Annotated in this window: 52 protein-coding genes (2 of these 52 cut by a window edge); 25 read left to right on the top strand and 27 right to left on the bottom strand. The window is 59.1% G+C overall.

All coding sequences use genetic code 11. From position 1 onward, the window contains the following. On the bottom strand, window positions 1-1662 hold the 5' portion of the coding sequence (locus AAAX77_RS04695) for a DNA gyrase subunit A (RefSeq protein WP_349105015.1). 579 nt of this gene lie to the left of the window's left edge; the window shows 1662 of its 2241 coding nt (coding positions 1-1662); the start codon lies at window positions 1660-1662; its stop codon lies off the left edge, out of view. Between the two features lie 45 nt (window positions 1663-1707). Then, window positions 1708-3705 carry a toprim domain-containing protein gene (locus AAAX77_RS04690; RefSeq protein WP_349105014.1) on the bottom strand — a complete coding sequence of 666 codons (1998 nt, stop codon included), beginning with the start codon at window positions 3703-3705 and terminating at the stop codon, window positions 1708-1710. A gap of 319 nt (window positions 3706-4024) precedes the next feature. Between AAAX77_RS04690 and AAAX77_RS04685 the strand changes: the two genes are divergently transcribed. From AAAX77_RS04685 to AAAX77_RS04675, 3 genes are all read left to right on the top strand, one after another. Then, on the top strand, window positions 4025-4255 hold the full coding sequence (locus AAAX77_RS04685) for a helix-turn-helix transcriptional regulator (protein WP_349105013.1): 231 nt from the start codon (window positions 4025-4027) through the stop codon (window positions 4253-4255). Window positions 4256-4264: 9 nt separating this feature from the next. Next, a complete protein-coding gene (locus AAAX77_RS04680) occupies window positions 4265-4603 on the top strand; it encodes a hypothetical protein (RefSeq protein ID WP_349105011.1) in 339 nt (112 codons plus the stop codon). A gap of 105 nt (window positions 4604-4708) precedes the next feature. Then, window positions 4709-4849 carry a hypothetical protein gene (locus AAAX77_RS04675; protein WP_349105009.1) on the top strand — a complete coding sequence of 47 codons (141 nt, stop codon included), beginning with the start codon at window positions 4709-4711 and terminating at the stop codon, window positions 4847-4849. An 89-nt stretch (window positions 4850-4938) separates the two neighbouring features. Here the strand turns inward: AAAX77_RS04675 and AAAX77_RS04670 are convergent, their stop codons facing one another. The 4 genes from AAAX77_RS04670 to AAAX77_RS04655 all read right to left on the bottom strand — a co-directional run bounded on the left by AAAX77_RS04670 (window position 4939) and on the right by AAAX77_RS04655 (window position 12357). Beyond that, complete coding sequence (locus AAAX77_RS04670; RefSeq protein ID WP_349105007.1) at window positions 4939-9306, bottom strand: hypothetical protein; 4368 nt, start codon at window positions 9304-9306, stop codon at window positions 4939-4941. A 156-nt stretch (window positions 9307-9462) separates the two neighbouring features. Then, on the bottom strand, window positions 9463-10467 hold the full coding sequence (locus AAAX77_RS04665) for a LuxR C-terminal-related transcriptional regulator (protein ID WP_349105006.1): 1005 nt from the start codon (window positions 10465-10467) through the stop codon (window positions 9463-9465). Window positions 10468-10534: 67 nt separating this feature from the next. Continuing rightward, window positions 10535-11686: an ATP-binding protein gene (locus AAAX77_RS04660; protein ID WP_349105005.1), complete on the bottom strand. Its 1152-nt coding sequence runs from the start codon at window positions 11684-11686 to the stop codon at window positions 10535-10537. Next, window positions 11683-12357, bottom strand: coding sequence for a response regulator transcription factor (locus tag AAAX77_RS04655; protein ID WP_349105004.1), 675 nt, complete (start codon window positions 12355-12357; stop codon window positions 11683-11685). The genes AAAX77_RS04660 and AAAX77_RS04655 overlap by 4 nt, the downstream gene beginning before the upstream one ends. A 90-nt stretch (window positions 12358-12447) precedes the next feature. Here AAAX77_RS04655 and AAAX77_RS04650 point away from each other — a divergent pair, with 90 nt between their 5' ends. The 5 genes from AAAX77_RS04650 to AAAX77_RS04630 all read left to right on the top strand — a co-directional run bounded on the left by AAAX77_RS04650 (window position 12448) and on the right by AAAX77_RS04630 (window position 17999). Continuing rightward, window positions 12448-12594 (top strand): CD1871A family CXXC motif-containing protein, encoded by a 147-nt coding sequence (locus tag AAAX77_RS04650; protein ID WP_040219972.1) that lies wholly within the window; start codon window positions 12448-12450, stop codon window positions 12592-12594. Continuing rightward, window positions 12587-13489, top strand: coding sequence for a 4Fe-4S binding protein (locus tag AAAX77_RS04645; RefSeq protein WP_349105002.1), 903 nt, complete (start codon window positions 12587-12589; stop codon window positions 13487-13489). The genes AAAX77_RS04650 and AAAX77_RS04645 overlap by 8 nt, the downstream gene beginning before the upstream one ends. 29 nt (window positions 13490-13518) lie before the next feature. Beyond that, window positions 13519-14136: a hypothetical protein gene (locus AAAX77_RS04640; protein ID WP_349105001.1), complete on the top strand. Its 618-nt coding sequence runs from the start codon at window positions 13519-13521 to the stop codon at window positions 14134-14136. A gap of 9 nt (window positions 14137-14145) precedes the next feature. After that, on the top strand, window positions 14146-14490 hold the full coding sequence (locus tag AAAX77_RS04635; RefSeq protein ID WP_349105000.1) for a hypothetical protein: 345 nt from the start codon (window positions 14146-14148) through the stop codon (window positions 14488-14490). Between the two features lie 254 nt (window positions 14491-14744). Beyond that, on the top strand, window positions 14745-17999 hold the full coding sequence (locus tag AAAX77_RS04630; protein WP_349104998.1) for an ABC transporter ATP-binding protein/permease: 3255 nt from the start codon (window positions 14745-14747) through the stop codon (window positions 17997-17999). Between the two features lie 272 nt (window positions 18000-18271). Here the strand turns inward: AAAX77_RS04630 and AAAX77_RS04625 are convergent, their stop codons facing one another. Beyond that, complete coding sequence (locus tag AAAX77_RS04625) at window positions 18272-19405, bottom strand: hypothetical protein (protein ID WP_349104997.1); 1134 nt, start codon at window positions 19403-19405, stop codon at window positions 18272-18274. A 495-nt stretch (window positions 19406-19900) separates the two neighbouring features. Here AAAX77_RS04625 and AAAX77_RS04620 point away from each other — a divergent pair, with 495 nt between their 5' ends. Continuing rightward, a complete protein-coding gene (locus AAAX77_RS04620; protein ID WP_349104995.1) occupies window positions 19901-20854 on the top strand; it encodes a tRNA-dihydrouridine synthase family protein in 954 nt (317 codons plus the stop codon). 65 nt (window positions 20855-20919) lie between these two features. On the opposite strand, the gene AAAX77_RS04615 is transcribed toward AAAX77_RS04620, so the two are convergent. After that, complete coding sequence (locus AAAX77_RS04615; RefSeq protein WP_349104994.1) at window positions 20920-21165, bottom strand: glutaredoxin; 246 nt, start codon at window positions 21163-21165, stop codon at window positions 20920-20922. A gap of 51 nt (window positions 21166-21216) precedes the next feature. Next, a complete protein-coding gene (locus AAAX77_RS04610; RefSeq protein WP_349104992.1) occupies window positions 21217-22044 on the bottom strand; it encodes a TipAS antibiotic-recognition domain-containing protein in 828 nt (275 codons plus the stop codon). A 141-nt stretch (window positions 22045-22185) separates the two neighbouring features. Here AAAX77_RS04610 and tsaA point away from each other — a divergent pair, with 141 nt between their 5' ends. Both tsaA and AAAX77_RS04600 read left to right on the top strand, forming a co-directional pair. Next, on the top strand, window positions 22186-22923 hold the full coding sequence (gene tsaA, locus AAAX77_RS04605) for a tRNA (N6-threonylcarbamoyladenosine(37)-N6)-methyltransferase TrmO (RefSeq protein WP_349104991.1): 738 nt from the start codon (window positions 22186-22188) through the stop codon (window positions 22921-22923). 112 nt (window positions 22924-23035) lie between these two features. Then, on the top strand, window positions 23036-24250 hold the full coding sequence (locus tag AAAX77_RS04600; RefSeq protein WP_349104990.1) for an aminotransferase class I/II-fold pyridoxal phosphate-dependent enzyme: 1215 nt from the start codon (window positions 23036-23038) through the stop codon (window positions 24248-24250). Window positions 24251-24345: 95 nt separating this feature from the next. Here AAAX77_RS04600 and AAAX77_RS04595 read toward each other — a convergent pair whose 3' ends face one another. The 3 genes from AAAX77_RS04595 to AAAX77_RS04585 are packed head-to-tail and all read right to left on the bottom strand — an operon-like array spanning window position 24346 to window position 27669. Further along, window positions 24346-24825 carry a pyridoxamine 5'-phosphate oxidase family protein gene (locus tag AAAX77_RS04595; RefSeq protein ID WP_349104988.1) on the bottom strand — a complete coding sequence of 160 codons (480 nt, stop codon included), beginning with the start codon at window positions 24823-24825 and terminating at the stop codon, window positions 24346-24348. Between the two features lie 40 nt (window positions 24826-24865). Continuing rightward, on the bottom strand, window positions 24866-27061 hold the full coding sequence (locus AAAX77_RS04590) for an ATP-binding protein (protein WP_349104987.1): 2196 nt from the start codon (window positions 27059-27061) through the stop codon (window positions 24866-24868). Beyond that, window positions 27058-27669 (bottom strand): transporter substrate-binding domain-containing protein, encoded by a 612-nt coding sequence (locus AAAX77_RS04585; RefSeq protein ID WP_349104986.1) that lies wholly within the window; start codon window positions 27667-27669, stop codon window positions 27058-27060. The genes AAAX77_RS04590 and AAAX77_RS04585 overlap by 4 nt, the downstream gene beginning before the upstream one ends. A 259-nt stretch (window positions 27670-27928) precedes the next feature. Here AAAX77_RS04585 and AAAX77_RS04580 point away from each other — a divergent pair, with 259 nt between their 5' ends. The 4 genes from AAAX77_RS04580 to AAAX77_RS04565 all read left to right on the top strand — a co-directional run bounded on the left by AAAX77_RS04580 (window position 27929) and on the right by AAAX77_RS04565 (window position 31182). Further along, the gene (locus AAAX77_RS04580) at window positions 27929-28354 is read left to right on the top strand and encodes a potassium channel family protein (protein ID WP_349104985.1); all 426 of its coding nucleotides are present in this window, start codon (window positions 27929-27931) and stop codon (window positions 28352-28354) included. A 37-nt stretch (window positions 28355-28391) separates the two neighbouring features. Beyond that, window positions 28392-28925: a TIGR00730 family Rossman fold protein gene (locus tag AAAX77_RS04575; protein ID WP_349104984.1), complete on the top strand. Its 534-nt coding sequence runs from the start codon at window positions 28392-28394 to the stop codon at window positions 28923-28925. A 125-nt stretch (window positions 28926-29050) separates the two neighbouring features. Continuing rightward, a complete protein-coding gene (locus AAAX77_RS04570; protein WP_349104982.1) occupies window positions 29051-30355 on the top strand; it encodes a chloride channel protein in 1305 nt (434 codons plus the stop codon). 35 nt (window positions 30356-30390) lie between these two features. Then, the gene (locus tag AAAX77_RS04565; protein WP_349104980.1) at window positions 30391-31182 is read left to right on the top strand and encodes an EFR1 family ferrodoxin; all 792 of its coding nucleotides are present in this window, start codon (window positions 30391-30393) and stop codon (window positions 31180-31182) included. A 15-nt stretch (window positions 31183-31197) separates the two neighbouring features. On the opposite strand, the gene AAAX77_RS04560 is transcribed toward AAAX77_RS04565, so the two are convergent. The 4 genes from AAAX77_RS04560 to AAAX77_RS04545 all read right to left on the bottom strand — a co-directional run bounded on the left by AAAX77_RS04560 (window position 31198) and on the right by AAAX77_RS04545 (window position 34131). Further along, complete coding sequence (locus tag AAAX77_RS04560; RefSeq protein ID WP_349104979.1) at window positions 31198-32073, bottom strand: EamA family transporter; 876 nt, start codon at window positions 32071-32073, stop codon at window positions 31198-31200. A gap of 68 nt (window positions 32074-32141) precedes the next feature. Continuing rightward, window positions 32142-32849 (bottom strand): ABC-2 transporter permease, encoded by a 708-nt coding sequence (locus tag AAAX77_RS04555; RefSeq protein ID WP_349104977.1) that lies wholly within the window; start codon window positions 32847-32849, stop codon window positions 32142-32144. Then, a complete protein-coding gene (locus AAAX77_RS04550) occupies window positions 32846-33727 on the bottom strand; it encodes an ABC transporter ATP-binding protein (RefSeq protein ID WP_349104975.1) in 882 nt (293 codons plus the stop codon). Before AAAX77_RS04550 ends, AAAX77_RS04555 begins: the two co-directional genes overlap by 4 nt. A 23-nt stretch (window positions 33728-33750) precedes the next feature. Then, the gene (locus AAAX77_RS04545; protein ID WP_349104974.1) at window positions 33751-34131 is read right to left on the bottom strand and encodes a GntR family transcriptional regulator; all 381 of its coding nucleotides are present in this window, start codon (window positions 34129-34131) and stop codon (window positions 33751-33753) included. Between the two features lie 215 nt (window positions 34132-34346). Between AAAX77_RS04545 and AAAX77_RS04540 the strand changes: the two genes are divergently transcribed. The 3 genes from AAAX77_RS04540 to AAAX77_RS04530 all read left to right on the top strand — a co-directional run bounded on the left by AAAX77_RS04540 (window position 34347) and on the right by AAAX77_RS04530 (window position 37529). Then, on the top strand, window positions 34347-35960 hold the full coding sequence (locus tag AAAX77_RS04540; RefSeq protein ID WP_117820856.1) for a peptide chain release factor 3: 1614 nt from the start codon (window positions 34347-34349) through the stop codon (window positions 35958-35960). Window positions 35961-36116: 156 nt separating this feature from the next. Further along, complete coding sequence (locus AAAX77_RS04535; protein ID WP_022093974.1) at window positions 36117-36839, top strand: VUT family protein; 723 nt, start codon at window positions 36117-36119, stop codon at window positions 36837-36839. 9 nt (window positions 36840-36848) lie between these two features. Further along, complete coding sequence (locus tag AAAX77_RS04530) at window positions 36849-37529, top strand: SDR family oxidoreductase (RefSeq protein ID WP_349104972.1); 681 nt, start codon at window positions 36849-36851, stop codon at window positions 37527-37529. A 53-nt stretch (window positions 37530-37582) separates the two neighbouring features. Here the strand turns inward: AAAX77_RS04530 and AAAX77_RS04525 are convergent, their stop codons facing one another. Continuing rightward, window positions 37583-38308: a uracil-DNA glycosylase gene (locus tag AAAX77_RS04525; protein WP_349104970.1), complete on the bottom strand. Its 726-nt coding sequence runs from the start codon at window positions 38306-38308 to the stop codon at window positions 37583-37585. Between the two features lie 88 nt (window positions 38309-38396). Then, complete coding sequence (locus AAAX77_RS04520; RefSeq protein ID WP_349104969.1) at window positions 38397-39299, bottom strand: DMT family transporter; 903 nt, start codon at window positions 39297-39299, stop codon at window positions 38397-38399. Between the two features lie 158 nt (window positions 39300-39457). Between AAAX77_RS04520 and AAAX77_RS04515 the strand changes: the two genes are divergently transcribed. Further along, on the top strand, window positions 39458-40324 hold the full coding sequence (locus AAAX77_RS04515) for a LysR family transcriptional regulator (protein ID WP_349104968.1): 867 nt from the start codon (window positions 39458-39460) through the stop codon (window positions 40322-40324). A gap of 27 nt (window positions 40325-40351) precedes the next feature. On the opposite strand, the gene AAAX77_RS04510 is transcribed toward AAAX77_RS04515, so the two are convergent. Beyond that, entirely contained in the window at window positions 40352-41734 is a 1383-nt protein-coding gene (locus AAAX77_RS04510) for an MATE family efflux transporter (RefSeq protein WP_215673313.1), read from the bottom strand. A 178-nt stretch (window positions 41735-41912) separates the two neighbouring features. Between AAAX77_RS04510 and AAAX77_RS04505 the strand changes: the two genes are divergently transcribed. Continuing rightward, entirely contained in the window at window positions 41913-42731 is an 819-nt protein-coding gene (locus AAAX77_RS04505) for a putative RNA methyltransferase (protein ID WP_349104967.1), read from the top strand. A 125-nt stretch (window positions 42732-42856) separates the two neighbouring features. Here AAAX77_RS04505 and AAAX77_RS04500 read toward each other — a convergent pair whose 3' ends face one another. Further along, a complete protein-coding gene (locus AAAX77_RS04500) occupies window positions 42857-43258 on the bottom strand; it encodes a hypothetical protein (protein WP_055286664.1) in 402 nt (133 codons plus the stop codon). A gap of 434 nt (window positions 43259-43692) precedes the next feature. On the opposite strand from AAAX77_RS04500, the gene AAAX77_RS04495 reads away from it, so the two are divergent. Next, a complete protein-coding gene (locus AAAX77_RS04495) occupies window positions 43693-44397 on the top strand; it encodes a class I SAM-dependent methyltransferase (protein WP_349104966.1) in 705 nt (234 codons plus the stop codon). Between the two features lie 48 nt (window positions 44398-44445). Here the strand turns inward: AAAX77_RS04495 and AAAX77_RS04490 are convergent, their stop codons facing one another. After that, window positions 44446-44742, bottom strand: a complete 297-nt coding sequence (locus AAAX77_RS04490) for a hypothetical protein (RefSeq protein ID WP_349104965.1) — start codon at window positions 44740-44742, stop codon at window positions 44446-44448. 77 nt (window positions 44743-44819) lie between these two features. On the opposite strand from AAAX77_RS04490, the gene AAAX77_RS04485 reads away from it, so the two are divergent. From AAAX77_RS04485 to AAAX77_RS04470, 4 genes are all read left to right on the top strand, one after another. Continuing rightward, the gene (locus AAAX77_RS04485) at window positions 44820-45308 is read left to right on the top strand and encodes an N-acetyltransferase (protein ID WP_349104963.1); all 489 of its coding nucleotides are present in this window, start codon (window positions 44820-44822) and stop codon (window positions 45306-45308) included. A gap of 261 nt (window positions 45309-45569) precedes the next feature. Next, a complete protein-coding gene (locus AAAX77_RS04480; RefSeq protein ID WP_349104962.1) occupies window positions 45570-47573 on the top strand; it encodes a translation factor GTPase family protein in 2004 nt (667 codons plus the stop codon). Window positions 47574-47666: 93 nt separating this feature from the next. Next, window positions 47667-48785 carry an ATP-binding protein gene (locus AAAX77_RS04475; protein WP_349104960.1) on the top strand — a complete coding sequence of 373 codons (1119 nt, stop codon included), beginning with the start codon at window positions 47667-47669 and terminating at the stop codon, window positions 48783-48785. 10 nt (window positions 48786-48795) lie between these two features. Beyond that, window positions 48796-51291 (top strand): excinuclease ABC subunit UvrA, encoded by a 2496-nt coding sequence (locus AAAX77_RS04470; protein WP_349104959.1) that lies wholly within the window; start codon window positions 48796-48798, stop codon window positions 51289-51291. 40 nt (window positions 51292-51331) lie between these two features. Here the strand turns inward: AAAX77_RS04470 and AAAX77_RS04465 are convergent, their stop codons facing one another. From AAAX77_RS04465 to AAAX77_RS04440, 6 genes are all read right to left on the bottom strand, one after another. After that, window positions 51332-52192, bottom strand: coding sequence for an ATP-binding protein (locus AAAX77_RS04465; RefSeq protein WP_349104958.1), 861 nt, complete (start codon window positions 52190-52192; stop codon window positions 51332-51334). Window positions 52193-52576: 384 nt separating this feature from the next. Continuing rightward, window positions 52577-53176 (bottom strand): tRNA (cytidine(34)-2'-O)-methyltransferase, encoded by a 600-nt coding sequence (locus AAAX77_RS04460; protein WP_349104956.1) that lies wholly within the window; start codon window positions 53174-53176, stop codon window positions 52577-52579. A gap of 95 nt (window positions 53177-53271) precedes the next feature. Beyond that, window positions 53272-54402: a GTP-binding protein gene (locus AAAX77_RS04455; RefSeq protein WP_035137003.1), complete on the bottom strand. Its 1131-nt coding sequence runs from the start codon at window positions 54400-54402 to the stop codon at window positions 53272-53274. An 86-nt stretch (window positions 54403-54488) separates the two neighbouring features. After that, on the bottom strand, window positions 54489-54830 hold the full coding sequence (locus tag AAAX77_RS04450; protein ID WP_349104955.1) for an ArsC/Spx/MgsR family protein: 342 nt from the start codon (window positions 54828-54830) through the stop codon (window positions 54489-54491). 17 nt (window positions 54831-54847) lie between these two features. Beyond that, on the bottom strand, window positions 54848-55471 hold the full coding sequence (locus tag AAAX77_RS04445; RefSeq protein ID WP_349104954.1) for a flavodoxin family protein: 624 nt from the start codon (window positions 55469-55471) through the stop codon (window positions 54848-54850). Window positions 55472-55545: 74 nt separating this feature from the next. Next, window positions 55546-56816, bottom strand: the 3' portion of a protein-coding gene (locus tag AAAX77_RS04440; RefSeq protein ID WP_349104952.1) for a diguanylate cyclase. It continues 259 nt past the right edge of the window; 1271 of the gene's 1530 nt are visible here — the last part of the coding sequence; the start codon falls outside the window, past its right edge — the gene reads right to left on this strand; it ends in the stop codon at window positions 55546-55548.

Here is a 56816-nt window from a genome sequence, read left to right as displayed (position 1 = left end):
GATAAAGGGCTTATCGCCGTCCTTGTACTTGAGCGTGGTGGCCTTCTTGAGTACGCGGTCCGTCATCTTCTTAAGGTAGCCATCGCGCGAGAGCATGATGGTGACCGGGTACTCCTCGACCTCGGGCTCCAGGCTTACCTCGATGACCTCATGGGGCTCAATCCTGCCCGTGCGGCGCGGCATCACATATTTCTTGTTGACTGCTGCCAGCTCATCGCTGATGACCTTCTTGATGTTGTCTTCGCTCGAGAGAATCTCCTCAAGCTCGGCAATCTCACCCTCGAGCTTGGCGATGTCCTTGGTGCGGTTGAGGATGTACTCCTCGTTGATGTTGCGGAGCTTAAGTTCGGCAACAAACTCGGCCTGGGTCTCGTCGATGTCGAAACCCTTCATAAGGTTGGGCACGACTTCGGCTTCGAGCTTGGTGCCGCGGATGATGGCGATGGCCTTGTCGATGTCGAGCAAGATCGCCTCGAGGCCGTGCAGCAGGTGCAGGCGCTCGGACTTCTTGCCCAGGTCATAGTTAATGCGGCGACGTGTGGACTCAATACGCCACTTGACCCACTCGTGCAGGATCTGGCGCACGCCCATTACACGGGGATAGCCATCGACGAGCACGTTGAAGTTGCACGAGAACGAATCCTGTAGCGTGGTCGAGCGATAGAGCTTGGCCATGAGCTTGTCGGGGTCGACGCCGCGCTTAAGGTCGATGGCGATGCGCAGACCCGAAAGGTCGGTTTCGTCGCGGATGTCGGCGATCTCCTTGACCTTGCCTTCCTTGGAGAGCTTGACGATGCGTTCGATGATGACATCGGTCTTGGTGGTGTAGGGGATCTCGTAGACCTCGATAATGCGCTCTTCGGGAATCCAACGCCAGCGGGAGCGGATCTGGAAGCTGCCCAGGCCGGTCTCAATAATCTTCTCCATCTCCTCGCGGCGGTAGATGATCTCGCCGCCGGTCGAGAAGTCGGGCATGGGCATGTACTCGAGCAGGTCGCAGTCGGGATCCTGCAGGTAGTGCATCGTGGCGGTGCAGACCTCGTTGAGGTTGAAGCCGCAGATGTCGGACGCCATGGCGACGCCGATGCCCTTGTTGGCCGAGACAAGGATGTTGGGGAACGTGGTGGGCAGCAAACGCGGCTCCTTCATGGCGCCGTCGTAGCTGTCGACAAAGTCGACCGGGTCCTTGTCAATGTCCTTGAAGATCTCGGCGCTGATGGGGGAGAGCTTGGCCTCGGTGTAACGCGAGGCGGCGTAGCTCAGGTCGCCCGAATAGTATTTGCCAAAGTTGCCCTTCGACTCCACGAAGGGGGCAAGCAGCGCCTCGTTGCCGGTGGCCAGACGCACCATCGTCTCGTAGATCGCGGCGTCGCCGTGCGGGTTGAGCTTCATGGTCTGGCCCACGATGTTGGCGCTTTTTTGGCGCTCGCCCTTGAGCAGACCCATCTTGTACATGGTGTAGAGCAGCTTGCGATGCGAGGGCTTAAAGCCGTCAATCTCGGGGAACGCACGCGAGACGTTGACGCTCATGGCGTAGGGCATGTAGTTGACTTCGAGCGTCTGCGTGATCGGCTGATCGGTGACCTCGGAGTGCAGGCCGATGACGTTCTCGGCGTTGACCTGCTTTTTCTTGGGCTGGTTCTTCGTCTTCTTCTTTGCCACGATTTCCTCTTGAACTTCTTATGGGCCGTCGTTATCGATTTGCTGCTACTGCAGGTCCAGCTGGTCCAGATATTCCTTGCCGTGCTCGGAGATATGGCGCTTGCGGCCTGCCTCGTCGTTGCCCAGCAAAAGGTTGAACATGGTTTCCATCTTGGTGACGTCCTCGGGCTCCACCTTGATCAGGCGACGCGTCTCGGGGTTCATGGTGGTGAGCCACATCATGTCCGGATCGTTTTCACCAAGACCCTTGGAGCGGTTGATCGAGCACTTCTGGTCGCCGATCTCTTTGAGGATGCCGTTCTTCTCGAGCTCGGTGTAGGCAAAGTAGGTCTTCTCTTTGCAGTTGATCTCGTAGAGCGGCGACTCGGCGATATACACGTAACCCTCGTCGATAAGCGTGGGCACCAGGCGATAGAGCATGGTGAGCACGAGCGTGCGGATGTGATAACCGTCGACGTCGGCATCCGTACAGATGATGACTTTGTTCCAGTTGAGGTTGTCCAGGTCAAAGGCGCCGAGGTTCTTGATGCGCTTGTCTTTGATCTCCACGCCGCAGCCCAGCACGCGCATGAGGTCCATGATGATGTCGGACTTAAAGATGCGCGGGTAGTCCTCCTTCAGGCAGTTGAGGATCTTGCCACGGACGGGCATAACGCCCTGGAACTCGGCATCGCGCGACGTGCGGATGGCGCCTGCTGCCGAGTCACCCTCTACGATGTAGATCTCGCGGCGGCTCTTGTCCTTGGAGCGGCAGTCGATGAACTTCTGCACGCGGTTGGCCATGTCGGTCTTCTGCTGCAGGTTGGTTTTGATGCTCTGGCGCGTCTTCTCGGCGTTCTCGCGCGAACGCTTGTTGATGAGCACCTGCTCCATGATCTTGTTGGCAGCGTCTTTGTTCTCGATCAGATAGGTCGAGAGGCGCTCCTTAAAGAATGCCGTCATGGCCTGCTGGATAAAGCGGTTATTGATGGCCTTCTTGGTCTGGTTCTCGTAGGACGTTTGGGTGGAGAAGCAGTTGGTCACCAGCACCAGACAGTCCTGGACGTCCTGCCACTTAATGCCGCTCTCGTTTTTGTTGTACTTGCCCTGTTGCTTGATGTAGGCATCGATGGCGCTGGTGAGGGCGCTGCGGGCAGCCTTCTCGGGCGAGCCGCCGTTCTCGAGCCAGGAGGAGTTGTGGTAGTACTCCTGCATCGTGAAGGTGCGCGAGAAGCACATGCACGCGGTGATCTTTACGTTGTAATCGGGCAGGTCCTCGCGATCGCGACCGCGACGGTCGGCCTCGATAAAGAAGGGCTCGGTGAGGTAGTCGGTACCGACCTTCTCGAGCACATAGTCCTCGATGCCCTTGGGATAGCAGAAGTCCTCTTCGGAGAACTCGCCGTCGTCGCCCTCGATACGCAGGCGGAAGGTCACGTTGGCGTTGACCACGGCCTGGCGGCGCATGGTCTCGCGATACCACTCGTGGGGGATGCTGATCGAGGTAAAGACCTCAAGATCGGGGCGCCACTTGATGGTGGTGCCGGTACGGTCCTCATTGCTGGGCTCAATCTCGAGTGCCTTCTTCTTGGCGCCGACAACCTTGCCCTTCTTAAAGTGCAGGGAGTATTTGTTGCCGTCGCGCCAAACCGTGACATCCATGTACTCGGAGGCATACTGGGTCGCGCACGAACCCAAGCCGTTGGTACCGAGCGAGAAGTCGTAGTCGCCGCCCTGGTTGTTATTGTATTTGCCGCCGGCGTAGAGCTCGCAAAAGACGAGCTCCCAGTTAAAGCGCTTCTCGGAAGGGTTCCAGTCGAGCGGGCAGCCGCGGCCGTTGTCCTCTACCTGAATGGAGCCATCGCGAAAGGCGGTAAGGGTGATGAGCTTGCCGTAGCCCTGGCGCGCCTCGTCAACGGCGTTGGACAGGATCTCGAAGGCAGCGTGTGCACAGCCATCGAGTCCGTCCGAGCCAAAGATGACGGCGGGGCGCAGACGTACGCGTTCCTCGTCCTTGAGCTGGCGGATACTGTCGTTACCATAGTTTGCGGTGTTTTTTGCCATACTCGCTTTCTCGGTGCTCCTTTGCTGCGTTTTAGTCATATAGATAGTCAAGGTAGCATAGCCCAGCCCACAGACGATTCCAACCAACACGAAATCCATCGAACAATCGTTCGGAGTTCGATGGAGATTCGTTTACTCGGACAAAACCGAGTCGGTTCTGTCCGAGTAAGTTTGAATAGTGAACCGAAGTTGTAATGTCCGCATGGTGATGACAGACATGGTTTCCATAATGACAGATATAGTTGACATTGTCTGATATATGCAATATATTTCTGTCATGTTGCAACGGATATCTGTCCATTACTACGAAAGGAACTCCATGCCGGGCAAAAGGAACCTACGCATGAAGGCGGCGCGCGCGGCGGTTGGCCTTTCGCAAGCTGGCTTGGCCGAGGCCGTGGGCGTTACGCGCCAGACCATCGGCCTTATCGAGGCGGGCGGCTACAACCCCACGCTCAACTTGTGTGTGGCAATCTGTAAAGCGCTGCGCGTTACGTTGAACGACTTGTTTTGGGAAGACAAAATCGATGCCGGCCCTAACGCTCTTTAGGAGTCCACTATGAAATTTGAAGATTTAAAACTCGTGCAAAAGTGGCGTGAATATGCCGGCCCAAAGGATGAGCGCCTGGAAGCTGAGAGCGCAAAAATCTACAAGATTGGTTTCGTGCTGCTTTCGTTTGGCATGTTGATGATCTTTTTCTACCAGTTTATAGCTCGACAGGTTGCGTGGGTTCACAGCGACGCCAGTGAAATGCCGCATGGCTTTGCAACGCCGTTCGAGGCAGCCATGTATTTGTGGCTCGTTCTCGTGATGTTGATTTGCGCAGGACTGCAAACGCGGAAGGGCTATGTCGATACCAATCGTTTTGGGCAAACCGAGCATCTTCCTGTTGGATAATTCCTGCTTGTCAGCTGCCTTAGCGGCACCGCGTTCGCGCTTGTTATTGCTGCAATGCGCTGTATCGCTGAGGCACAGATCGTACCGCTCGAAAGCGTCTTTTGGTTGGCGAACCTGGCCACGGGCGTGTTCTGCGGTGCGACGATTTTCGCGGCCACGTTTGCCGTCCTGTGCGCAACGTTTTTCACGGCGAAAAAGCGTCGCGCCAAGCTCGAGGCAGAACTCGACTCCTCTGACGATATCTAATGCGTAATGGGCTGGCTCTGGGTATCCAGAACCAGCCCATTTGATGTTCGATGAGCCGAGTCGACGTCTCTCACAAAAGTAACTAGGAGCTAGCGAGGCCTATCCGAATTGACCTCATTGGCGGTGTCGGTTTCGAGCACAGTGCGGCGGGCGCTGTAGGCGATGAGGCCGGCGCCTGCCGCGGCGAGTGCTGCAGCGGCTGCCGTAAGGGGAGCGTTGACATCGCCCGTGCCCGCAAGCGCGCCCGCTTTTCCGGAGCGCTTGTTATTGCCGTGGTCCTTGCCACTGCCGGAGCTGCTTCCGCCGGAGCCGCCGCTCTCGTCAGTACCGCCGCCACTCGAGCCGCCATCGCCGTCTGCTGTCATCGGGGCGTCGTGAAGTCCTGTCGTATCCGCGCTGCCGCATACGCCGACCTGAACTTCTGAGCGCTCGCATGCCGCGTCAGGCACATGAAGCTCATGCAGTACGGCACCCAGCGCCGAGTTTGCGCCCGGTCGAATTTCCTCGAGCGTTACGGGATCGAGCGCTACCAGGTCACGCGCCTTCGCATACAGCGTGACGCGTTTGCCCACTTCGTCGCCCCAACTCTTGGGGATGGCGAAGCTCATGCGGAACTGTGCCGTGCAACCCGGTGCCAGCACGGCGTTGCCGTTGTCGGCTACCAGCGGGTGCGTTGCAAAACGCGCGCCCAGCGTCTCGAGCGCGTATTTCACGCGTGCCATATCGTTGTCCGAAGCGTCCTCGGCAAGCTCTGGATCAAAGATCGAAGCCATGCGTGCGTTCGCGCCGAACCCGATGGATGCGCTGGAAAACGGCTGGCTGGAGCCCTCTCGGTACAGATCGATCGTGCCGGCGGTCAGCAAGGTGTTGCCGTCGTTTCGCACCGTGACCATGAAGGATTCGCCTGCTGCTCCGGGCACCACTGCGCCCGAGGTAGCGACCGCGCCCGTCGGAGTGGCACACGCCACCAAGGGCACTTCGATGCCGTGCAGCTCTGCCTCGCTCTTCTCCGCGCTCACAATGTGCGTGGCGAGCGCGGAGAGCATGCCTCCCGACGTCAAAAATGTCGTTATCTGATCGACGGGATGGTCCAGCTCGCACATCACGAACGGCTCCGTGAACAGATCGCCTGCCAAGGTGCTGGCGAAGATGCGGAAGTGCTTGCCCATCACTGCTGCCGGGTTGCCTTCTTCGTCGTAGGTTTGCCCCACCTTGCCATCGGTGTTCTCTACATAGAGCACGCACCTGCCGTTGTTGCTTACGCTAAACGATGCCGGGCCACAGCCTGCGGCACCCACGGGCTGCGTTGCAAATGCCGATGCTCCTCGCGTCCAAGTAATATGCTGCAGTTGCTCGTTGACGGTTGCCAAAAAGCCCGAATGTTGTGGCCACGGCACCGCGTGGGGTACTGTGGCATCTGGTGGCATAACGCCCCAACCCGCGATGGACTGGCCGATCACGGCATACGATGCGCAGCCACAACCGTTTGCAGTTTCGTATGCAACGGGCACCACCATTTTGCCGTTGATATTCTCGGGTACGCCCAGCTCGATGCTCGATGGCGCTTGCGGAAAGCGGAGGACCTGACGGAACGTGAGGCTGTCGCCCAAATCATCCGACCACAGGGTGAAGCACTCCAGCGCGACCTCTGCCTCGGTGCCCAACGCCTTTTCTGCGGTGGTTCCGCGGCGGTGGAGGTAGGCGCCCGACAGACGTCCGTCGACCAGCGTCTTGCCCACCGTGATACGCGGGCACTGCAGGCAATGGTAGCCATCCTCTTGCAGACGGCCGCGCGAGATGCTGCGCCATGACGTGTGCGATATCACGCGAACTTCGTTATTGCTTATGCGCAGGCGCACAACGGACAGTATGCCGGCTGTGCTTGCCGTATCGAAAAGGGTGTTGTCGCCGGCGGGACGTTCGCCCGAGACCAGCAGCACGTAGGCGTCCTGGTTTCCTCTTCCGTCCGTATATTCCACCACGTCGAAGTCGTAATCGTATGTGCCGTCGCGCTCCACGTCGCCCTCGCCAAACCCAAGGGGAAAGTCCACAGGCGTGGGAGCGGACCACGTGCCGTTCGTCTTTGTATGTACCACCAGGCGCGAGCGGCCATTGTCGCCGTAGCGCACCGAGGCGATACGGAACAGGCATTCTACGCCGGCGATCATTGCCAGCTTCATGTGAGCTTCGCTGAGCACGCCGGAAAACAGCACGTTGTCGCTCGAGGGCTTGATGCCGCCACGCTCGTCCTCCGATACACCAGCAGAATTGGCGTTGGGGTCCGCAACAGCGTTCGTCGCCTGCCCGATATAGATGTACTCATACATCGGCGCGGCGTTTTCGTCGTTCCCTATCAGTGCGTGGACGAAATGCTCGATCTGTCCCGTGTCGTCGCTTTCAGCATCCGCCTCGAGCTCAATGCGCGTGACCGCTTGATCCCAATCGCGCACGACAGGCGCGACGTTTACGGCGGTGGCCTTAACCTCGGCGCGTGCGAGTAGCTCGGCGTTGGTGACGATGGTGGCCGATGCGATAAATTGCGGCACGCCGCCCGCCTCGATGTTGCCGGGCGTGCCGAAGCGGGCATCCAACGTGTAAGGCGTATCTCCACCCAATGCGAGCTCAGAGCGCTGGAGCACATACTGGTTGCCATTGTTCACCGACATATTCCACGAATCGAGGAGTGTGGGCCACGACCCCGACCAAGCCTTGGTGGTCCACTTGAACATTACGAACTGGAGTATCACATCGACATCGACGTCTGCACCTACGCGCAGTCGCGGAAGCTGGTGTCCATCTGCCTTCTCGTACCCAATGAACAGCGTGAGGGATGCGGCGCCGCGCGCGGCAGACGAAGCGACGCCTGCAACGCCGGCGCCAAAGGTGACGGCAAGCCCGATCTGGATGGTGAACGAGCCCGAGGTGTTTGAATAGTCGAGCGAAATGTTTTTAAAAAACGCCGCGCCGCTGCCGTGCGTGTGGGCACCCACGGCGAGCGCCAGCTTCGCCAGCACCCAGGGGTTGACGTTTAGGAAAAACGGCACCGGTCCTAGGGTAAACTGCTCGGTCCAATTGAGGTCGGTTCTTACTTGAAAGAGTGCCTTAATATTGCCGTATGCGGGGTCATTGTTGTTGCCCCAGGTTTTGCCCACCCAATCGTAGGCGAGCGAGCCGTACAGCTGTGTGGCGATATCCATCGTAAACAGCAGCGTGCAGTGGTGACGAAGCAGCTTGGTGTTTCTTGGATCGGTGCCCGAACCGGCACTCATACTTTTGTACTGATTCCACTTCCCCTCCATCTCGTCGAGGTAGCGGTTTGCCTGCTTGGCGCCCGACTCACGCGGCGATTTCTTCCAGTATTCCGGATCCGGATTGCCCGAATCGTTCATGTAGCCGACCGGTTTGTATCCTCCGCCAAACAGCACGTATCCGGCAAACGAGAAATCGAACAAAATGGGGAACGAGGGCATCCAGCACGTGAACTTATTGCCGCCGATGCCGGGAAACGCCGCCGGAAAATCAAACGGAGTGATCTCTTGGTCCATGGTGGTGGGAATGATGGTGGTCGAGCCCGATTCCGCCTTTGCGGCCGGCGCGGTGACAACGGCCATGGGGGAGGAGAGCGTGTAGGTTTTGTCCTGATAGTCGAGGACGAAGCGCAGCTTGCACCCTTCTTCCAGAAGGCCCGATGTTGTATCGAGGAACTTGTCTTCGAGCGTGAACGTCGCCAGATTATCCGCGCCCGATGCGCTGGCCTTGATCTGGCCGATCTGCGTGACGGTTTCGGATGAGCTGCCCGCGGCAGGCGTCACTTTGTTGATGCGCAGCGTTGCCTGTCCACCCTGTGGCAGATGTGCCTGCACGGTAAAGGCATGCGTATCGGGCTGCTCGTTTGCCGTGTCGTCCTTCGGCATTGCCATAAACGTGGCGTCGGCGTACTGGATGTCCCATTCGTCGAATGTGAGCTGGCGAAAGTACGGATCGCTGTCGGAAAGCGGACGCGTGGGCGCGGTTATGGCGGTGCCGCCCTGGATACGCGCAAGGGGAATCTCGACATCACGGTAGCCCGCCATGCTAATGGAAATGCCGCCGTTAAAGTCGTACGCGTCGAGAAGCGTTACCTCGTCCACGTAGCCTTCCGAAAGAGGGGCGATCTCAAAGATGGCCGTGCCTTCGTCATCGGTCGTGGCGGTGAGCTGCTTGCCTGCGGCATAGCGCGATGTGAGCGTGACCTGGGCACCCGTGATGGGCGTATTCTTGTTGGCGACGTCGACCACGACCGCACCGAACATGGTGCGCGAGAGAACGAGCACCCTGAAGGGGTCTTTTTCATCGGCATAGGCTTCGGTGGGCGCGAACGGCAATATGAAGGCGTTTGCGCTTCCTGGCACGCGCGGCAACATAATGCTCGCTAGCGAGGACGCTCCGGCAACAAGTAGCGAACGGCGATCAAGCATCTTTGGCTCCCATCCCGCAGGTATCGGTGGAAATAATCCAATTTTGCGAGAAGTCGCCCCGTGGCGGTAGTGCCGTTCAAGGGTCAAAATGTCCAAATTGATTGAGCGAAGCGCCGGGGTTCCGGAACGCGTTCGATGCGCCTGGCAGCCCGGTCGCTAACGCAACATATGCGCGACTAGCTCGGCGCGTGTGCCGATGCCAAGCTTTGCGTATACGCCGGATAGGCGGTTTTTGACGGTGCCCGAGGATACTCCCATATGGCGTGCGATTTCGGCGTTGGTCCATCCGCGGCAGGCGAGCATGGCCATGGTGAACTCCGTGGTCGTTAGATCGTCGGCCACGTCCTCGCCCGAATCGGGGTTGTGGATGCGCCGCCAGCCGTAGCTGAAGCGGTACGTGATCTCGATGATGCGCGCGAAGTCGTCAGGGTATTGCGTTTTTAGGCACGCCTCGATGAGTCCCTGTAAAAGGCCGTGGTGCTCGCCAATGAGCTCGATAAGGCCGTCGGGGCGCGCAATGTTCCAAGCAGCCCCGAAGTGCGTTTTTGCGGCGTCGATGTCCTTGAGGCTCATGCATGCCATGGAGGCTGCCAGGTGCAGGAACAGTTCCGAGATGGGATAACTTCCCTGTTTCATGATCAGGGCGTTTTCCGCCATGCCCAGGCTGCGGCCGTATTCGCCGCGCAGGTACAAGGCGTGCGCCATCACGTAGCTGGCGAACAGGCGCAGGCCTTCGGGCAGATGCGCCGCAAGTGGATAAAACTCTTCGGCGGAATACGGGGAAGGCAAGTGCAGTAGGACGCTCGCGGCCGAGGCGAACAGAATATGCGTGGCGTGGACGGCGGGCGATTCCTCGTCAGTTGGCGTATCGAGGATGCCAGCAAGGCACCGGCGGGCGTCGGCGATACGGTTGAGCGACAGACTGGCGTATCCGCAGATAAAGCATGCGGAATAGCGCAGCGCGGGATCGGTGGCGTCAAGATAGGGGCGCGCCGTCTTGGCAGCAAGGGTGGCCTGCCCGCGAAAGTACAACGCTTCTGCCGTGGCAATGGCGCGCGAATCGGGGTCGGAAATGCCTGCAACCGCAGCGTCAATCTGCCCCGGCACAAAGGCGGTGCACATCAACGGCATGGGAACGCATGGGTAGCCATCGCAGTCCATCTTCCATCTCCCAACAGCTGGCAACAATGCAGCAATTGTACTCCTGTTGCTCGGGACCCCTTTCGTTTTACTGTTCGGTTGACGCTGCGGATCGTTTTGGAAGGCTTACGAGCATGGTGGTCCCGTTCTCGGAACTTTCTTCGACCTCTACCGTGCCACCGTGAAGCGCTGCAATCTCCCAAACAAGCGCTAACCCGAGTCCTGCGCCGCCGTATGCCCTGCTGCGGGATTTATCCAGGCGAAAGAACGGCTGGAAGATGCTCTCTCGGTACTTCTTGGGTATTCCCGGGCCCTGGTCCTCGACTCGCAGGAACACGTTGCTGTCGTTGTCGCTGATGGAGACGTTGACAGTCGAGCCGGGGCGGCTGTAACGGATGGCATTTTCGACCAGGTTAAACACCAGCCGATAGAGGAGCGTGTCGCTGCCGATTACTAAAGCGTCTCCAGCGCAATCGAGGGTTATGTCCTTATCCTCGGCAAGTGGCGCAAGGTCGGTGAGGACCTCTTCGGACAAGGGACCGAGTTCAACAGCGTCCCCGCAAGGAATGCTGCGAAGCTCACTCATCTCGAGTAATGCCTTGGTCATCCGCGGCATTCGCTCGGTTTGTTCTTGTAGCAGGCCGAGCAGCTCGGCTGTTTCGGGTTGCAAACCGGAGTGTTCGGAGATGAATAGTTCAATCTGCGCTTGCATAAGGGCGAGCGGGGTGCGCAGCTCGTGTGCGGCGTTGCCGGTAAACTGACGCTGTGCAGAGAATCCTTCGCCAAGACGGGCGATCATGCCGTTGAAAGAGGCGCTGCATCGTTGAAGCTCGGTGGGCACATCTTCACTGAGTCTGATTTCGCTTAGGTTGTCAGGCTGCACACGCTCTACCTGGGCGGCAAAATCCCGTAGCGGCTTGAGCGCGTGGCCGCTCGCAAAGTATGCCAGCGCGCCGCCAAGGAGTGTGACTCCAGCCGTGATGTACCAGGCTGTCGTGCCAAAAGACTCTTGTGCGTCGTTTACGACGATCGTGACCTCGTCATCGAGGGTCGCTTTCGTTGGGTCGAACGCTTGGGGCGAATCTTCGCCGGCTGCGCTAAGGGCCGAGACGTCGCTGCCGATAGCATCCATGTAGCGCATGCCCGTATAGCCGACCAGGCAGTTCGTCAGCACGCACGCCGCACACGTGAGCAGTGCCGTCATAATCGTTATGCGCCATTGCAGCGAAAGCCTTTTCATTCGCTATCCTCCATAACGTAGCCCTCTCCAATCCGATTGCGAATCGGGTCGTATCCCAATGCGCTGCGTAGCTTTTTGCGGAGTGACGAGATATGAACGCGGGTTGCGTTGCTAAAGCTGTTCACGCTGCTATCCCAAACGTGCTCGATAAGCTCCTCTTGACTTACCGGACGCCCCTGATTGAGCATCAGGTATTCCAAGATTCCCGTTTCCTTGCGCGTAAGAGATAAAGCCTCGCTGTCCACGGAAGCGATGCGCGCCTTGGTGTCAAAGCGGAGCTTTCCACAGGTTAATACTATGTCGCTTTGTGCGAAGCGCCTGAGGGTAAGGCTGCGGATCCTTGCCGCAAGTTCGTCCAGATGAAACGGCTTGGTAAGGTAATCGTTGGCGCCGGCATCGAGTCCGGCGACTTTATCGGATACTTCGCCACGCGCGGACAGAATCAGTACCTTGGTCTCGCAGTCGGTTTTCCTAAGTTCCCTGAGCACGGCCATGCCATCGATACGGGGAAGGTTGAGGTCGAGTACCACGAGGTCAAAGACTTCGACGCCCAGCAGGTCGAGCGCCTCCTGTCCGTCGTGGCAGCAGTCGACGCTGTACGCCAAGTTTCGCAAGCTGCGCGCGATTGCATCGCACAGTGCTCGCTCGTCTTCGACGATCAAAATACGCATAACAGTTTCCTTGCACATTCCAAATCGCGCTTAACACGGATTTTATAGTCGATATGGTCCAATGGTCGCGTAACGAAAGGAGTGGTTGGGTTGTTCAAAGCGGTAAAACCCGTGGTACAGGTCGCTTTGTTGATCGTCGGAATTGCCATGGTGTGCTTTGGTGTTATGCGTGGCGAGGCGGATGCCGTGCTGGCCAAAGCGATTAGGCTGTGCTTGGAGTGTATCGGAATTGGATAAAAGAGAAAACACTGCGTCGCATGTTTTGGCCCGATTTCGCGGATTCATTCAGGCGGCGGCGACGCTGGTCACCAACATTCACCTGCCAAACTTTGCCAAAGGCGGCATCTATCAGGGCGCGGGAAAAACAGTCTGCGTACCTGGACTTAATTGCTATTCGTGCCCCGCGGCATCGGGTGCGTGCCCCATCGGGTCGTTCCAGTCGGTGGTAGGTTCATCCAAGTTCAACTTTTCTTACTATGTTACCGGTACGCTCATTTTGCTCGGCGTGCTGCTGGGACGCTTTGTATGCGGCTTTCTGTGCCCGTTTGGCTGGCTGCAGGAGCTGCTTCACAAGATTCCCGGCAAAAAGTTCTCCACGAAAAAGCTCAAGCCGCTCACGTACATCAAGTACGTCGTGCTGCTGTTTGCTGTGGTAGTGCTGCCTGTGCTGGTGGTCAACGATCTGGGGATGGGAGATCCGTTCTTTTGCAAATACATCTGTCCCCAGGGCGTGCTCGAGGGTGCCATTCCGCTGGCCATCGCCAACGCCGGCATTCGATCTGCGTTGGGACAGCTCTTTACTTGGAAACTTGTCGTTCTCATTGCCGTGGTAGTGCTGAGCGTTTTGTTCTATCGCCCCTTCTGCAAATGGATTTGCCCGCTCGGCGCATTCTATGCGCTCATGAATAAGGTGTCCTTGTTGGGGATTCAGGTCGACGCGTGCAAATGCGTCTCGTGCGGCAAGTGTTCAAGGGCTTGTCAGATGGACGTTGATGTGGTCCGCGCGCCCAATCATGCCGAATGTATCCGGTGCGGAAAGTGCATCGGGGCCTGCCCCGTCGATGCCATCAGCTATCGCTATGGCCTGGATGTGTCGGCGGAAAAGCTTCCCTTGACTGCCGATAAAAAGTAAACAAGCTTCGACAAAACGGAGGAATGACTATGAAGCTTTCTAAGATTGCGGCCCTGTTTATGGTGCCGGTGCTGGCCTTGTGCCTTGTGGCATGTTCGGCGCCCGGCGGCAATGCGAGCGAATCTGCGAGCTCCGATCCTAAGATCGCAGAACTCACTGCGCAGAAGCCGGCCAATGCCGACGAGGCCGCCGAGCTGTATGCGAAGCTCATGCAGAAGGAGAACGAGATTTTTTCGAGTGATAACGCGCTGTGGGAAAAGGTATTCAATGCGGCAAATAAAGACTCGGCAATGATTGAGGACGGCAGCAATTACGGCGATTTTCTGCTCAAGACCATCGACGGCGCCAAGGATGAGTTCACGGCGGATGAGCTTAAGACGCTCAAGGCCGGTGCACAGCAGATCAAGGAGATCGAGGACAAGCTCGAGAGCTTGGAGAAGGAGTTCCCCGGCTGTGGAAGCACGCCGAGCGCAGGCGAGAGCGTCGACGCTTCGACCGCTGGCATGACGGCCGGTGCCAATGCTTCGAGCGAGACGACGAAGTTCCCCAGCTTTACGGGCAAGGACCTGGATGGCAACGACGTGAACAGCGACGAGCTGTTCTCTAAGAACAAGGTCACCGTCATGAACTTCTGGTTCACTACTTGAAAGCCGTGCGTGGGCGAGCTGGGCGATCTTGAGAAGCTGAATCAGGAGCTTGCCGAGAAGGGCGGCCAGGTCGTGGGCGTCAATTCCTTTACGCTCGATGGCAACAAGGGCGAGATTGCAGATGCCAAGGACGTGCTGAGCAAGAAGGGCGTGACATATAAGAACATCTGGTTCAAGTCGGATAGCGAGGCCGGTAAGTTTACGTCAAATTTGTTCTCGTTCCCGACAACGTATGTCATCGATCAGAACGGCAACATCGTAGGGGATCCAATCGTGGGAGCCATTAGCTCCGCCGAGCAGCGCGCAGCACTCGACAAGCTTATCGACCAGGCGATTGCGAATAGCGAGCAGTAAAAAACGCGTAAAGCATGGCGAGGATCGTGCGCCGCTGCGCGGAGTAGTCCGCTGCCTTTCAAGATAAGCTCCACCATATAGAGGTCCCGCTCGGGGCCTCTTCTTTTAGGCGCCGTCCCGTTCGTTTTTTGGCGTGCTTCGTTACATTCCTCACTGGCGCCGGCAAAAAATGGGGATAGAGTAGGACAAACGCGTCGAATACGAACGGCGGGGGAGAGCGGGCAAGTGCGCCCGCGTGGGAGAGGTTGCCGTCCATGTTGGAGCTCAAGAGTATTTGCAAAAGGTACGTTACGCAGTCGTTTACGCAGGTGGCGCTCGATAGCGTAAGCCTGTCTTTTCGCGATAACGAGTTCGTGGCCATTCTGGGTCCCTCGGGCTCGGGCAAAACTACGATGCTCAACGTTATCGGTGGACTCGATCATTTCGATTCCGGTGACTTGCTGATCGACGGCATATCGACCAAGGACTTTCACGATCGCGATTGGGATGCCTACCGCAACAACCGCATCGGCTTTGTGTTCCAAAGCTATAACCTCATTCCGCATCAGACCATTTTGGAAAACGTGGAGCTGGCGCTCACGCTCACGGGCGTGGGACATGCCGAGCGCCGCCAGCGTGCGCGCGAGGCGTTGGAGAAAGTCGGCCTGGGCGAGCACGTTAACAAGCGCCCGAGCCAGCTTTCGGGCGGACAGATGCAGCGCGTGGCCATCGCCCGCGCCCTGATCAACGACCCCGAGATCGTGTTGGCAGACGAGCCGACCGGCGCCTTGGATTCCACAACGTCCGTGCAGGTCATGGACTTGCTCAAGGACGTGGCGCGCGACCGCCTGGTTATTATGGTCACGCACAATCCCGAGCTGGCGTATCAATACGCCACGCGTATCGTCAACCTGGCAGACGGCAAGATCACCGACGATTCCGACCCCTTCGATGTTGCCAAGGCCGCGCGCCGCGAGGCAAAGCCTACGCGCAAAACCTCGATGAGCTTTGTGACGGCGCTGGGGCTTTCTGCCCGAAACCTCATGACCAAGAAGGGCCGCACGGCCATGACGGCCTTTGCGGGCTCGATTGGCATTATCGGTATCGCGGCGATTCTGGCGCTGTCCAACGGCGTAAACGGCTACATCAAAAAGGTCGAGGAGGATACGCTCTCGAGCTATCCGCTCACCATTTCCAAGCAGGACTACGACCTGTCGTCCATGATGGGTGGTCAGGGGGCTGCGGATGATGACTCGCCTGAAAATGTGGATTCGTCCGACGACAGTGCCGGCGGCAAGGCTAAGGGAACCGATAAAATTCCCGTGGTTACGGCCGTAAAGGATATGTTTGCGAGCGTTAAGTCCAACGACATGACGAGTTTTAAGGCATGGCTCGATGCCGGTGGCGACGGAATCGATAAAGAGGTCAACGCCATCCAGTACGGCTATGGCGTGACGCCAGTTGTCTATCGTTCGGGTAAGGGCGACGAGAAGCCCGTCCGGCTGGTGCCCAACGCTATGACCGAGGCCATGAGCGGAGGCGCAAGTTCGGCGGCAACGGTGAGCATGGAATCCATGGGAACCTCGGTCTTTAACGAGATGATCGACGACCAGAGTCTGCTCGACAGCCAGTACGATGTCGTCGCTGGTCACTGGCCCACGTCCGCCAACGAAGCCGTGATGGTGCTTTCGAGCCGTGGCACGGTGGGCGATTACACGCTCTACAGCATCGGCGCGCTGGATATCAACGAGCTCAACGACCTGGTTAACAGCGCCATGGCGGCCGACGGTGGGGTCGAAACGCCCGAGACCGGCGCCGACTTTACCTACGACGATGCGCTGTCCACGACGTTTAAGGTGTTGTCGCCGGCCGATGCCTATCGCAAAAACGAAGAGACCGGCATGTGGACTGACATGTCTGGCGACGCCGATTTTATGACGGCCAAGGTTGCCAACGGTATTGACGTGCACATTGTGGGCGTGGTGCGACCTAACGAGACGGCCAACGCGAGCGCGTTGTCCCCGGGCATTGCCTACACGCATGCGCTGACTCGCCAGCTTATGGAGCGCGCCGCCGATTCGCAGATTGTGCAGGAGCAACTCGCCCACCCCGAGACGGATGTCTTTACGGGCAAGTCTTTCGATGAGCTGCAAGGCGAGGCCAAACAAGGCGTGGACCTGGGCAGCATGTTCAGTGTGGACGAGGCGGCGCTCAAGAGTGCGTTCTCGTTTGATGCGTCTGCGCTTTCGGGTGCGGCCGGCGGCATGGACCTTTCTGGTATCGACTTATCCGGGCTGGACATTGACCTTTCGGGCGTTGGGAAGGACATCGACTTCAGCGACATCATGGCAAAAGCGCCAACTCCAGATTTCTCGGGTATCTTTGACGGCCTGGAGCTCACACCCGAGCAAATGCAGCAGGTGGGAACGCTGGCCAACCAGCTGTTTGAGGGCTTTTTGCAGTCTGATCAGTTTAAGGCGCTGACACCCGATGATCTTAAGGACGCGTCAAAGCTTGCCGCCGCGTTCTCGACGTATCTTGAGAGTGATACGGCAGCCCAGCAAATCCTGGCCCAGCTCAAAGCGCTCGGCGGCGATGCCCTGGCCGAGCGCCTGCAGCAGGCGATGACCGACTATGTGCAAAAGCAGCTGGCTCCGTATCTGCAGCAGGCTATGGACCAGGTGATGAAGGCAATCAGCGAGCAGATAGCGTCGACGGTATCGTCCCAGCTCAAGGCAGGCGCGGCGGGGCTCATGGACCAGATGGCGACGCAGGTGTCTTCGAGTTTTGCCAACCTGGCGAGCGCCATGCACGTGGATGCGAGTGCCTTTGCTCGTGCCATCCATTTCAACATGGACGCCGAGGACCTGAGTTCGCTCATGATGAGCTATGCCAAGGCGTCGAAGCTCACCTACGACAACAATCTGACCACGTTGGGTTATGCGGACGAGGCAGACCCCATCTCGGTCAAAATTTTCCCGCGCGACTTTGAGGCCAAGGAGCGCGTGCTCGATCACATCGACGCGTACAACAAGCAGGTCAAAGCCGCTGGCCATGATGAGCAGGCAATTTCGTACACCGACTACATGGGTATCATCATGGGGTCGGTGACCGACATCGTGAACACCATCAGCTTGGTGCTCATCGCATTCGTGAGTATCAGCCTGGTGGTGAGCTCCATCATGATCGGTATCATCACCTACATCAGCGTACTGGAGCGCAAAAAGGAGATTGGCATCCTGCGCGCGATTGGCGCGTCGAAGCGCAACGTGGCAAACGTGTTCAACGCCGAGACCTTTATCGAAGGCCTCATCTCCGGCGTCTTTGCCATTGTCGTCGTGGTGGCCGTGAGCTTTCCGGTTAATGCCTGGGCGCTTGCTGCCAAACAGGTGCCCAATCTGATGAGCCTGCCCGTGCAGGATGCGCTGGTGCTCATTGCGATTTCTGTGTTGCTAACGGTCGTTGCCGGCCTGCTGCCCGCTCGCAGCGCGTCCAAAAAGGATCCCGTCGAAGCCCTGCGCTCCGAATAATGTGACAAAAGGGTTGTTCCTTTGTCACATTGAGGCCCTTGCGAAATCGGGGTCTAATACTTTTCCGAGAAGTGAACGAGTCAAAATGGACCCCCGAAGCATCGGCACTTTCGAGATGCAATTTCCTGCGGTTTTGCCAACCAAATCCTGCGGTTTTGGCGCCAGAAAATGTCGATGCTTCAGGGGTCCAAAAACGGTCGTTCACTTCTTGGAAAAGTATTAGACCTCGAGATATAGACGATGTTCGCGAGCGGCAATTAGATCGAAAGCCTTTAGTTCTTCTTTGCAGAGAGCATGAGCCTAATTTCCGGATGGGTGTATTCGTCGAATTCTTCTGCGGCCTCGGTGTCAAAGGTGTAGTACGACTTGATAGATTCGTCCTCCGTCTTGATGCTGATTTCTTCATATAGGGAGCCAGCTAAAAATGTCTGTTTAAATTCATCCGACAGGCTGCATGGCGTGAGGAGGCCCGGTGTGGCAACGGAAATGTCCAACCCGTTGAGCGGGGCGCAGAGCGTCGCGATATCCTGCTCGGCGCGGGCGAGGTTGTCTGCGAGGCTTGCCTCGGGGTCGATCTGACTGACGTAATCGACGTCCGTGAGCATGCCATCTGCATCGAAAGAAAGGTAGACATAGGCTGCTTGAGCGCCGAGGTCATTATCGCGCAGATAGCCGATAATGCGGTAGCCGTAGTCGTGATACGACTCGTACGGGTCGTCTGCCGCGACGCGTTCGCACGCGGGCTCCAAGGCATCTTGCGCGATGGCGAGCTGCTCGGCGGCTGCAGCCTTTCTTGCCTGAAGCTCGTTATTCCCCTGGACAAACTGCGGGATGTAGACGCCAAGCAGCACAATGGCGGGCACTGCGATGAGCGCGATAATCTGTTTCTTGGCGCTCGGAATCACAACGCCGTATGCGGCCGCCATGGCCTCGGCATTGCTCGAGGTTTCGGCCAGCACGTCTGCCGCCGTGGCGACTGCCCCTACGGCGCTGGCAACCTCAGCGGCACCGCCCAGGTTGCGCACGAGATCGTTATCGCTGTTCTTGAGCAGGCGGCCGGCAGCTTGCGTGGCAAGCACGCCGGCGACCTCCGCGGAATGGTCCTTGTTGGTCTGGGCCACCGCAAGCCTGCTCTGCAGTTCCTTCCACTGTTTGCCCTGCATTCCAAAGCGCGGCGCAAGAGCGCAATAGCAAAAGATGGCGAGTTCGATTACGGTGAGTGCGATAGCGGTATATATGCCCGCGGGTTGGAATTCCTTTTGGTGGAACGCGATATCGTTGATCATTTGGAGCGGCAACATCAACAGGCATGCTACGAACGACATGACGAGTGCGGTCGCTGCGATTTTGGGGTATGTGCAGTACCGCTGGATACGTTTCTTTTCTTGCTCGGTGAGCTGCTGCATGGGGCCTCGACTCTTATCGTTTTTCGGGGGCGATGTGCACACGCTCTTGAGTATAGATGAGTGGAGGATGTCTGTTGTTCATACATAGCGGTCAACAGCGTGCTGTTGGTGATCGTTTGATCGCGAACGTCGTCTTTTGGAGCATGAAGCCGCTGCCGATGCCCACAAACAGCAAATCGAAGGTGAATGGTTTCCCGAGAAGTGAACGACCTAATTTGGACCCCTGAAGCACCCACATTTTTCGACGCTAAAACCGCAGGATTTGAGTGATAAAACCGCAGGAATTGGCCTTCCAAAAGTGTCGATGCGAGGGTCCGATTTCACTCGTTCACTTCGCGGAAAACCATTCACCTTCGTTGCATGAGGCGCCGGATGGAAGGGTGATTATCGTCAAGCTGCTGCCTCTGCCTTGTGAATCATCTGGAGCACAAGGCATAATGCATGTAACAAGGGGGCGGTTCCTTTGTCACATCCGTTGATATGAGAGAAGAGTAGATGATTCTTTCGCTTGCCCCTATGGAGGGGATTACCGGGCATGTGTTCCGTCGCGTGCATGCGGAGTGCTTCGGCGCACTCGATTGCTATTACACGCCGTTTTTGCCGCCGCCGCGGGTGGGCAACCGCTTTGGCGGCAAGGCGTTTAAGGAGATCGATCCTGCCAATAACCAGGGGCTTAACGTAGTGCCTCAGCTGATGTCCAAGAACGCGGACGAGTTTGTGTGGGCGGCACAGGTGCTCGCCGACATGGGCTATCGCGAGGTCAATCTCAACTTGGGTTGCCCCTCGGGGACGGTTGTCGCCAAGGGCAAGGGCTCGGGTTTCTTGCGTAATCTCGACGAACTTGAGGTGTTCTTGAGCGACGTGTGCGAACGCTCGCCGTTGCCGGTATCGGTCAAGACCAGGCTGGGGCTGGAGAGTGACGACGAATACGAGCGCGTGCTCGATCTGTATTGCCGCATGCCGCTGGCAGAGCTGATTGTGCACCCGCGCGTGCAAAAGGACCGCTATACGGGCTCGCCGCGCAAGGAGTTTTATGGCGAGACGCTGGAGCGCGCGCCGTTTCCGGTGGCATACAACGGCGATATTTTTGATCTTGAGGACATGGATGCGCTGGTGGAGGCCTATCCCGGCACACGTCATGTAATGCTGGGGCGCGGCCTGCTCGCGAACCCCGCTCTGGCTCGCATGGTCAACGGCGGTCCTGCTGCCACGGCAGCCGAGCTGCAGCGTTTCCATGACACGCTGTTTGCTGCCTATGCAGAAGAGATTGGCGGTAACGCGGTCTTTCGCATGAAGGAGTGGTGGTTCTACGCCAAATGCGCCTTCGCCGACCCCGCTACCGTTCATAAACTCGTACGCAAGACTAAAAAGGTCGACGAATACCGCGCCGCCGTCGATCGCGTCTTTCGCGAGCAGCCACTTGCACCCATAGCCCGCTTCCACGGTTAGCTAGTCGTTGGGGACGTTCTTTAACGACTAGTCATTTAAGAACGTCCCCGATGAGTACTCTCACGCTAGAGCAGGTTCTTCTGTACCCATGCGATGATGTCGTTCGATTCGTAGAGTGGTTTGCCGTCGATGAATAAGCAGGGAACCTGGCGTTTTCCGCCGACGGCGATGAGTGTCTGCTCGGCCTCGGTATCGGTCGAGATATTACGCTCGGGAATGGTCACGCCGTTATCGGCCAAAAAGTGCTTGACCTTTATGCAATACGGGCAGCCGGTCATAACGTAGAGCACGAGCTCGTGATCAGTAGCCATAGGTCTCCAATCGGTTGCGGTTTTGATTGAAATACCCAAAGCCGCCGCAGTCTATGCACGGGCCAGTGAAGACTCGATGGCCTGTACCAGAAACGCCGTGGCTCCGGTGCCGCAGGGCTTGTCGTAGTAGTCAACAAAGCGCTGATCGGCCAGATAACCGCGGGCGAGGCCCAGGTATGCTTCGTCTTGGGGCTCGTGTCCCCAGTTGAGAGTAATCCAGCGACGATGCATCGCGACAAGCTTGCGAGCCTCGCTTCCGTCCGGTTCGCCGTCGTCCATGGCAATCGAGAGCTGGCCCAGAATAGCGCGTTCAAGCTCCTTCATGTCGTTCCATGTCTCGGGGTCCATGTCCAGTAGCGCTTCGTTTGCTGCATCGATGGCCTCGTCGCCATAGCGCGCCCGCGCTTCGGCGCCGTAGCGCTCCTCGTTTTCCTGGACGGTGCGCCAGCGCTCCAGTTGCGGCAGGACGGCGCCCATGAGCGAGACGGCTTCGTCGAGCGACATGCCGGTGTTTTGCGCCAGCCGCGGGGCACAATCTTCAATCATCGCCTCCATGGTGGTGTCGTAGGTGTACTTGCCGTGGTCGTAGCACCACTTGCAGTAATGGTCGGTCGTGGCGCCCGTGGCGTCGGTGCCGCAGTCATCGGGTGTGAGTATCATGCCGCAGCTCTGGCAATAGTGCTCGGGCATTTCGAGCAGATGAGACAGGGGCTCGCCGGTCACGGCGGCGATGAGCTTCATCATGTCGATGCCCGGTGTGACCTCGCCGCGTTCCCAACGGCTGATGGCTTGGCGTGTGACGAAGAGCTTGGCGGCGAGCTGCTCCTGAGTAAGGTGATGGGCATGACGAACGGCGATGAGCTTTTCTGCAAAGGCCATGACGGCTCCTTTCTGCTGGTTGATGGCTTAAGCATACGCGGCGGCAGACACCCTTCCAAGCAACCGTTGGTTGCACGACGGGAGACCGCGGCGAAGAATTGCGCGCAACGCCCCACGCCTCCATGCCGTACAATGACCGGCATGGAACCTATTGCACGCATACATACCGACCTGCCGCAGAAGTTCGGCATCCCGCGCAACAGCTTTTTGGCGCCCCATCTGCAGGGGCGCATCGTCTTTGAGCCGGAATTTGCCTCCAACGCAGCAGTTGAGGGTCTGGATTCCTTCTCTCACTTATGGCTGCTATGGCGCTTCGAAAACGGAACGCCCGGCGGCACGGCAAACGACATAGCTGCCGATGCCAAGACGCGGGACAGGTCCGGAACCAACGCAAAATGGTCGAAGACCGTGCGTCCGCCGCGTCTGGGTGGAGCCGAGCGCGTGGGCGTGTTTGCCACGCGCAGTCCGTTTCGCCCTAATCCCATTGGGCTTACCTGCGTCAAGCTCGATCGTGTCGAGCTCACCGACGATGGCCCCATCATTCATGTGCTGGGGGCCGACCTGCGCGACGGTACGCCCATCTACGACATTAAGCCCTACATCCCGTTTGCGGACTGCCACCCGGATGCGACCGGCGGCTGGATTGAGGATGCTCCGTGGCAAGAGCTCGATGTTGAGTTCCCGCAAACTCTTCAAGACGTGGTCCCGCCCGCAAAGCTCCCCGGTCTGGTCGAGGTTCTTCGCCAAGATCCGCGCCGCGCGGGCAGCAAGCACGAGCCAAACCGCGTCTATCATCTGGCCTTCGCCGGGCTTGACATATCTTTTACGGTCGATAAAACCCAGCTAACCGTGGTCGCCGTCAACGACGCGCAAGACTAACCAGCCATTCGTCCGTGCCCGTCAAATTAAGCGCCAAACCCCATGCCAAAATCGCCCGTGCTGGTGGACAATAACGCCTACCAAAACAATCCACTTCGCACGGGAGCTCAGCATGAAATACGACTTTAGCTCGCTTATCGACCGCCACGGCATGGACTCCATCGCCGTTGACTCTTGGGGTGAGATCCCAGGTATGGCTCCGAATGCACCCGACGAGGGCTTCGACCGCGTTCCCATGTGGGTGGCGGACATGAACTTCGCCACGGTGCCCACGGTCCAGGAGCACATCATTCAGCGCGCCCAGCATCCCATGTTTGGCTACTTTAACCCGCGCCCCGAGTATTTCGACCGCATCATCGAATGGCAGAGCCGCCGTAATGGCGTCGAAGGCCTGGCGCCCGAGCACATCGGCTACGAAAACGGCGTGCTGGGCGGTGTCGTGTCGACGCTGCGCGCGTATGTCCAGCCGGGCGATGCGGTGCTGGTCCACAGCCCTACCTACATCGGCTTTACCAAGTCCATCGAGGCCGCGGGCTATCGCATTGTCCACAGCCCGCTTAAGCTCGACGACCGGGGCGTGTGGCGTATGGACTTTGAGGACATGGAGCGCAAGCTCGCCCAAAACCACATCCATGCCGCGGTGTTCTGCTCGCCGCACAATCCTTGCGGCCGCGTATGGGAGCGCGACGAAATTGAGCGCGCCATGGATATCTATCGCCAGCACGATTGCGTGGTGATCTCGGACGAGATTTGGTCCGATATCATCCTGCCGGGACACAGACACATCCCGACGCAGTTGGTGAGCGAGGATGCCCGCATGCGCACGGTTGCCCTCTATGCGCCGAGTAAGACGTTTAACCTGGCGGGCTTGGTCGGCAGCTACCACATTATCTACAACGAGACGCTGCGCGACCGCATATGCGCTGTGTCCAACAAGACCCACTACAACGAGATGAATGTCCTCTCCATGCATGCGCTTATCGGTGCCTACCAGCCGCAAGGCTACGAGTGGGTGGACGAGCTCAACCAGGTGCTTGCCGGCAATATCGAGTACTTCTGCGATTACGTGGACGAGCATTTTGGGGGCGTGTCCTATTCGCGTCCGCAGGGCACGTACATGGTGTTTCTGGACTGCACCGAGTGGTGCCGTGAGCATGGCCGCGATATTCAGTGGTTGCTCGACGAGGGGGCGCGCGTGGGCGTGGGGTATCAGGACGGCCGCCCGTTCCACGGGCCCTGCCACATTCGCGTGAATCTGGCGCTGCCGCTTTCGCGCGTGAGGGAAGCGTGCGACCGCCTGGACCGCTACGTTTTTAATGCACGGTAAGCGCGCACTGCATGCGGAGCCTTCTGCCAAGTCGGCTAGAAGGCCCCGTGTGGTAAGGCATCTGTAGCCATTGGGCGCAGACCTGCTGCGGAGGCTTACTTTTCCTGAATCTGCTTGCCGCAAAGATGCTCAATCGAAATCTCGTAGAGTTGGACGCCCTTGATGTCTTTGGCGATTTCCTCCTCGACTTCTCCGGCAGAAGGGTAGTACTTAAGGGCGAGCTGGCGGACTTTGTCCTCGATAAACGCGGGGGTGTCATTCGCCAGGCGACAACGGCCAAAGACGACGGTGCTCATAACGTAGGGAGCCCAGTCGCCGTCCTGGTACCACTCGTTGCCGTAAACGGTAAAGCAGACCTTGTCATCGCGCTTGAGTGCGTCGACCTTGTGGCCAGCCTTGGCGCCATGGAAATAAATCTTGTCGTGCTCGGCGTCAAAGAAGTAGTTGACGGGAATGGCGTACGGGTAGCCATCGTCGCCGTTGACGGCAAAGACGCCGCGCTTGCAGGTGGCGAGCAGTTTGCGCGCTTCCTCGTCGGTGATGGCGCGCTTCTTTCGACGTAAGGGCCTAAACATCGTTGGCTTCCTTTCTGGTCGTGCGTGGTTGCTGCAAAAACTATAGCGAAACGGATCCGTTTTTCTTGATGCGGGCGAGTATGTTTTTGAGCTTGTTAAAGTCGATCGGTTTGGACAGATGAGCGTTCATGCCGGCAGCGTGTGCCGCCTGGGCGTCTTCGGCAAAGGCGTTGGCGGTGAGCGCGATGATGGGGATATCGGCTGCATCGACCTTCTCGCTCAGACGAATCGCGCGGGTTGCCTCGTAGCCGTCCATGCCCGGCATCATAATGTCCATCAGGATCGCATCGAAGCTGCCGGCGGGATGAGACAGGTACAGATCGACGACTTCGTTGCCGTTGACGGCGCGGGTGACCACGACGCCCTCGGATTCTAGCAGCGTCTGGGCAATCTCGGCATTCAATTCGTTGTCTTCGGCGAGCAGCACGTTCATGTCGGCGAGTGAGCAGTCGAGCGCCCTCTCGACCGTATTCGCCCGCGCTCGGGGGTTCTTGTCGATATCGAGCGGAATTTCCACGTAGAACGTGGTGCCCACATGGAGTTTGCTGGTGACTTCGATGGTGCCGCCCATCAGTTCAATAAGCGACTTGACGATTGGCATGCCCATGCCGGTTCCTTGGAACTTGCTGCGCGCATCGTCACCTTCTTGGGCAAACGGCTCATAGATATGCTTTAAAAACTCGGGAGCCATGCCAATGCCGGTATCCGAAACGCTAAAGCAAAAGAGCGCGCGCCCGTTATCGAGTGGCTTGGTCTTTGAGCTAAAGGTGACGGAGCCGCCGTGCTTGTTGTACTTAATGCTGTTGTCTAACAGGTTGATCATAATCTGTCGGATATGGGTGGGACTGCCGATCATGTATGGCCCCGTGGCGTACGGCAGACTATTGTCCTGCATTGTGATGCCGTTACTGGACGCGCGGAGCTTGCACAGCACTAGCGTATCGTCACAGAGCTCTTTGAGGTTAAAAGGCGCATGCTCCAGTGTTAGCTTGCGGTCTTCGATTTTGCCCATCTCGAGGATGTCGTTGATCAGCGAGAGCAGGTGATTGGCGGCAACGCGCGCCTTGGCACGGCTCTCGCGGGCGACTTGCATGTCGCCTTCCTTCAATTCCTCGATCTCGATAAGGCCCAGGATACCGTTGAGCGGCGTACGGATGTCGTGGCTCATGCGCGTGAGGAATGCCGTCTTAGCGGCGTTGGCAGCATCGGCTTTTTTGCGCTCGGTTCGAGCGCGCACGAGCGCCCAGATGAGCAGGACGATGCCGACCGACAGCATACCGATGAGGGTAGCTGCAATGGCGGTGCGGTTGCGATAAAGGAATTGAAGCGTGTTGGATTCCTGGGCCGTGTACGACGTGGAGGAGAAATTGCTTGCGGAGAGCGATTCTCCGGCATTGATGATGCCCTTGTTGATGATTCCCAACAGCTCGGGTTTTCCGCGCGAAATCCAGCACGAGAGCTCACAGGTGTCAGGGAGCTCGGTCGTCTCGCAGTCCTCGAGATCGTAACGGTCACCGATGGTTTTTACGCGTGAACTAGGAGCGACGATGCAGTGCGCCGTTCCCTTCCTGAGGGCGTCGAACGCTTCATCGTCGGATTGGTATTCGGTTACGGTCGCTGCGGGGAACAGACTTTCAAGTGCATTTTTGTTGACAAACGATGATTTGGTACAGGCGATGTTCTGAAGGTCTTTGTTTAGGTTGCTGCCGGTGTGGATGGCGGTGAGGGATATGGTCCCCAACGATATCGACTGCACAACGCCTGTTTGCTCGGCAAACCAGTAATCTCGGTATACCGGCAGCGCAACGTCTATGCTTTCCTTTGACAGGGCCTTTGACATCATCTTGTAGCTATCAAAGGCGACGGTTTTGACCGTAATGCCAAATTTATCGTGCAGCGTCGTCGCAAGCGATGCGAGCGAGCCTTCTATTTTGCTGCCTTCGTCTTCGTTGCAGTAGGGGAGTTTGCCCGTAATGTAGCCGAGCGTGATGGTGTTGTTGTTCGCCTTGAGCCAGGAACGTTCGGGGCCGTTGAGCGATGATGAACCGCTGTTTTGGGCCGAGTAGTTAGATTTGACTTCGTCGATATAGCGTGGGTTGACGCGGGCGATTGACGTCATGGCGGCATTGATGTCGTTCATCAGGTCGGGGCGGCTTTTGGGGACGGCAAAATAGTAGTCACTCGAGCCAACGTAGAACATGGGGGAGGCATCGGGCGAGGAAATGGTGTCGTTCATGATGACGGCATCGACTTCGTCGTTTGCGAGCGCGTCAAAGAGAACGGAGCCTCCGTCATACTCCCTGTATGTGCAGGTGATTCCTTCGTTGGTGAGCCACTGCTGGCAACGAAGGTTTGCATAACGTCGGGGTTGTAGCCGATGGTGAGGCCTTGGAGCGCTTGGGGGTCACCCTTGGCCAGATCGTCGCGATCGGGCTTGGCGTAGATGTAGTAGCGCTCGGTGCCCTCGGGGTTCGAGGAAAAGAGCAGCTTTTGGGCGCGTTCCTCGGAGTAGGAGATGTTGGGCATGAGGTCGATCTCGCCTGCCTCGAGCATGTCCATAAGCTCGGTGAAGGTGCCGGAGACGTATTCGTACCGCCAGCCGGGCGTGTAGTACGATAGGGTCTGGAGGTACTCGTAACCCCATCCCGAGAGACGCTCGCCGGGGGTGCCGTCCTGGAAGCCCTCGTTGTTGACGAGCCAACCAACGCGGACCGTCTTGACTGACTGATCGGAGTCGGCGGCAAAGGCGGGGGCGGGCATGATGGTGCTCAGTACGGCAAGCGCGGCAAGCGCGACGGCCAGGGTGCGATATATAACTGAACGAAGGACAACGGCAGCTCTCACATGCAATCCTAACGAATCGAGACATTACCGCATAAGGATACCAGCTCAGCCTGCCCAGTCGGCAGCTGTACCGCTAAACGCTCCCGCCCGGCAGTCATCGGGGACGTTCTTAAACGACTAGTCATTGGGGACGTTCTTGTTTGACTAGTCATTTAAGAACGTTCCCAATGACTAGTTCCCAATGACTAGTTTCGTTTGCGGGGGAGGCGTGGGACAATACCGAGCGAACGTGATTGGGCGTCTGGGAAAAGGGGTCGCGATGAACAAGTTGAGGACGCTTGCCGACGTGTTGCGCCAGGCTGGCTTTGCGCGCATCACGGGCCTGTTTCTTATCTTCTATCTGCTGTGCTCGACGGCCGTTTGGCTGTCCGAGCCCACGACCCTCACGTTTGGCGATGGCCTGTGGTTTAGCTTTGAGACGGTCTCGACGATCGGCTTTGGCGACATTCCGGCCGAGACACCGGTTGCCCGCGCCATTACCGTCATTCTGAGCGTCATCAGCATCTTCTACATCGCCATGCTCACGGGCGTGGCGGTGAACTACTGCAATACGCTTATCAAGATGCGTCAAAAGGACACCATGGCGCGCTTTATGGATGATCTGGAGCATTTGGAAGAGCTCGATCGCGACGAACTTGCCGACCTTTCGCGTCGCGTGCGCGAGTGTCGTCGACGCCAGCGCTAGAGCGGGCGCCGCGCGTCACGATGAGGGGGGGCTGAATATGAATATCACCGTGTACCTGGGTGCCAACACTGGCAATGACCCGGCATTTCTGCCCGCGGTACAGGAGCTGGGCAACTGGATTGGCGCCAATGGACACGCGCTGGTATACGGCGGGTCCAAATCGGGGCTGATGGGTGCGCTCGCCGATAGCGTACTCGAGGCGGGTGGACACGTGACGGGTGTTGAGCCGAGCTTTTTTATCGAGGCCGAGTTTCAACATGACGGTATCAACGACCTTATCGTGACGAGCGATATGGCGGAGCGCAAGGCCAAGATGATTGAGCTCGGCGATGCGTTCATCGCATTTCCGGGCGGCACGGGCACGCTCGAGGAGATTGCCGAGGTCATGTCCGCGGTATCGTTGGGGCACCTGAGTGCTCCGTGCATTCTGTATAACCTGGACGGTTACTACAACGACCTCAAGGCGCTGCTCGGGCACATGATTGATAAAGGGCTTTCGAGCCCAAGGCGCCAGCACGGCATCTACTTTGCCGACGATTTGCCCGAGATTGCCTCGATTATCAACGGATAAGTCTTGAGCCTGCCCCACTATGGCTCCCAATGGTGCCGTTTGCAGCGCGGATGGTTGCCTCGTTCGGGCAACGCTCGCTCTACAATAAAACGTATCTATGTCGACTTTGACCGCGGGAGGACCCGATGGATAACCTTGCCAAACCCACGAACCGAGCGCTGTTTTTGGTCAGCGTTGCCGTGACCGGTGCACTCGCGGGTGCTGCAGTCTGGCTGTTCTTTTTTGCGATGGAGCACGGTATCGACTATCTGTGGACCGAGATTCCGCACGCGCTGGGCGTCTCTTCGCCCGAGCTTGCCAGCGGCCCGTTTGGCTTTTTGCCGTACCCGTTTTTTGTCTGCCTGCTGGGCGGCCTGTTAATCGGTCTGTACGAAAAGATGACAGGCACCAAGACCGATGACCTCAACCAGGTGATGGCTAAGGTTAAGCAAGACGGGCGCTACCCGTACGACAACCTGGGCAAGCTTTCGCTCGCGGCATTGCTGCCGCTGCTGTTTGGCGGAAGCATTGGACCGGAGGCCGGCCTGACCGGCGTTATCGCTGGTCTGTGCAGCTGGGTCGGCGACCGCATGCGTCGCTTTGGCGCCGAGTTTAGGGAGCTTACGCTGTTGGGCACTCAGGCCGCGCTGACGGCGCTCTTTACCGCGCCCGTCTTTGGCTTTGTGGCGCCGCTTGCCGGTAGCGCCGACGGCCAGGGCGAAGACGCCGACGATGAGTCCACGTCCGGCGAGATCACCATCAAGCTGCCCAAGGCGCAAAAGACGGTGGTCTACGGCATTGCGATTGCCGGCGGCCTGGGCACCTATCTGCTGCTCGGCCAGCTCATGGGCGGCGGCATGGGCATGCCCAGGTTCGAGTCCGCCGAGGTGGGCAACCTGGAACTTACCTGGCTCATTCCGCTGGCGTTGGTTGGCACCGCTTGCGGCTGGCTGTACTTTGTCTCTGAGCACGCGAGCGAAGCGCTTGCCCATGCAATAGGGGAGCGTCCTGTCGTCAAGGCCATGCTAGCCGGTCTGGTACTTGCCGCCTGCGGAACGGTTCTGCCCTACACCATGTTTGCCGGCGAGACCCAGGCCGACGTGCTCATGGAAACCTATCTGGCCATTCCCGCCGGCGTGCTTATCGCGACCGGTCTTGTCAAGGCCATGCTGACGCCCGCCCTCATCAACCTTGGTTGGCGCGGCGGCCACTTCTTCCCGGTTATCTTCTCGGGCGTAAGCCTGGGCTACGGCCTGGCCATCCTCACCGGCGCCGATCCGGTCTTTTGCGTCGCTGTCTGCACGGCATCGACGATGGGCGCCGTCATGCGCCAGCCCATCATGGTCGTGGGCCTGCTGCTCATGTGCTTCCCGCTCAAAGGCATCGTCTGTATGATCATCGCCGCCGCCATCGCCGCCGGCATTCCGCTGCCCAAGCCGCTGCGCAAGTAGCGCGGTTTTTCACGAGTCAATTCCAGGGGTACGAGATGATCCTGTACTTTAGCGCGACAGGGAACAGCGAGCATGTGGCGCGTCGCATTGCAGCGGCGACAGACGACAAGGTTGTGTCGATTGAGCGTTTTGATGTCGAAGCCCTTCGCCTTGTTGCGACGGAAGGCCCCTGCCAGCTGGGATTTGTTGCTCCGGTGTATGCCTGGGGTCTGCCGACACCGATGATCGAGTTTTTGAAGACTGCCGACCTGTCGATTGCTGCCGGTGCAAAGGGCGGCGAGCGCCCCTATACGTTCTATGTTTCGACGTACGGTTCGACGACCGGCCAATCTGCCAAGTTTGCCCGCGACCTGCTGCACGAGCGTGGGCTCGAGTTAGATGCGGCGATGAGCGTCAAGATGCCCGATACCTGGACGCCTGTTTTCGACCTGTCTGACCCTCAAAAGGTTGAGGGTATCAATAGAGCTGCCGAGGCGCAGATTGATGCCGTGATCGAGGCGGTGCAGGCACGCCGCACGGGCAACATGATGCGCCATCGCGTGCCTCTGTTTGCATCGTGCGCGTATCACGCAATTGGGCTGCCGCGCATGCAACAGACGAGCAAGTTTGCCGTCGATGCCGATCGCTGCATCGGCTGCGGCCTGTGTGCCAAGCGCTGCCCCATGGCGGCGATTGAGATGCGCGACGGCCTTCCCGTCTGGACAAAGCCGGAGTGCGCAGCCTGCCTTCGTTGCCTGCACCGTTGTCCCAAATTTGCCATCTCGCACGGTAAGCGCACGTCATCCCACGGTCAGTACAGGCATCCCAAGCCAGGTGTGAGGATGTAGCGGCTGCTGGCCGCGCTACTTCCAAACCGCGAGCGCCGCAGTGCCCAGTACGATGAGGGCGAGACCGATGGCGCTGCGCCGCGAGACCTTTTCGCTGAATGCCAAGCGCGCAAATAGTACCGATACGACAATCGATAGTTTGTCGATCTGCACCACGACGCTCACCTGGCCTGCGGCGATGGCATAGTAATAGAGCAGCCACGATGCTCCGGTCGCGATGCCCGATGCCGCGAGAAATACGAGCTCGTAGCGGTCTACGTGCACGGCTTGGCCCATCTTGCCTTTAGCTGCCACGATTGCCCATGCCATAACCAGTACCACGCAGGTGCGGATTGCCGTGGCCAGGTTTGACTCGACGCCTTCGATGCCGATCTTAGCGAGGACGGAGGTGAGTGCTGCGAACATGGCGGCGCCGAGGGCGTAAGCGAGCCAGGTCCGGTCTTGCTGCTGCTCGGGTCCGGCGGATTGCTGCTTCTCGGTCATTAAAAACGTGCCGAGGGTAATGACGGCGGTTCCCACGAGCTTAACCGCAAGGTTGCTCGTCTCGCCAAAAAGCACGATGGCGATCAGCGCGGCGAGCACGGTGCTCATCTTGTCGACCGGTACGACCTTATTGACGTCTCCGATGCTCAACGCCTTAAAGTAACAGATCCACGAAGCGCCGGTAGCGAGTCCCGAGAGGACGAGAAAGAGCCAGGATCTGGGTTCGATGCTGCCAATGGTTCCAATGGATCCAGAAATGCCCGCCATTGCCCAGGCGAAAACGAGCACCACGCAGGTGCGAATGGCCGTCGCGACATCGGAGTCGGTCTGCTTGATGCCGCATTTGGCCAAGATGGATGTGATGCCGGCAAAGAATGCTGACGCAAATGCTGCGACGACCCACGACACGGGTTGAGCGCCTCCTCAAAAAAGACCACGCCAGATCTATGGCGCATGTCCAATGATACCGCGCTTGCCTATAGGTTGCGTGCCCGGTAGACCTTGGTGCTGATGGCGCAGCTGACAGCGCCAAGGACGACCGTTGCCAGCGCGGCAATTCCTGCGCACAGGAAGCCAAGAACGGAAGGATCGGGATTCGCCCCGGCAATCATCGACATGAGCTGGTTGCTGATGGGGTTGAATGAGTTTAGCGTGACCATGATAAGGCACATGTATAGGGCGTATAGACCAACGGATAGGCGTTGCGCCTTCATGTGTTCAAATCGAAAGAACAGAGGCAGTACCAAAAACACCGCCATGAGGGAGAAAAGCATCGATATTGCCGAGGCGATTGCGGTCTCAAAGACGGTCTCTCCCGTGGAGGGGATACCCACGCTGTTTAAGATCGGGATGGCGACGATACTCAACAGCACGGCCGCGCACGTCATGATGACCGAGAAAATAGTGATGCACAGGTAGCGTGCGCTGACGATGTCTTTGCGTGAGATGGGCAGCGTTGCCCGATAGCGCTCCCATCCGTTTTGGTTGTCGAGCCCGGCCAGCGACGTCATGGCCATGATAGGCGACATGGCACTGATCGCGAAGGCGCCGGCGGCGCTCATATCGGAATCACCATTCGATGCCCTGACGGCGGTCAGCACGACGAAGATGAACAGGCCGACACCTGCGATGCTCGGGACGAGCGTGCGAACGATGGCAAGCTCGGACATAATGGCGCGTTTCATTTCAAAGCCCCTTTCAGCATGAAGCGAAGATAGTCATCAATGGTTGCCCGATCGCAGGGAATCTCGGGGAAGGCCTCGAGCACTTCGCGGTGGTTGGGCACGAGCACGTCCACGCTGTAGGCGTGGCGGGCGGCGCGGGTGCCTTCGACGCAAGCCATGAGCTCGGCGGCCTGTGCCTGGGTGCAGTGGGCGATGCCGGCGCGGTCGGTAATGTCCTCGCGTGGCAGGTCAAACACAATCGAGCCGTTATCGATGCAGATGACGCGGTCGGCAGCACGATCGAGATCAGACGTAATGTGGCTCGAGAGCAGCACGCTGCGCTGGCCGTCGGCGACAAAGGCGAGCAGCTCATCGAGCAGTTCCTCGCGTGCCATGGGATCGAGGCCCGCGGTGGCTTCGTCCAAAACGAGCAGCTTGGCATCGTGGCTGAGCGCGCAGGCGAGCTGCAGCTTCATACCCATGCCGCGGGAGAGGTCCTTGACCTTTGTCTTGGGATCGAGGCCAAATCGGTTGATGAATCCGGCGAACGTTTCGCGGTCCCACGTGGGGTACGCCGGGCCTACGAGCGCCTCGATCTGGCCCACCTTGAGCGTGGAGGGGAAGGGGCACGTGTCCAGGACAAGACCGACGCGGGAGCGTAGATGGCGTTGCGACTCATCGGGCGCGTCGGCGCCACAGCGCTGCCCAAACAGGTGCACTTCGCCGGCATCGAGCTTTATAAGCCCGAGAGCAGCTCGAATCGCCGTTGTTTTGCCAGCACCGTTGGCACCAACAAAGCCGACGATCTGGCCAGGCTCCACGGCAAGCGTGACGTCGCGCAGCGAAAAGCGGTCGCTTACAGTGCGTGAGATGCCTTTGAGTTCAAGCAAGTTTTGCATGGTATAGCCTTTCTTGCAGATGGCTACTGCATGGTTTCGGGGGCTACCAGGTCGAGCATCTCGTGCAGTTTGTCGCGCGTGACGCCCAAGGCTTCGGCTTGGCTTGCCGCTTTCGCAAGCAGCTCTTCGATATGACAGAGCTGGTTTTCGCGCAAAAGCTCCTGGTTGCCCTCGGCGACAAAACAGCCCTTGCCCCGCACGGTGCAGATAAACCCGAGCTGCTCCAGGTCGGCGTAGGCGCGCTTGGTGGTGATGACGCTCACGCCAAGATCGCTCGCGAGTACACGGATGCTGGGGAGTTTGGCGCCCGCAGCGAGCGTGCCCGATAAGATCTGAGCTTTGACTTGTGAGGTTATCTGCTCGTAGATGGGCTTGTCGCTCGAATTGGATAGGATGATGTCCACAGCGGCTCCTTAGCTGTTGGGCTACACGTGTATATAACCGGTAAGCACAGTATATATACACTATGCACAGTTCTGCAAGAGGCAAATGCGGATTGGGCCGGTTGCCCAGGCCCCAACTGATGAATTTGTCCTGATAGGTGCCCTAGAGCGGGATTTCGCGGCTACAATAGGGCGGTTACATCGACGTAATGCACTCAATGCAAGAAAGGATCCGCATGGCAAGCCTGTCGGATGAAATCTCGTCGCGCCGCACATTCGCGATCATCAGCCACCCGGACGCCGGTAAGACCACGCTTACCGAGAAGCTGCTGCTCTATACCGGCAGCATCCAGACTGCTGGCTCGGTCAAGGGCAAGAGCTCGGCCAAGCACGCCGTCTCGGACTGGATGGACATCGAGAAGGAGCGCGGCATCTCCGTCACCTCCTCGGTGCTGCAGTTTACCTACAACGGCGCCTGCGTCAACATCCTCGATACCCCCGGCCACCAGGACTTCTCGGAGGATACTTACCGTACCCTTATGGCCGCCGACGCTGCTGTTATGGTCATCGACGGCGCCAAGGGCGTTGAGGCCCAGACCAAAAAGCTCTTTAAGGTCTGTACGCTGCGCCACATTCCCATCTTCACCTTTGTGAACAAGCTCGACCACGAGGCTCGCGATCCGTTTGAGCTCATGGAAGAGATCGAGAACGTCCTGGGTATCAATACGTATCCCATGAACTGGCCGATCGGCAGCGGCCGCAATTTCCGTGGCGTGTTCGACCGTCAGACCCGTCGCGTTATCGCCTTTGAGGGCGACGGCCACGCCAACGCCACCAAGAAGGTCGCCGAGGTCGAGGCTGAGCTGGGCGATCCTTCCATGGACGAGCTCATCGGCGAGGAAAACCATAAGAACCTGATGGACGACATCGAGCTGCTCGATGGCGCCGGCGACGAGCTCGACTTGGATGCCGTGGCCTGCGGCAAGCTGAGCCCGGCGTTCTTTGGCTCGGCGCTCACCAACTTTGGCGTGGAGCCCTTCCTCAAGGAGTTCCTGCGTCTGGCCCCGACGCCGCGCGCCTATACCGATACGCTCACCAGCGAACCGGTCGATCCCTGCCGCGACGACTTTAGCGGCTTTGTGTTTAAGATCCAGGCCAACATGGATAAGAACCACCGCGATCGCATCGCCTTTGTGCGCATTTGCTCGGGCAAGTTCGAGCGCGGCATGGACGCCTTCCACGTGCAGGGCAACCGCAAGCTTAAGCTTGCCACGGGCACGTCGATGATGGCCGATGACCGCGCCATCGTGGACGAGGCGTACGCGGGCGATATCGTGGGCCTGTTCGATCCGGGTATCTTTAGCATCGGCGACACTGTGTGCTCCGGCAAGCGCCACGTGCAGTATCCGCAGATCCCGACGTTTGCCCCCGAGATGTTCGCTCGCATTACGCAGGTCGACACGCTCAAGCGCAAGCAGTTCGTCAAGGGCATGGAGGAGCTTGCCCAGGAGGGCGCCATCCAGATCTTCCGCGAGCTGGGTGCCGGCATGGAGAGCGTCATCGTGGGCGTGGTCGGCGTGCTGCAGTTTGAGGTGCTCGAGCGCCGCCTTAAGGCCGAATACCGTGTTGAGGTTCGTCGCCAGCCGCTGCCCTATACGGACATCCGCTGGATCCAGAACGACCCCGATACCATCGATATCCCGGCTCTTTCGCTCACGCGCGACACGCTGCGCGTCGAGGACATGCGCGGCGGTAAGCTGCTGCTGTTCACGAGCCCGTGGAACGTGGATTGGGCAACCGACCACAACCCCGACCTTATCCTGTCGGAGTTTGGCAACGTAGCCTTTTAACGCATCGGCGCGGTGGTCCTGCGGGGCTGCCGCGCCGTTTGCTTGCCTGATGCCGTGTGAGCGGCTATCATACCCACCGTCGTCTCAAGACCGGGGCGTCCGAGCAATTCGGGTCCGATATCCTGCTCGTTAAACCTAAAACCAAAGGAGTACATAATGATCAAGAAGGTCATGGAGGACTACAAGGTCCTGTTGCGGAGCATTCCCGCGGCAACGGTTTCGCTGTTTTTCGTGAGCGTCATCATGATGAACCTGCTGGCCAACAAAGAGCTCATCAGCCTGCCGTATCTGGCACTCGATTGCGGCTTTGTGGTGAGCTGGGTTTCGTTTTTGTGCCAGGACATGATCTGCAAGCGCTTTGGTGCCAAGGCATCCATTAAAATCTCTATCCTCGCGCTGCTGGTCAACCTTGCCGTGAGCCTGTGCTTTTGGGCATGCTCGCTCACGCCCGGCATGTGGGGCGCTTACTACGACACGGGTATGATCGAGGTCAACACTGCCCTTAACGCTACCATCGGTGGCACCTGGTACGTGGTGCTGGGCTCTTCGCTTGCCATGCTCGTTTCTGCCGTGGTTAACTCCACGCTCAACCAGTCGCTCGGCCGTATGCTCAAAAAGAATAACTTTGCGAGCTTTGCCTTCCGCTCCTATGTGTCCACGGGTGTTGGCCAGTTTATCGACAATCTGGTTTTTGCCATCGTGGTGAGCCACACGTTCTTTGGTTGGACCTGGGTGCAGGTCCTTATGTGCTCGCTGACCGGCGCTGTTGCCGAGCTGCTGTGCGAGGTCTTCCTGAGCCCCGTGGGCTACAAGGTCGTGCGCGGCTGGGAGCGCGAGAATGTGGGCTCCGAGTACCTCGAGCGCCACGCAACCGCTTAAGGAACAAGTATGCGGGTTTTGATCACGGGTGCTTCGGGCGGTATCGGAGCCGCATGCGTGCAGCGCTTTTTGGACGAGGGCCACGAGGTCGTGGGCTTTGATCTGCTGCCGGCGGCGATCGAACACGAGCGCTACCGCCATCTGATTGTTGATGTCCGCGAGCCGGGCTCGTTTCCAGGCGACCTTGAACCCCAAGTGATCGTGAACGTTGCCGGTACGCAGGATTCGGCCGACGATATCGCCGCCAACCTGTGTGGCACCATCAACGTGACCGAGCGCTACGCTTTTGTGGGGGAGGGGCTCGCCGCCAAGCCGGCGCCCGCTATCAAATCCGTGGTCAATGTGGGGTCGGCGAGTGGGCATACGGGGTCGGAGTTTCCCGCCTATGCCGCCAGCAAGGGCGGCGTTATCGCCTACACCAAGAACCTTGCAAACCGCTTGGCACCGCAGGCCATCGCCAACAGTGTGGACCCGGGCGGCGTTATCACGCCGCTCAACCGTTGCGTGATGGAAGACGAGCACCTGTGGAATCAGATTATGGAGCTCACGCCGCTTAAACGTTGGGCCACCGCCCAAGAGATCGCCGAGTGGATCTACTTTGTGGGCGTGACCAACCGGTTTATGACCGGACAGAGCCTGCTCATTGACGGTGGCGAGGCTGGCCGCACACAATTTATCTGGCCCGAGTAGAAAACGCGCCCGATGGCAAGATTGCCGTCGGGCGCGTTTTTGATGTATCGATTTTAGCCGAGGCAAGTCCAGTTGACGGGGGTCGAGCCGTGCTGTTCGAGTAGTCGATTGGCAGCGGAGAAGGGGCGCGACCCCATAAAAGCTGGGAGTTCTGCCGTGGCACGGTTGGCCGAAAGCGGCGAGGGGTGTGTGGAGGCCAGACAGAACTTGTCGGTTGCCTTGCCCGCGCCGGTTGCGACGAGCTTACCTTCGACCATCTGCTGGGCAAAGCGGCCCCATGCCAAAAAGACTACCGGCTGGGGCAGCTGGCAGCAGCGTTCGATAACGTAGTCGGTGAGCGTGCTCCAGCCCAGTTTGGCATGCGAGTTCGCGGCATGCTCGCGCACGGTGAGCGTGGTGTTGAGAAGCAGGACGCCCTGTTGTGCCCATGGCGTTAGATCTCCTGTGGCGGGAATGGGGCAGCCCAGATCGGCTTTGAGCTCCTTATAGATGTTGCGCAGGCTCGGCGGCAACTTGGTTTGCGTCGCGGGGACCGAGAACGACAGCCCCATGGCCTGGTTGGGTCCGTGATAGGGGTCTTGACCCAAGATGACAACCTTGACCTGGTCGGCCGGCGTGTAGGCAAGGGCATTGAGGATGTCGTCTTGTGCCGGGTAGATGGTTTGCTCGGCACGCAAAAGGGCGATGCGCTCGAGCAGCTGGTTCGTAGTGTCACGTACCGGCTGTGGCGCATCGCCCAACCAAGTTGCTATGTTGCGGTCGCGGGTCGCGGCGTCCATGGGGCTCCTTTACGTCAGATGCTCTGTCGGTATCTATTGTAAAGGCGCACCGGTTGCCTTTATGCCACGGCTGTATGAAGAGTAGGGTCTACGAGACGTGCTCGGGCGCTCCTGCCATGCGAGCTTGTTCATGTGCGCGGAGGCGCGGAAGCTCGACGGTTGCCACCATGACGCCGGTGAGGATGAGAGCTGCACCCAGGAAGGCGATGGGGCTCAGGACCTCGCCGACCAGGAAGAACGAAAAGACGGCGGAGCAGACCGGCTCGAGCGAGAAGGCGAAGCCGGTGGTCTCGGCGGGCACGTGGGGCTGCACGAGCGTCTGGGTGATAAAGCCGTAGGCAGAGCAGATGAGTGCGAGCGCGACGACAACGACGATCTCGCTGGGCGTGCTGGGAAGCGTGAAGCCGCCAAAGACGCATGCGGCAATGCCCGAGAACAGGCCGCCGAAGCCCAGCTGCCAAACGCCCAGAGCAAGCGGATCGACTTCTTCGACAAAGCGCTTGGCGACAATGATGTGCCCGGCATAGACAAAAGCGGAGAGCAGCATAATGATCGCGCCGGGATTCAGGCTAGTAAAGTCGGCGCCCGAGAGCAGCAGCATGCCGCAGGTGACGATGGCGGTGCCGACGAGCACCTTGCGCTCGGGGGCGCGGCGCAGCAGGGCGGCGTTGGCAAACGGCACGATCACGACCGTCAGGCTCTGCAAAAAGCCGGCAGTGGAGGCGGAGGTGAGGCTGGAGCCCAGGCACATGCAGGTGAGTTCGGTTGCCATGATGGCGCCGATGATGGCGGCGCGGACCATAAGGTCGCGGTTGATGCGGAAAGCGCGCTTGTGGAAGAGCAACAGGCAGGCCACAAAGGCGATGATGCAGCGTAACGCGACGATGCTCGTGGCGTTCATGCTGTTCATGCCGATCTTCATGAGGGGATACGAAAAGCCCCATGCGACGGGAACGGAAAATGAGAGCGCGATTGCTTTTTTGCGATCCATGGGACTCCTTTTGTTACAGAACGGTTTCGTAAAAAGGATTCTGCTCCCAGATGTGGATGTAGTAAAGCGAATGTATCTTCAGTATGATTAAGAAATACTAATGTTGACAGGAAAAATCCTGGCAAAACGTTTTACGGCTGCATTGATATGGAGGCACGATGGCATCGCGGTATCAGATTGTTTGTATGGTGGTCGATTGCGGTAGCCTGAAACGTGCGGCGGACGAGCTGGGCTATACGCAAAGTGCGGTGAGCCAGGCCGTCAAGGCGCTCGAGCGCGAGCTGGGCACCACGCTTATCGAGCGCGGAAAGCAGGGCGTTTCGCTTACGCGCGACGGTAAACAATATCTGCCGTACCTGCGCCAGATCGTGACCGCCGAAGCCGAGCTCGAGGGCAAGCGCCAGGAGCTGCTGGGGCTTTCGTCGACTGATATTCGCATTGCGACGTTTACCAACGTGAGTCGTACCGTGCTGCCGCGTGTGATCCGCGACTTTGGAGCGCTGCACCCGGGCGTGCACTTTACCCTCAAGCAGGGCGATTACACGCGCAACGCTCAATGGGTGCACGATGGCGTGGTTGATTTTTGTTTTACGGCGCGCGGATTTACCGCTGGGCTCGAGAAACGCGTGGTCTATCACGATGAGTTGGTGGCGCTGTTGCCGGCCGTGCATCCGCTGACGGCAAAGGAAAAGGTGACGCTCGCCGACCTGGCGTCCGAGCCGTTTGTGCTGCTGGATGAGGGCGAACAGAGCCTGGTGCTCGATGCATTCGCGGCGCATGGACTGTCGCCGCACGTGACGAGTGAGGTGACCGACGACTACACCATCATGGCGATGGTGGAGGAGGGGCTAGGCGTGAGTATGCTTTACCGCCGTACCGTCGAGGGCATGCGGGCCGATATTCGCGTACGTCCCATCGTGCATGCCCCCTCGCGCGACGTGGTGGCCGCCTGGCGCAGCTGGGACACCATGCCTATCGCCACGAGGCGCTTTATCGACTATATGAGCTCGCATATCGTCAATTAATGACTGGCGTAGCGTTGAGCGCGGTGTTTAGCGGGCTGTCGCTTTGGCTTGGGTGGCGCGATAGGTGCGTGCCGGGTGGCAAAGTAGTACCGCTACGACCATAAAGAACGCCGTGGTGCCCAGGCTGATGGGGTAGACCATCATGATGTTCGCAAAGGTGCGGAAGTGCGGGAACACGCAGAACACCCAATAGAAGCGGATGCCGCAGACGCAGATCATGGTGATGAGGGCGGGTGTGAGCGAGATACCAAAGCCGCGCAGGTAGCCTGACATGTTTTCGTAGAACATGCTAAAGGCGTACGCCGGGAAGATCGAGCACACGCGGATATAGCCGATCGAGACGATGTTGGGATCGCTGTTAAAGAGCGACAAGATCTCGCGCCCCAGGCCGACAATAACGATAATTGTGGTGAGCGCGACGATACCGCCTTCGACCAGGCAGACCTTGAGCGTCTTGGTGCAACGGTCGATCTGGCGGGCACCGTGGTTTTGTCCCACAAAGGTGGTGCAAGCCTGACTAAAGCTGTTGAGCAGGTTGTAGCACACGTACTCCAGGCTCATGGCGGCGCTCGATGCCGCCATGACCTCGGTGCCCAGGCTGTTGATGGCGGACTGGATGATGATGTTGGCGACGGCAAAGACAGCGCTTTGGATGCCGGCGGGCAGGCCGATCTTAACGATGCGCTTGAGGGCGACGGGGTCGATAGCCAGGTCGCGCGGGGTGACGCGGACGACGGAGTCGGTCTTGAGCAGGCGAATAAAGAGCGTAGCGGCGCTGACGGTGTAGGCGATGGCGGTGGCGATGGCGACGCCCGCGACGCCCCAGTGGAGTACGGGGACAAAGATGAGGTCCAGGCCAATGTTGAGGACGGTGGACACGGCAAGCGCCTGTAGCGGCATGCGGGTGATGCCGACGGAGCGGAAGATTGCGGCTTCAAAGTTGTAAAGCAAGATTGAGGGCATGCTGAGCAAAAAGACGCGTAGGTAGAGCGAAGCGAGCGGCATGGTTTCGGCGGGAACGTTGAGCGCGGCGAGCATGGGCTCGGCAAAGATCTCGCCCAGCGCGATGACGACAAAGCCTACAAGCGCCATCAAAATCGAGGTGTGGACGGCGCGTTTGACCATGTTCTGATCATTGCGGCCGATAGCGTTGGCGATGACCACGTTGGAGCCAAGCGACATGCCGATAAACAGGTTGAGCATAAGACTGGTAAGCGGAACATTGGAGCCGACCGCCGCCATGGCGAGGGTTCCCTGGTCGCCCGAGAAGTTACCGATGATGACCGTGGCGATGAGGTTCGACAGCTGCTCCAAGATGCTCGTGGCGGCCACGGGGAAGGCGAACAGGGGAATATTGCGCCACAACGAGCCGGTGGTCATGTCAATGTGCTTAGATACGGTATCAGCCATACGCTCTCAATCTCTAACATGCTCTTTCGTGCTTATTTGCGCAGATGATGATACTCCTAATCGACTAGTCATTGGGGACGTTCTTAAACGACTAGTCATTTAAGAACGTCCCCAATGACTAGGTGGGGAAGGCGTGCGACAATGGTGGGCGTTGTGTTGTTCGCGCTAAGGAGTTGCCATGTTGTTGTGTCCCGTTTGCCATGAGCCGTTGGTGGGCGACGAGCGCGGTGCTGCGTGCGCGGGCGGACACCGGTTTGACCGTGCTCGCGAGGGCTATCTATATCTGCTGCGCTCGTCCAAGAGTGGCGACTCCATGGGCGATCCCAAGTCGCAGGCGCGCAGCCGTCGTGACTTTCTGAACCGCGGTTACTATGCGCCGTTGCGCGATGCGATGGTTGAGCTGGTGCGCAAGCAGGTGTCTGGGCGCGCCACGTCTACGAATGGCCCCATGACGCTGCTCGATATTTGCTGCGGCGAGGGCTATTACACGAGTGCCATGGGCGCGATGCCGGGCGTGGATGCTTACGGGTTCGACTTGGGCAAAGAGATGGTGCGCCTGGCTGCCAAGCGCGGCGATGCGACCTACTTCGTGGCCAACATGAAGGATATCCCCGTGGCCGATGGCGCCTTCGATATGGTGACCGAGCTCTTTGCTCCCTTTAACGATCGCGAATTTGCCCGCGTACTGGCGCCAGAGGGTTCGTTCTATACCGTGGTGCCGGGCGCCCGTCATCTGTTTGGGCTCAAGGAGGTGCTCTACGACACGCCGTACCTTAACGATGAGAAGCTGCCGAAGACCACCGAGCTCGAGTTGGTCGGAACGCAGCGGGTATCTGCGAATATTACGCTCCAGACGCAGGCCGACATCGAGGCGGTGTTCCAGATGACGCCATACTACTATCGCACGCGCCCTGCCGACAAAGAGCGCCTGGCAAATTTGGACACCCTTCAAACCGACATCGACTTCATCATCGCCGAGTACCGCCACGGTAAATAACCTGCCAAAAAGGGACAGGTTTGTTTCGGTAGGTTTTATCTGGGCAAACGTAAAGGGCCGACCGCGGAGATGCGCGATCGGCCCTTTTTAGCTGCTTGATAGCAGGGGCTATGGGAGACAGGTGCCTACAGGCGGTCCTTGTTCTCGGCCTTAACGGCGTGTGCCTGCTGAACAAAGAACAGGTCGTACACCACGATGACAAAGGCGCCAAAGTTGATGGCGTCGCCGCCAAACGCGGGAAGCGTGAGCACCGCTTGGGCAAGCGTGGCGACCGCGGCAACAATACCGAGCTTAAACGCGCCGTCCACCTGCGAAGGCTTGTTGGCGCCCTTGATACCGGCGACGCCTGCGGCAAGGTCGACGAGACCCTTGGCGATAAGCACGACCGCTGCGAGCGTGGCGTACGAACCGTACGTGGAATCGAGACCGCCCGTGGCGATACCGACGCCGGCGGTGACGAGGCTGGCGATGCCCAAAACAAAGTAGATGAGAGCAAGGATTTTGAGAGTCTTGCGAGTGAAGCTCATGGCTGGTCCTTTCGATACGAGTACGCCAACTTGGCGCACCCAATGTACTGCACATATGGTGAAGCACATTGTAGTTCAACGCGGCGATGCATGCGTTTGAAAGCGTCTCTTGCCCGCACGGTCCAACCTTTCAAAAAAGAAAGCTGGGCGTAAGTCAAATCGATGGCAGCGTATGCGCGGCGCTGCGATGATGGGGCCATGGTAAGAGCTGGACCGAAGGAGAAGCCATGATGTACGGAGCAGGGCAAGTGCGTGAGCCGCGGTCGTTGGGAAGGCGCATGAGTGATTCCGTGATCGCTGCCGTGTGCACGGGATTGATGGCGGTGCTTTGCATTGGGATGCTGTGGGCCATGTCGCATGTGGGACAATAGCGGACGGTTGGGTGCTGGCATAAACGGCGCTCACGTATTCGTTTTGCTTGCTAAGGAGTACTCATGGGCGTAGTCGATCCCTTTTCTGTTGCTCGGGCCGCGGGGCTTGAGCTGACCGGGAAGTCCGAGGGACTCACGCTCACCGACGGCGCGATGGAGCTGCGCGCCGATTTCACCCGCATGCATCCGCGGCTCAAGCAGGGCCGTTTGCAGCAAGAGCTGCTGGTAAAGGCTGCGCGCACAAAAGGTATCGAGTGCCCATGGGCGATTGATGCCACGGCAGGCTTTGGCGAGGATTCGCTGCTGTTGGCGGCCGCGGGCTTTACCGTCGATCTGTATGAGCAGGATTGCGTGATCGCGGCACTCCTCAAGGATGCTTTGGATCGCGCGGCAGATGATCCGGCGCTTGCGACAGCCGTGGCGCGCATGCGCTTACATGCGGGCGAGGACAGTATTACCGGCCTTCGCCATACAGCTGAGCTGATCGGGCAGGGCGAGCTCGCGGCTCCCGACGTGGTGTATCTGGACCCCATGTTTCCCGAGCGTACTAAAAGTGCGGCGGTCAAAAAGAAGTTCCAGCTCCTACATCATCTGGAACAGCCGTGCGCCGATGAGGAGACGCTGGTCGAAGCTGCGCTTGCGGTGCATCCGCGCAAGGTCGTTATCAAGCGGCCGGCGAAGGGGCCGCTGCTTGCCGGCGTTAAGCCGAGCTATCAACTTGCGGGCAAGGCCGTTCGTTACGATGTTTTGGTGCCGCCGCGCCCGTAGCTTGCGTGCGATGGCTGGCGCTCCGTCAATGCTGTGCCGATGCAGTGCCTATTTCCAAGGGTGCGACGTCAGGTGCCATCCACCGCAGTATTCGCATTTGTAGCAGGCCAAACCACGCCGCCCGCGGTTTTCGCAGTCGGCCATAACAGCCTCGGCCTCAGCGCGTGTGTCGTAACGGTTTTTGCGCCCGCACGACTTGTAGCGCCAGGCCTCATCGCGCTCGGCGTCCAGGGCGTCGCGGCGCTCGTCTTCGCGCGCAAACAGGTCGCTCATATCGCCGCCGGTGGCAGCGCTCAAAAACTCGCTTTTTGCCTTTGACCAGGCGGCTCGCTTTTTGCTCCCCATCTGCTTCGTGCCCCTCTCCAAACGCTGGTATCATTGCTCAACCAAAGTGATACCAATAAACGTGAGGCCGCCGCGTGATGATCAGAAAAACCCTCGATACCGACATTCCCGCCGTCATGGCTATCTACGACGTTGCCCGCGCTTTTATGCGCGCACATGGCAATGCCACGCAGTGGCCCGAGGGCACGCCTTCGGCCGAGCAACTGGCTGCCGACATCGCCGCCGATGGCAGCTATGTGTGCGAAGTCGACGGCCGCGTAGTGGCGACGTTTGCCTTTTTGCCGGGCCCGGACGAGTGCTATGACGTAATTGAGGACGGTCAATGGCGTAGCGACACTCCGTACGCCGTGCTGCACCGCGTGGCGTCCGATGGCACCGTGCACGGTATCGCGGCTGCGATGTTTGCCTTTGCCAAGGAGCGCGCCGATCACCTGCGCATCGACACGCATCAGGACAACCTACCCATGCAGGGTGCGAGCATCAAGGCGGGGTTTGAGCGCGCCGGCGTCGTGTATGTGTCGGACGGCACGCCGCGTGTTGCGTTTGACTGGCTGCGCGAGGCATAAGAGCGAGGACGCGTATCAATAATTCGCGCGAACGAAAATGGCCTCGGGTGGGGCCATTTTCGTTCGCTGTGCTGTTTTGCAAGCCGGCTTTCGCAAGGCGCGAACCTACGAAAATCACCGCGCGGCAACGCGGAGCGATGAGCTCGGTCGGGGGATAGGGCCCGCTTCGCCCGCCGGCTCGTAAATTGTATCATCCAGTGTGGAACGAGGACGCCCGTTGCCGCGTGCGATGGGCTTGTAGCTTGTAATAAGAGGAGAGCCATGTCGAAGCAGGCAGTCGTTGGAATCTTGGCGCATGTCGATGCCGGCAAGACCACGTTGGCCGAGGCCATGTTGTTCAACGCGGGTCGCATTCGCAAGCGCGGCCGCGTGGACGATGGCGATTCGCATCTGGACACTAACGCGATCGAGCGCGAGCGCGGCATTACGATCTTCTCGTCGCAGGCCGTGCTCGACCACGGCGATACCCACGTCATGCTTGTGGATGCGCCCGGCCACGTCGATTTTTCGGCCGAGGCGGAGCGCACGCTGCGCGCGCTCGACTATGCGATTTTGGTTGTGGGTGCCAACGACGGCGTGCAGGGGCACACCGAAACCCTGTGGCGCCTGCTTGCGCGCTATGACATTCCGACGTTCATCTTTATCAACAAAATCGATTTGGAGAATCCCGGCCGCGATGTTTTGCTGGCACAGCTTGGGCAACGTCTTTCCGAGGGCTGCCTGGATGCCAGCGAACTGTTGGTGGGTGGTGCCGTTCAGGAGGACGCTGCTGCGTTGGACGAGGCGGCGCTCGAGGAGTTTCTCGACGCAGGGGAGCTTTCGACTGCCACGCTTTCGCGGCTGGTCGCAGAGCGAAAGTTGTTTCCCTGCTTTGCGGGCTCGGCGCTCAAGGACCAGGGTGTGGCAGAGCTACTCGACGGCATATGCGCTTTGATGCGCGAGCGAATATGGCCCCAGGAGTTCGCCGCGCGAGTCTACCGCGTGAGTCGTGGAGACCGTGGCGAGCGTCTTGCCTGGGTCAAGGTGACGGGCGGTGTACTGCGTGCAAAGCAAGTTGTCGAGGGATGCTCTGGCGCCTCCACTTGGGAGCAAAAGATCGACCAGGTGCGCATCTATAACGGCGAGAAGTATGAGCTTGCCCAAGAAGTTGCTGCTGGCGGTATTTGTGCCGTGACGGGCCTTGCGCACGTTCGCCCAGGGGATGCCTTGGGCGCGGAGCCCGTGGGCGATGCGCCTGTCATCGCTCCGGTCCTCACCTATACGGTGCTTCCGGGCGAACACGATGTCCACGCGGTGTTCAAAGCACTGACAGAGTTGGCGGACGAAGATCCCATGCTCGGCGTAAGCTGGAACACTCATCTTGAGCAGATTCATTTGCAGCTGATGGGCGCCGTGCAACTCGAGGTCGTGCAGCGGGTGTTGGCCGATCGCTTTGGCCTTTCGGTTGCGTTTGAGTCTGGCGGCATTCTCTATAAGGAGACTATTTCGCAGCCGGTCGAGGGCGTGGGCCACTTTGAGCCGCTGCGCCACTATGCCGAGGTACATCTGCGCCTGGAGCCGTTGCCAGCGGGTTCGGGCGTGCAGTTTGGCACCGTGACCTCGACCGACGAACTCGATCTTAACTGGCAGCGTTTGGCACTCACCAACGCCATGGAGCGCGATCACCTGGGCGCGCTGACCGGCTCGCCCATCACCGATGTGTGCATTACGCTCACGGGCGGCCGTGCGCATGTCAAACACACCGAGGGCGGCGATTTTCGCCAGGCCACGTACCGCGCGATTCGCCAGGGGCTCATGCAGGCGCGTGAGGCTGGCGCGGCGGTACTGTTGGAGCCGTGGTATCGCTTTGAGCTCGAGGTGCCGGGGGAGTGCGTGGGCCGGGCGCTCTCGGATGCCACGCGTATGGGTGCCGAGTACGAGCCGCCGACGATAACAGGCGACCGGGCGAAGCTTGCGGGTCGCGTGCCGGCATCCGAAGTGCAGGATTATGCGCTGGAGGTGGCTGCCTACACGAGCGGTCGCGGTCATCTGTACCTGGAGTTCGCCGGCTATGCGGCTTGCCATGATGCCGAGCGCGTCATCGAGACGGCCACCTACGAGCCCGAGGCCGATCTGCCCAACACGCCCGATTCGGTCTTTTGCTCTCACGGCGCCGGTTACACGGTCAAATGGTGCGACGTACCCGCCGCGGCGCACGTAAAGATCGATCCCGCCACCTTTCGCCCCTGGCGAGAAGCAGACGCCGAGTTTTTCGGCCATAGGTGATAGAAGGTCAGTTCCTTTATCGTATGCTATTGGTATAACTCGGTATAAGTTGGTATAACTGTTACCAGGGTTTACCGATCCGAGGAGGCCGACATGAATCCAAATCCCTTTAAGCCCACGGCTGGCAAGCGGCCTCCGATACTCATCGGCCGCGAGTCGGTCATCGAAGATTTCGAGGAAGGGCTCGATAACGGCGCCGGAGCGCCGGGTAGACTCATGCTCATTACGGGAAACCGCGGCTGTGGCAAGACGGTTCTCCTACGGGAACTGCAACGTCTAGCCAATGAGCGCGGATGGGCGGTTGTCTCCGATTCCGCTTCGCTTGGCTTATGCGACCGCTTGGCCGACGCGCTTCGCTCGAATAAACTCGTTGTGACGTCAATGGAGTTCGGTCCGTTGTTTGGCCGGATGTCGGTCGAGGCGGCGCGGGCAAAGGGCGAGACGTTGCGAGGGCTGGTCAACGAGCGCCTCAAGAGGCTCGGTCCAGGCAAGGGCATACTGTTTGCGATTGACGAGGCGCAATCGGCGTCTATCGAGGAACTGGCGGCTCTTGCCGTTCTCTATCAGCAGGTGCTCGGAGACCAGGATGCCACGGGCTTGCCCGATAGCGACCAGCGCGGTCTTGCGCTGGCGTTCGCCGGCTTGCCCAGTATGGTTGACGATCTGCTCGAAGAGCCGAGCGTGACGTTTTTGCGGCGTGCCCAGCAGCGTACGTTGGGGGCGATATCTTTGCCCGAGGTGCGCGATTCGTATATCCAGACGGTCAAAGACGCTGGTCTTTACGTTGACGCGGAGACGGCGGACCTTGCGGCGCGCAAGAGCATGGGGCATCCCTACATGGTTCAGCTGGTGGGATATTACATGTGGCGCTCTGCCGTCCGGCGTGGCTCGCAGGTCATCGAAAGGCGCGATGTCGAGGATGGCCATGCGGATGCCGTCTCCGAGTTCTACGAAGCGGTTGACGCGCCTCTGTATTACGGGCTGCGCAGTCCACAGCGCCTCTTTATCGAGGCCATGGCTGCTGACGAGGGTGAGCCGACGCGCATGGCGGATATCATTGAGCGCTGCGACCGTACTCAGAGTTGGGCGAGTAAATATCGCGCAAGCCTGATTCGCGAGCGCGTCATCGAGGCTGCCGGATACGGCCTCGTCCGGTTTACCGTGCCCATGCTGGGCGCGTACATTCGCGATCGAGTTTTATGGCATGAGTAGGGTGATAAAGGTGACGGAACAGAAGATGAGCCCGCAGGCTATCGAGGTACGCGGCGCGCGCGTCCATAACCTCAAGGACATCGATATCGACATTCCGCTGGGAAAACTCGTGGGCATTGCCGGCGTGTCGGGCTCGGGCAAGAGTTCGCTGGCGCTGGGGGTTCTTTATGCCGAGGGCTCGCGTCGCTATCTGGAGGCGCTCAGCACCTATACCCGCCGTCGTCTGACGCAGGCCGAGCACGCCCAGGTGGACGAGGTGCTGCACGTGCCGGCGGCGCTCGCATTGCATCAGCGCCCCAGCGTGCCGGGCGTGCGTTCCACCTTTGGCACCATGACCGAGCTCAACAATAGCCTGCGTCTACTCTTTAGCCGCTGCACCCATCACGTGTGCCCGCATTGCGGGGCGCGTGTGGAGCCGAGCCTTAACGTGGCTGCGGGCCTGTCGCTCACGTGCCCTGCATGCGGTCGTGAGTTCTACGCGCCGAGCGCCGAGGACCTTGCGTTTAACAGCGGCGGTGCGTGTCCCACCTGCGGCGGCACCGGTGTCATGCGCGAGGTGGACGAGGCGAGCCTGGTGCCCGACGAGTCAAAGACTATCAACGAGGGCGCGGTGCTTCCCTGGGGTACGCTCATGTGGGATCTGATGAAGCAGGTGGCAGGTGAGATGGGCGTGCGCACCGACGTGCCGTTTAACCAGCTCACGCCTCAAGAGCGCGACATCGTGTTTCATGGTCCGGCGGTTAAGAAGCACATTCTCTACGTCCCCAAAAACGGTGAGGGCGCCACGCCACTCGACTTTACCTACTACAACGCCGTCTATACCGTCGAGAATGCGCTTGCCAAGGTTAAGGACGATAAGGGGCTTAAGCGTGTAGCTCGCTTTTTGTGCGAGAGGCCATGCCGTGACTGTGGTGGCACGCGTCTCTCCGAGGCTGCGCGCCAGCCCCAGGTGCGCGGTATCAATCTGGCGCAGGCGGCGGCCATGACGCTGGGCGAGGCGATTGAGTGGGCGCGCGGGGTGCCTGCATCTTTGCCGCCCGAGATGCGGCCCATGGCGACGGATATATGCGATTCGTTTTTGAGCGCGGCCCGTCGTCTGGTCGACCTGGGTCTCGATTACCTTTCACTCGATCGTGCCGGTGCCACGCTCTCCACGGGTGAGCGCCAGCGCGTGCAGCTTGCCCGCGTGGTGCGCAACCGATCGACGGGTGTGCTTTATGTACTGGACGAGCCCTCGATTGGCTTGCATCCTGCCAATGTCGACGGCCTGGTGGGCGTGATGCGCGATCTGGTGGATGACGGCAACACCGTGGTTGTTGTCGACCACGATACGCGCGTACTGGCGGAAGCCGACTATCTTGTCGAGATGGGCCCCGTTGCCGGAGCGGGCGGCGGTAACGTGATCGCTGCCGGTACGGTAGACGAGGTCGAGCAATCGCAGAGCAGTCGCATCGCGCCGTTTTTGCGCGCAGACCCCAAGCGCTTGCGCCCGCAGGTGACTGACGAGGAGATGTTCGACCAGGGCCACATCCGCATGGCAACCGATGCCATCCATACCGTAAAACCGCTCGAAGTCGATATCCCGCGCGGCCGCTTGGTCGCGGTGACGGGCGTTTCGGGTTCGGGTAAGACGACGTTGGTGCTCGAGACGCTCATTCCGGCACTCAAGGCGCAGGCAGCCGGCGAGCGCCTGCCGGGGCACGTGCGCTGGGTCGATGCCGAAGGCATTGCGCGTGCCAACCTGATTGACGCCACGCCCATCGGTGCCAACGTGCGCTCGACGGTGGCGACCTATGCCGACATCCATGATGAGCTGCGCCGCGCCTTCGCCCGTACGCCCGAGGCCAAGGCAGCCGGTTACAAGGCGGGCGCCTTTAGCTACAACACCGGCGCCTTGCGCTGCCCTACGTGCGATGGCACGGGCTCGATATCGCTCGACGTGCAGTTTTTGCCCGACGTCGAGATCGTCTGTCCGGCATGTCGCGGTTCTCGTTATGCAGACGCGGCTTCGCATATCCATCGCGAGGGCAAGGACGGGAGTCTGCTTACGCTGCCGCAGCTCATGGACATGAGTGTGGACGAGGCCATCGACGCCACACTGGGACTCAAGAAGGTTCAGACGCGCTTACAGACCTTGCACGACCTGGGCCTGGGCTATCTCACGCTCGGTGAGCCCACGCCGGCGCTCTCGGGTGGCGAGGCGCAGCGCCTTAAGCTCGCGAGCGAGATGGGACGTGTGCAGGACGATGCCGTATTCGTATTCGACGAGCCCACGATCGGCCTACATCCGCTCGATGTTCAGGTACTGTTGAACGTGTTTGACGGCCTCGTTGCCAAGGGCGCCACAGTTATCGTGATCGAGCATGACCTCGACCTTATCCGTAACGCCGATTACGTGATCGACATGGGCCCAGGCGGTGGCGACGCGGGCGGGCAAATCGTCTGCGCCGGTACGCCGGGTGACATCGCGGCCTGCCCCGCAAGCATCACCGGTCGCTATCTATAGACAATGAGGCAAAGGGACAGCCTCTTTGCCTCATTGATGCCTATTTCACGCATTGAGCCGCGAGATAGTCACGGAAGAATGGCAATTCAAATGCGACGAGCCCTCGTCCTCGTTCTCCGATGATGCCGGCATCTATCATGCGGCGTCGGTAGCGGGAGACCTGCTGCGGCGAACGCTTAAGGCGCTCGATAAGGTCGGCGGTGGTGGACTCTTCTTCGTCATCGAGCATGGCGATGAGGAATCGCTTGTCCTCTGCAGTGAGTTCCCGATAGGTTGCCGCGAGGATTCGGTCGTCCATCTCGTCGCGCGCGATTTTGATTCCCAGGTCAAAGTCGCGTGACGAGATTTCCTTCGAATCGCTTGTGAGATCCCAGGCACGGTAGCCTACGAGTTGCAATAGGAAGGGAAAACCAGAGATCGAGCGAACGGCTCTATCGATTCCCTCGGCATCTGCTAGGCGATCGTTTTCCTGGATTGTGCGAATCAAGGCCTCGCGTACGTCATAGTCGGCAATGCGACCCAGATGATATTGTTGGGCGCGGCGAAGGAACGAGACCGTCTTGTGGTTCAGTAGCGTCGATACGTTGTTGGGAAGTCCCGCCATGAGCAGGGCGACGCGTTTCCCATCGGTCACAAAGTGCTGATACGTCGCTGCGAGCTGAATCATCTCATCGAGTGTCGGGTCCACCTCGTCAACCGTGACGAGCAGACCGGTGCCCGCCTCGTTGAGCTGGTCGATGATGTCGCTCATGCGATAACGCCAGGTTGAGGCATCGTGAACGCGATTGACCTCGATGCTGCCGAGCGGTGCAATTCCGAGGCCGGTGACTTCGAAGTTCTTAGACGGGTCGATAAGATGGCCGGCAGCACGTTTCGCCCCGAACTCGATTTCCTCAAGCATTCCCGGGAGCGCGGTCGTCTTTACGGCTATCCAGCCGTGGGATTCCGCCCTTGTCGCGAGCGACGACATGAGAGCGGTTTTACCGGTTCCACGCGCGCCTGAGAAGATCGAGGTCAATTCTGGGCGCCTACGCTGGCTCAAGAAGGCACGGTCCAAATCCCGAATAATCTGTTGTCTGCCAGCGAGATGGGCAGGAACCTCACCAAAACTGGGGGTAAACGGGTTCTCGAGATATTTCACAAGGCTCTCCTTTCACACCGCCGTTTAACTTCATTTTACTTTAGTTAATTCTGATTAAAAGTGAGGGCTCTTTATCTAGAGCATCAATTAGGCGTGTGTGCCATCGGCGTGGCGCTTGAATGTGACAAAGGGACAGCCCCTTTGTCACATTCCCGGAAAGCCTGCCTGGCGCAGGGCCTCGTAGAGGACGATGGCGGCGCTGTTGGAAAGGTTGAGGGCGCTGATGCGGTAGTCGTCGGGATTGACGAAGTTGCCGCAGATATCCTGCCGAAGGATGGCCTCGTGGCTGTCCTCGGTATGCCCCAGCGATTCCTCGTGAGCTTCCCATGCCTCGGCGTTATCGAGCGAGTCGCAATCGCGCAGCATCGGGATGCGCTCGCAGCGCTCGGGCGCCGCGGCAAGCAGTGGCTCGGGAATGCCCGAGCTCTCGCTGCCAAAGACCAAGTAGTCGCCATCGCGGTAGGTACTCTGCGCATAGGTTCTGCGCGCCTTTTTGGTCAGCAGATGCAGGCGCTCGTCGGCAGGGGAGAGGCCGTTGCGCGCAAGGAAATCCTCCCAGCTGGCATAGGTCGTCACGTCCAAGTTTTGCCAGTAGCCCAGTCCGGCACGACGCACCGTCTTGTCGTCGAGCGAAAACCCCAGCGGCTCCACCAGATGCAGACGGGCGCCGGTGACCACGCAGGTACGGCCGATATTGCCTGTATTGGCCGGAATTTCGGGTGCATACAGCACGATATTGAACATGAATCTCCTTGGCTCAGAACGAAAAACCACCACGAAGGGCACCTTCGTGGTGGTTTGGCGGTTGTGTAGGCGGAAAAATGCCCGCTTGGATAAACCTAGGCGCGGTGCCAGTCGGTCAGGCAGGCATCGAGGGAGGCGATGAGCGCATCCTTGTCCATGTGACGGCCGATGATGCACAGGCTCGTCATGCGGTCGCCCGTCTCGTCGTCCCAAATCTGCATGATTTCGGGGTTCTCGTCGATGATCTTCTGCTTCTCGCCCTCGGGCGCCGAGTCGACAAACAGACCGTTCTCCATCAGGCGCATTTGGTGACCGGCCTGCTCAAACATGTAGCACATGTCCGGATCGCCGGTCTGCCACAGCGGGCCCTTGACGCGGATGACCTCGTCGGGCCACTCCTGCTCAACAAAATCGGTGAACTTCTGCAGGTCAAACGGCTTGCGGCGCGAGTACACAAAGGTCTCGATGTCGTACTCGAGCACCTCGGGGTCGTCGTGCTCCTCGGGATGCTCCATGGCCTCGATCCAGGCGGCGGAGTTGTAGGCGCGCATAAAGTCAAAGCGGTCGGTGTCGAGCAGCTCCTCCATAGGAACCTCTCCGTTTTGGGCCTCGACGATCACGGCGTCCTTCTGCAGGCTGCGCACGATGGCCTTGAGCTCGGCGATCTGCTCAGGGCTCACGGTATCGGTCTTGTTGAGGATTAGCGTGGAGCAGAACTCGATCTGCTGGATGAGCAGGCTCTCGATGTCGTCCTCGTCGATATCCTCAGCCAGCAGGTCGCGACCGCCGTTGAACTCGTCGTACATGCGGGCACAGTCGACCACGGCCACGATGTTGTCGAGCGCGAGCTTAGGCTCGCCGCCCACCTTGGCCTCGTCGCAGAAGCTCGAGATGGTGTAGGCGATGGGGATGGGCTCGCAAATGCCCGAGGCCTCGATGATGATGTAATCGAAGTTGCCCGAATCGGCGATGCCCTGCAGCTGGTTGGCCAGGTCATCCGAAAGCGTGCAGCAGATGCAGCCGTTGGTGAGCGGGATGAGGTCGTCGGTCTCGGAAAGGCCGCCGTCGGCGATGAGGCTGGCGTCCACATTGATCTCGCCGATATCGTTGACGATTACGGCGGCGCGGATACCGCCATCGTTAGCGAGGATGTGGTTGAGCAGCGTGGTCTTGCCGGCACCGAGGTATCCGGTAAGCATGATGATTTTCACGGGTTTGTTGGGCATGTGCCCTCCTTTGTTAGACATGGCTTACAGTTGAATCATATGCCAAACGCCTGCTCTTATACCCACGCGCTGGCAAATAACACAGGCTACTCCCAGGCTCCCCATACATCGGGGCAATAACCGACGGTGGCCTTTTTGCCGTTACGCACGATGGGCTCGGCTAGAACCTGCTGGTTCTCGAGCAACTTGTCGAAGCGCTGGCTGGGGGTGAGGTGCTGGATGAGCGCGAGCGTCTCCTCGTCCTTGGCCTTGGGGTTGAGCAGCTTGTCGATACCGCCGACCGCCTGCATCACGCTCGTGAGCTTGCCCTTGCTCATCTCCTTTTCCTTAAGGTCAATAAACTGCACCTTAATGCGGCGCTCTTTGAAGAAGCGCTGTGCTTTCTTGGTATCGAAAGACTTTTTGGTGCCAAAAATTTGCACGTTCATGTATTTGTTCCGCCGTTCTACCTGATGAAGTTGGTGCGCTCGCGATCGGCTTCGGGGGCTTCGATACCGGCGGCCTGTCCTGCCTCGATACAATGCAGGAGCCAGGCCATGTTCTTGCCGATGTTGCGCATGGTGGCTAGGCCCTCGGCGTCCTGGGCGGCCTCGCCCGGCATGGCGCCAAACACGTTGTTCCAGTACGTGGAAGCAACCACGGGCATCTGGTTGATGGTGAAGTACTTATTGAGCACGTCGAAGGTGGTCGACGTGCCGCCGCGACGGGCAACGGCGACGGCAGCGCCCGGCTTGTGTGCAAAGGCTTTGCTGCCGGCATAGAATGCGCGATCGAGGGCCGAAAGGATGCGTCCGCTGGGGTGCGCATAGTAGACGGGCGAGCCAAAGACAAAGCCATCTGCCTGCTCGGCGGCAGCGATCAGCTCGTTCACCACGTCATCGTCAAAGGTGCAGCGACCGCCAAGCTTGCCGCACTGGCCGCAGCCAATGCAGTCGCGAATGGGCTTGGTGCCCAGCTGAAACACCTCGGTATCAATGCCTTCGGCATTGAGTTGCTCGGCGACTTCGGCGAGTGCGCGGGCGGTGTTGCCGTTTGCCTTGGGGCTGCCATTGACCAAAAGAACCTTCATCACAAACTCCCTCTGCTGTCGGTGACTTCTGCAGAGGATTATCGCACGATGGGGGAGGCGGTGTGGGCGCGGTGCTAATCCAGTTTGGTACCTGGCACCTGCACGGCTTTCCCGAGCAACGCTTTGAGCTCGTTCAAAATCGAAACGGGCTGACGGTCGACGCCGTCCAGATGGAGCGTGGCCACGCGAATGGGCGGCTGATATTCAAATGGGCCAAAGAGCACGGGCGAACCCAGGAACCGCTCGATTTCCTCTGCAATCGCATCGGTTTCTTCGGGATCAAAGTCGTCGAAAAGAGCCACGAACATCGGCCCCGTCGAGCGGAACATACGACCCTTACCGCGCGAGCATTCCACCAGACAGGCGGCACATTCTGCCAAAACGCGGTCGCCCGCATCAAAGCCAAAGCGGGCATTGACCTGAGCGATATCATCGATTTTAATGGCGATCAACCCCGCCTTGCGCGCCACGCGACGCATTTCGCCAATGGCGTTGACCAGGGCGTGAATATCGCCCAAGCCGGTCACGGAATCGGTCGTATCTGCCAAGCTTCGGTTGATGATAATGCCCACATACATGCCGGGCTCGGTATCGGTGCCGTCCAAGCGGTAGCCCGTGCAGTCGCAAAGCACGTATTTTCCGGTGGCATCCATTACGCGATACTGCATGTAGTGGAAGTGCCACGTGCCGTTTATCACCATGTCGAGCTCGACACGTACGTTGTCGCGGTCCTCGGGATGAACGCGGGCGAGCCACATGTCGAGTGAGTTAAAAGGGTGCTGGGAGGACAGGTCAAAATCGCGCACGGCGTTAACCGACCATTGCGATTCTCCCGTATCGAGATTGAGGATAAACGGATAGCGCGTCTCGGAGCTCATGGAGATCGCTTGGAACACCCGGTCGTTGCAGGGAAGCTGATCGACGATTGGGCGTTGCGGCGCGTCATCGTCTTTCGGTTGCTGCACACGATGCATAAGCTTATAGCGATACATCTTGCGATCGGCATCCATTGTCATCTGGCGACGCGTGTCGCCAGCAAGTGGATCGACGCGCGAGCAGCCAAAGCTAAAGCTGCCGATCATGGGCGCCTTGCCACCTGAGCTCGCCTCGATCAGCCTGGTACGTACCTGCTCCAAGCGCTGCTCGAGTTCAATCTCGTTTGCGGAGAGCGAGATGAGCACAAACTCGTCTCCACCGATACGGAACAGCATCTCATCGTGCTCCATGGTTTCGGAGAGCGTGCGGCAGATGCTCAGAATATAGCGATTGCCTTCGGCGTGGCCAAACCTATCATTGCAATGCTTGAGATGGTCGATGTCAATATAGGCGCAGGTGAAGGGGTCGC

It is taken from the genome of Collinsella sp. CLA-ER-H6 (assembly GCF_040092305.1).
Lineage (GTDB): Bacteria > Actinomycetota > Coriobacteriia > Coriobacteriales > Coriobacteriaceae > Collinsella.
Note: the sequence above shows the minus strand (reverse complement) of the source record. Positions and strands in the feature narration are given on the sequence as shown.

What these genes read in the sequence shown, in the direction of transcription:
- AAAX77_RS04690 (WP_349105014.1), bottom strand. Translation starts at nt 3,705, where the DNA reads ATGGCAAAAAACACCGCAAACTATGGTAACGACAGTATCCGCCAGCTC.
- AAAX77_RS04685 (WP_349105013.1), top strand. Translation starts at nt 4,025, where the DNA reads ATGCCGGGCAAAAGGAACCTACGCATGAAGGCGGCGCGCGCGGCGGTT.
- AAAX77_RS04680 (WP_349105011.1), top strand. Translation starts at nt 4,265, where the DNA reads ATGAAATTTGAAGATTTAAAACTCGTGCAAAAGTGGCGTGAATATGCC.
- AAAX77_RS04670 (WP_349105007.1), bottom strand. Translation starts at nt 9,306, where the DNA reads ATGCTTGATCGCCGTTCGCTACTTGTTGCCGGAGCGTCCTCGCTAGCG.
- AAAX77_RS04665 (WP_349105006.1), bottom strand. Translation starts at nt 10,467, where the DNA reads ATGGACTGCGATGGCTACCCATGCGTTCCCATGCCGTTGATGTGCACC.
- AAAX77_RS04660 (WP_349105005.1), bottom strand. Translation starts at nt 11,686, where the DNA reads ATGAAAAGGCTTTCGCTGCAATGGCGCATAACGATTATGACGGCACTG.
- AAAX77_RS04655 (WP_349105004.1), bottom strand. Translation starts at nt 12,357, where the DNA reads ATGCGTATTTTGATCGTCGAAGACGAGCGAGCACTGTGCGATGCAATC.
- AAAX77_RS04640 (WP_349105001.1), top strand. Translation starts at nt 13,519, where the DNA reads ATGAAGCTTTCTAAGATTGCGGCCCTGTTTATGGTGCCGGTGCTGGCC.
- AAAX77_RS04630 (WP_349104998.1), top strand. Translation starts at nt 14,745, where the DNA reads ATGTTGGAGCTCAAGAGTATTTGCAAAAGGTACGTTACGCAGTCGTTT.
- AAAX77_RS04625 (WP_349104997.1), bottom strand. Translation starts at nt 19,405, where the DNA reads ATGCAGCAGCTCACCGAGCAAGAAAAGAAACGTATCCAGCGGTACTGC.
- AAAX77_RS04620 (WP_349104995.1), top strand. Translation starts at nt 19,901, where the DNA reads ATGATTCTTTCGCTTGCCCCTATGGAGGGGATTACCGGGCATGTGTTC.
- AAAX77_RS04615 (WP_349104994.1), bottom strand. Translation starts at nt 21,165, where the DNA reads ATGGCTACTGATCACGAGCTCGTGCTCTACGTTATGACCGGCTGCCCG.
- AAAX77_RS04610 (WP_349104992.1), bottom strand. Translation starts at nt 22,044, where the DNA reads ATGGCCTTTGCAGAAAAGCTCATCGCCGTTCGTCATGCCCATCACCTT.
- tsaA (WP_349104991.1), top strand. Translation starts at nt 22,186, where the DNA reads ATGGAACCTATTGCACGCATACATACCGACCTGCCGCAGAAGTTCGGC.
- AAAX77_RS04600 (WP_349104990.1), top strand. Translation starts at nt 23,036, where the DNA reads ATGAAATACGACTTTAGCTCGCTTATCGACCGCCACGGCATGGACTCC.
- AAAX77_RS04595 (WP_349104988.1), bottom strand. Translation starts at nt 24,825, where the DNA reads ATGTTTAGGCCCTTACGTCGAAAGAAGCGCGCCATCACCGACGAGGAA.
- AAAX77_RS04590 (WP_349104987.1), bottom strand. Translation starts at nt 27,061, where the DNA reads ATGAACGACACCATTTCCTCGCCCGATGCCTCCCCCATGTTCTACGTT.
- AAAX77_RS04580 (WP_349104985.1), top strand. Translation starts at nt 27,929, where the DNA reads ATGAACAAGTTGAGGACGCTTGCCGACGTGTTGCGCCAGGCTGGCTTT.
- AAAX77_RS04575 (WP_349104984.1), top strand. Translation starts at nt 28,392, where the DNA reads ATGAATATCACCGTGTACCTGGGTGCCAACACTGGCAATGACCCGGCA.
- AAAX77_RS04570 (WP_349104982.1), top strand. Translation starts at nt 29,051, where the DNA reads ATGGATAACCTTGCCAAACCCACGAACCGAGCGCTGTTTTTGGTCAGC.
- AAAX77_RS04565 (WP_349104980.1), top strand. Translation starts at nt 30,391, where the DNA reads ATGATCCTGTACTTTAGCGCGACAGGGAACAGCGAGCATGTGGCGCGT.
- AAAX77_RS04555 (WP_349104977.1), bottom strand. Translation starts at nt 32,849, where the DNA reads ATGAAACGCGCCATTATGTCCGAGCTTGCCATCGTTCGCACGCTCGTC.
- AAAX77_RS04550 (WP_349104975.1), bottom strand. Translation starts at nt 33,727, where the DNA reads ATGCAAAACTTGCTTGAACTCAAAGGCATCTCACGCACTGTAAGCGAC.
- AAAX77_RS04540 (WP_117820856.1), top strand. Translation starts at nt 34,347, where the DNA reads ATGGCAAGCCTGTCGGATGAAATCTCGTCGCGCCGCACATTCGCGATC.
- AAAX77_RS04535 (WP_022093974.1), top strand. Translation starts at nt 36,117, where the DNA reads ATGATCAAGAAGGTCATGGAGGACTACAAGGTCCTGTTGCGGAGCATT.
- AAAX77_RS04530 (WP_349104972.1), top strand. Translation starts at nt 36,849, where the DNA reads ATGCGGGTTTTGATCACGGGTGCTTCGGGCGGTATCGGAGCCGCATGC.
- AAAX77_RS04525 (WP_349104970.1), bottom strand. Translation starts at nt 38,308, where the DNA reads ATGGACGCCGCGACCCGCGACCGCAACATAGCAACTTGGTTGGGCGAT.
- AAAX77_RS04520 (WP_349104969.1), bottom strand. Translation starts at nt 39,299, where the DNA reads ATGGATCGCAAAAAAGCAATCGCGCTCTCATTTTCCGTTCCCGTCGCA.
- AAAX77_RS04515 (WP_349104968.1), top strand. Translation starts at nt 39,458, where the DNA reads ATGGCATCGCGGTATCAGATTGTTTGTATGGTGGTCGATTGCGGTAGC.
- AAAX77_RS04510 (WP_215673313.1), bottom strand. Translation starts at nt 41,734, where the DNA reads ATGGCTGATACCGTATCTAAGCACATTGACATGACCACCGGCTCGTTG.
- AAAX77_RS04505 (WP_349104967.1), top strand. Translation starts at nt 41,913, where the DNA reads ATGTTGTTGTGTCCCGTTTGCCATGAGCCGTTGGTGGGCGACGAGCGC.
- AAAX77_RS04500 (WP_055286664.1), bottom strand. Translation starts at nt 43,258, where the DNA reads ATGAGCTTCACTCGCAAGACTCTCAAAATCCTTGCTCTCATCTACTTT.
- AAAX77_RS04495 (WP_349104966.1), top strand. Translation starts at nt 43,693, where the DNA reads ATGGGCGTAGTCGATCCCTTTTCTGTTGCTCGGGCCGCGGGGCTTGAG.
- AAAX77_RS04490 (WP_349104965.1), bottom strand. Translation starts at nt 44,742, where the DNA reads ATGGGGAGCAAAAAGCGAGCCGCCTGGTCAAAGGCAAAAAGCGAGTTT.
- AAAX77_RS04485 (WP_349104963.1), top strand. Translation starts at nt 44,820, where the DNA reads ATGATCAGAAAAACCCTCGATACCGACATTCCCGCCGTCATGGCTATC.
- AAAX77_RS04480 (WP_349104962.1), top strand. Translation starts at nt 45,570, where the DNA reads ATGTCGAAGCAGGCAGTCGTTGGAATCTTGGCGCATGTCGATGCCGGC.
- AAAX77_RS04475 (WP_349104960.1), top strand. Translation starts at nt 47,667, where the DNA reads ATGAATCCAAATCCCTTTAAGCCCACGGCTGGCAAGCGGCCTCCGATA.
- AAAX77_RS04465 (WP_349104958.1), bottom strand. Translation starts at nt 52,192, where the DNA reads ATGCTTGAGGAAATCGAGTTCGGGGCGAAACGTGCTGCCGGCCATCTT.
- AAAX77_RS04460 (WP_349104956.1), bottom strand. Translation starts at nt 53,176, where the DNA reads ATGTTCAATATCGTGCTGTATGCACCCGAAATTCCGGCCAATACAGGC.
- AAAX77_RS04455 (WP_035137003.1), bottom strand. Translation starts at nt 54,402, where the DNA reads ATGCCCAACAAACCCGTGAAAATCATCATGCTTACCGGATACCTCGGT.
- AAAX77_RS04450 (WP_349104955.1), bottom strand. Translation starts at nt 54,830, where the DNA reads ATGAACGTGCAAATTTTTGGCACCAAAAAGTCTTTCGATACCAAGAAA.
- AAAX77_RS04445 (WP_349104954.1), bottom strand. Translation starts at nt 55,471, where the DNA reads ATGAAGGTTCTTTTGGTCAATGGCAGCCCCAAGGCAAACGGCAACACC.